Origin of the sequence: Candidatus Aegiribacteria sp., assembly GCA_021108005.1 — a bacterium.
In the GTDB taxonomy this organism is placed as follows: domain Bacteria; phylum Fermentibacterota; class Fermentibacteria; order Fermentibacterales; family JCC-6; genus Aegiribacteria.
In genome coordinates this window covers 1-57,671 of the sequence record JAIORS010000022.1, presented here as the reverse complement: position 1 = coordinate 57,671, position 57,671 = coordinate 1, and the positions used below count along the sequence as shown (strand labels likewise).

The 57,671-nt window shown below is 46.9% G+C and carries 43 protein-coding genes, 3 tRNA genes and 1 other RNA gene (1 of these 47 running past the window's edge); 37 read left to right on the top strand and 10 right to left on the bottom strand.

Annotated elements, in window-relative coordinates; genetic code table 11:
- From K8S15_01810 to K8S15_01795, 4 genes are all read left to right on the top strand, one after another.
- Positions 1 to 755 carry part of the coding region annotated (locus tag K8S15_01810) for a CNNM domain-containing protein (GenBank protein MCD4774768.1) on the top strand (this coding region is incomplete at its 5' end). 302 nt of the annotated region lie to the left of the window's left edge, so 755 of the 1,057 annotated nt are shown.
- A complete protein-coding gene (locus tag K8S15_01805) occupies positions 752 to 1,744 on the top strand; it encodes a CNNM domain-containing protein (protein MCD4774767.1) in 993 nt (330 codons plus the stop codon). The genes K8S15_01810 and K8S15_01805, both read left to right, overlap by 4 nt.
- Complete coding sequence (locus K8S15_01800; protein MCD4774766.1) at positions 1,710 to 3,695, top strand: HEAT repeat domain-containing protein; 1,986 nt, start codon at positions 1,710 to 1,712, stop codon at positions 3,693 to 3,695. Before K8S15_01805 ends, K8S15_01800 begins: the two co-directional genes overlap by 35 nt.
- Before the next feature lie 98 nt (positions 3,696 to 3,793).
- Positions 3,794 to 5,518: a S8 family peptidase gene (locus K8S15_01795; protein MCD4774765.1), complete on the top strand. Its 1,725-nt coding sequence runs from the start codon at positions 3,794 to 3,796 to the stop codon at positions 5,516 to 5,518.
- A gap of 48 nt (positions 5,519 to 5,566) precedes the next feature.
- Here the strand turns inward: K8S15_01795 and K8S15_01790 are convergent.
- Positions 5,567 to 5,654: transfer RNA gene (locus K8S15_01790), tRNA-Leu, on the bottom strand.
- 150 nt (positions 5,655 to 5,804) lie between these two features.
- On the opposite strand from K8S15_01790, the gene K8S15_01785 reads away from it, so the two are divergent.
- From K8S15_01785 to K8S15_01755, 7 genes are all read left to right on the top strand, one after another.
- Positions 5,805 to 5,881 (top strand) — tRNA-Ile (locus K8S15_01785).
- 18 nt (positions 5,882 to 5,899) lie between these two features.
- Positions 5,900 to 5,976 (top strand) — tRNA-Val (locus K8S15_01780).
- A gap of 129 nt (positions 5,977 to 6,105) precedes the next feature.
- Positions 6,106 to 6,831, top strand: coding sequence for a hypothetical protein (locus K8S15_01775; protein ID MCD4774764.1), 726 nt, complete (start codon positions 6,106 to 6,108; stop codon positions 6,829 to 6,831).
- A 14-nt stretch (positions 6,832 to 6,845) separates the two neighbouring features.
- Positions 6,846 to 7,255, top strand: an RNA gene (gene rnpB, locus K8S15_01770) — RNase P RNA component class A.
- Between the two features lie 14 nt (positions 7,256 to 7,269).
- Positions 7,270 to 8,973 carry a single-stranded-DNA-specific exonuclease RecJ gene (gene recJ, locus K8S15_01765; protein MCD4774763.1) on the top strand — a complete coding sequence of 568 codons (1,704 nt, stop codon included), beginning with the start codon at positions 7,270 to 7,272 and terminating at the stop codon, positions 8,971 to 8,973.
- Positions 8,970 to 10,880 (top strand): hypothetical protein, encoded by a 1,911-nt coding sequence (locus tag K8S15_01760; GenBank protein ID MCD4774762.1) that lies wholly within the window; start codon positions 8,970 to 8,972, stop codon positions 10,878 to 10,880. The genes recJ and K8S15_01760 overlap by 4 nt, the downstream gene beginning before the upstream one ends.
- 124 nt (positions 10,881 to 11,004) lie before the next feature.
- Positions 11,005 to 12,570, top strand: coding sequence for a tetratricopeptide repeat protein (locus K8S15_01755; GenBank protein MCD4774761.1), 1,566 nt, complete (start codon positions 11,005 to 11,007; stop codon positions 12,568 to 12,570).
- A 62-nt stretch (positions 12,571 to 12,632) separates the two neighbouring features.
- Here K8S15_01755 and K8S15_01750 read toward each other — a convergent pair whose 3' ends face one another.
- From K8S15_01750 to K8S15_01740, 3 genes are read right to left on the bottom strand one after another with little or no spacing between them, the layout of a single operon-like run.
- A complete protein-coding gene (locus K8S15_01750) occupies positions 12,633 to 14,216 on the bottom strand; it encodes a hypothetical protein (GenBank protein MCD4774760.1) in 1,584 nt (527 codons plus the stop codon).
- On the bottom strand, positions 14,213 to 15,841 hold the full coding sequence (locus K8S15_01745) for an HD-GYP domain-containing protein (protein ID MCD4774759.1): 1,629 nt from the start codon (positions 15,839 to 15,841) through the stop codon (positions 14,213 to 14,215). Before K8S15_01745 ends, K8S15_01750 begins: the two co-directional genes overlap by 4 nt.
- Entirely contained in the window at positions 15,841 to 16,875 is a 1,035-nt protein-coding gene (locus tag K8S15_01740) for a hypothetical protein (protein MCD4774758.1), read from the bottom strand. Before K8S15_01740 ends, K8S15_01745 begins: the two co-directional genes overlap by 1 nt.
- Before the next feature lie 48 nt (positions 16,876 to 16,923).
- Here K8S15_01740 and K8S15_01735 point away from each other — a divergent pair, with 48 nt between their 5' ends.
- The 9 genes from K8S15_01735 (at position 16,924) to K8S15_01695 (ending at position 27,714) form a co-directional block, all read left to right on the top strand.
- Positions 16,924 to 18,171, top strand: a complete 1,248-nt coding sequence (locus tag K8S15_01735) for a radical SAM protein (GenBank protein ID MCD4774757.1) — start codon at positions 16,924 to 16,926, stop codon at positions 18,169 to 18,171.
- On the top strand, positions 18,164 to 18,973 hold the full coding sequence (locus K8S15_01730) for a hypothetical protein (GenBank protein MCD4774756.1): 810 nt from the start codon (positions 18,164 to 18,166) through the stop codon (positions 18,971 to 18,973). The genes K8S15_01735 and K8S15_01730 overlap by 8 nt, the downstream gene beginning before the upstream one ends.
- Before the next feature lie 6 nt (positions 18,974 to 18,979).
- Positions 18,980 to 19,999, top strand: coding sequence for a [FeFe] hydrogenase H-cluster radical SAM maturase HydE (locus K8S15_01725; protein MCD4774755.1), 1,020 nt, complete (start codon positions 18,980 to 18,982; stop codon positions 19,997 to 19,999).
- Between the two features lie 134 nt (positions 20,000 to 20,133).
- A complete protein-coding gene (locus K8S15_01720; GenBank protein MCD4774754.1) occupies positions 20,134 to 21,588 on the top strand; it encodes a hypothetical protein in 1,455 nt (484 codons plus the stop codon).
- Positions 21,585 to 21,980, top strand: a complete 396-nt coding sequence (locus K8S15_01715) for a hypothetical protein (protein ID MCD4774753.1) — start codon at positions 21,585 to 21,587, stop codon at positions 21,978 to 21,980. Before K8S15_01720 ends, K8S15_01715 begins: the two co-directional genes overlap by 4 nt.
- A 12-nt stretch (positions 21,981 to 21,992) precedes the next feature.
- On the top strand, positions 21,993 to 22,367 hold the full coding sequence (locus K8S15_01710; protein ID MCD4774752.1) for a type II secretion system GspH family protein: 375 nt from the start codon (positions 21,993 to 21,995) through the stop codon (positions 22,365 to 22,367).
- Between the two features lie 18 nt (positions 22,368 to 22,385).
- Positions 22,386 to 24,770 (top strand): type II secretion system GspH family protein, encoded by a 2,385-nt coding sequence (locus K8S15_01705; protein ID MCD4774751.1) that lies wholly within the window; start codon positions 22,386 to 22,388, stop codon positions 24,768 to 24,770.
- A 12-nt stretch (positions 24,771 to 24,782) separates the two neighbouring features.
- Positions 24,783 to 26,285: a pilus assembly PilX N-terminal domain-containing protein gene (locus tag K8S15_01700; protein MCD4774750.1), complete on the top strand. Its 1,503-nt coding sequence runs from the start codon at positions 24,783 to 24,785 to the stop codon at positions 26,283 to 26,285.
- A 25-nt stretch (positions 26,286 to 26,310) separates the two neighbouring features.
- A complete protein-coding gene (locus K8S15_01695; protein ID MCD4774749.1) occupies positions 26,311 to 27,714 on the top strand; it encodes a DUF4900 domain-containing protein in 1,404 nt (467 codons plus the stop codon).
- A gap of 23 nt (positions 27,715 to 27,737) precedes the next feature.
- Here K8S15_01695 and K8S15_01690 read toward each other — a convergent pair whose 3' ends face one another.
- The 4 genes from K8S15_01690 to K8S15_01675 form a co-directional block, all read right to left on the bottom strand.
- Positions 27,738 to 28,622: a transposase gene (locus K8S15_01690; protein ID MCD4774748.1), complete on the bottom strand. Its 885-nt coding sequence runs from the start codon at positions 28,620 to 28,622 to the stop codon at positions 27,738 to 27,740.
- 248 nt (positions 28,623 to 28,870) lie between these two features.
- The gene (locus tag K8S15_01685) at positions 28,871 to 30,328 is read right to left on the bottom strand and encodes a hypothetical protein (GenBank protein ID MCD4774747.1); all 1,458 of its coding nucleotides are present in this window, start codon (positions 30,326 to 30,328) and stop codon (positions 28,871 to 28,873) included.
- Between the two features lie 30 nt (positions 30,329 to 30,358).
- On the bottom strand, positions 30,359 to 31,189 hold the full coding sequence (locus K8S15_01680; protein ID MCD4774746.1) for a PTS sugar transporter subunit IIA: 831 nt from the start codon (positions 31,187 to 31,189) through the stop codon (positions 30,359 to 30,361).
- A gap of 2 nt (positions 31,190 to 31,191) precedes the next feature.
- Positions 31,192 to 32,424, bottom strand: coding sequence for a cation:proton antiporter (locus K8S15_01675; GenBank protein ID MCD4774745.1), 1,233 nt, complete (start codon positions 32,422 to 32,424; stop codon positions 31,192 to 31,194).
- 250 nt (positions 32,425 to 32,674) lie between these two features.
- Between K8S15_01675 and prfB the strand changes: the two genes are divergently transcribed.
- The 14 genes from prfB to K8S15_01605 all read left to right on the top strand — a co-directional run bounded on the left by prfB (position 32,675) and on the right by K8S15_01605 (position 49,110).
- Positions 32,675 to 33,667 carry a peptide chain release factor 2 gene (gene prfB, locus K8S15_01670; protein ID MCD4774744.1) on the top strand — a complete coding sequence of 331 codons (993 nt, stop codon included), beginning with the start codon at positions 32,675 to 32,677 and terminating at the stop codon, positions 33,665 to 33,667.
- Positions 33,664 to 35,127, top strand: coding sequence for a lysine--tRNA ligase (gene lysS, locus K8S15_01665; GenBank protein MCD4774743.1), 1,464 nt, complete (start codon positions 33,664 to 33,666; stop codon positions 35,125 to 35,127). The genes prfB and lysS overlap by 4 nt, the downstream gene beginning before the upstream one ends.
- Positions 35,124 to 36,374 carry an ABC transporter permease gene (locus K8S15_01660; GenBank protein ID MCD4774742.1) on the top strand — a complete coding sequence of 417 codons (1,251 nt, stop codon included), beginning with the start codon at positions 35,124 to 35,126 and terminating at the stop codon, positions 36,372 to 36,374. Before lysS ends, K8S15_01660 begins: the two co-directional genes overlap by 4 nt.
- Complete coding sequence (locus K8S15_01655) at positions 36,367 to 37,047, top strand: ABC transporter ATP-binding protein (protein MCD4774741.1); 681 nt, start codon at positions 36,367 to 36,369, stop codon at positions 37,045 to 37,047. Before K8S15_01660 ends, K8S15_01655 begins: the two co-directional genes overlap by 8 nt.
- Positions 37,048 to 37,150: 103 nt before the next feature.
- Positions 37,151 to 39,625, top strand: coding sequence for an ATP-dependent Clp protease ATP-binding subunit (locus tag K8S15_01650; GenBank protein MCD4774740.1), 2,475 nt, complete (start codon positions 37,151 to 37,153; stop codon positions 39,623 to 39,625).
- On the top strand, positions 39,622 to 41,853 hold the full coding sequence (bamA, locus tag K8S15_01645; GenBank protein MCD4774739.1) for an outer membrane protein assembly factor BamA: 2,232 nt from the start codon (positions 39,622 to 39,624) through the stop codon (positions 41,851 to 41,853). Before K8S15_01650 ends, bamA begins: the two co-directional genes overlap by 4 nt.
- Before the next feature lie 77 nt (positions 41,854 to 41,930).
- Positions 41,931 to 42,437 (top strand): OmpH family outer membrane protein, encoded by a 507-nt coding sequence (locus K8S15_01640; GenBank protein ID MCD4774738.1) that lies wholly within the window; start codon positions 41,931 to 41,933, stop codon positions 42,435 to 42,437.
- A gap of 1 nt (position 42,438) precedes the next feature.
- The gene (gene lpxD, locus K8S15_01635; GenBank protein ID MCD4774737.1) at positions 42,439 to 43,461 is read left to right on the top strand and encodes a UDP-3-O-(3-hydroxymyristoyl)glucosamine N-acyltransferase; all 1,023 of its coding nucleotides are present in this window, start codon (positions 42,439 to 42,441) and stop codon (positions 43,459 to 43,461) included.
- A 3-nt stretch (positions 43,462 to 43,464) separates the two neighbouring features.
- Entirely contained in the window at positions 43,465 to 44,781 is a 1,317-nt protein-coding gene (locus tag K8S15_01630; GenBank protein ID MCD4774736.1) for a bifunctional UDP-3-O-[3-hydroxymyristoyl] N-acetylglucosamine deacetylase/3-hydroxyacyl-ACP dehydratase, read from the top strand.
- Entirely contained in the window at positions 44,778 to 45,539 is a 762-nt protein-coding gene (gene lpxA / locus K8S15_01625; protein ID MCD4774735.1) for an acyl-ACP--UDP-N-acetylglucosamine O-acyltransferase, read from the top strand. Before K8S15_01630 ends, lpxA begins: the two co-directional genes overlap by 4 nt.
- Positions 45,512 to 46,018: a hypothetical protein gene (locus tag K8S15_01620; protein ID MCD4774734.1), complete on the top strand. Its 507-nt coding sequence runs from the start codon at positions 45,512 to 45,514 to the stop codon at positions 46,016 to 46,018. The genes lpxA and K8S15_01620 overlap by 28 nt, the downstream gene beginning before the upstream one ends.
- A 13-nt stretch (positions 46,019 to 46,031) precedes the next feature.
- The gene (locus tag K8S15_01615) at positions 46,032 to 46,631 is read left to right on the top strand and encodes a sigma-70 family RNA polymerase sigma factor (protein ID MCD4774733.1); all 600 of its coding nucleotides are present in this window, start codon (positions 46,032 to 46,034) and stop codon (positions 46,629 to 46,631) included.
- Positions 46,628 to 47,788, top strand: coding sequence for a hypothetical protein (locus K8S15_01610; protein MCD4774732.1), 1,161 nt, complete (start codon positions 46,628 to 46,630; stop codon positions 47,786 to 47,788). Before K8S15_01615 ends, K8S15_01610 begins: the two co-directional genes overlap by 4 nt.
- Positions 47,789 to 47,799: 11 nt before the next feature.
- Positions 47,800 to 49,110 (top strand): hypothetical protein, encoded by a 1,311-nt coding sequence (locus tag K8S15_01605; protein MCD4774731.1) that lies wholly within the window; start codon positions 47,800 to 47,802, stop codon positions 49,108 to 49,110.
- On the opposite strand, the gene K8S15_01600 is transcribed toward K8S15_01605, so the two are convergent.
- Positions 49,100 to 49,807, bottom strand: coding sequence for a hypothetical protein (locus K8S15_01600; GenBank protein ID MCD4774730.1), 708 nt, complete (start codon positions 49,805 to 49,807; stop codon positions 49,100 to 49,102). The genes K8S15_01605 and K8S15_01600 overlap by 11 nt on opposite strands.
- Before the next feature lie 159 nt (positions 49,808 to 49,966).
- Here K8S15_01600 and K8S15_01595 point away from each other — a divergent pair, with 159 nt between their 5' ends.
- From K8S15_01595 to ligA, 3 genes are read left to right on the top strand one after another with little or no spacing between them, the layout of a single operon-like run.
- Positions 49,967 to 52,111: a hypothetical protein gene (locus tag K8S15_01595; protein MCD4774729.1), complete on the top strand. Its 2,145-nt coding sequence runs from the start codon at positions 49,967 to 49,969 to the stop codon at positions 52,109 to 52,111.
- A gap of 36 nt (positions 52,112 to 52,147) precedes the next feature.
- Positions 52,148 to 54,187, top strand: a complete 2,040-nt coding sequence (locus tag K8S15_01590; GenBank protein ID MCD4774728.1) for a DUF1926 domain-containing protein — start codon at positions 52,148 to 52,150, stop codon at positions 54,185 to 54,187.
- On the top strand, positions 54,177 to 56,204 hold the full coding sequence (gene ligA, locus K8S15_01585) for an NAD-dependent DNA ligase LigA (protein ID MCD4774727.1): 2,028 nt from the start codon (positions 54,177 to 54,179) through the stop codon (positions 56,202 to 56,204). The genes K8S15_01590 and ligA overlap by 11 nt, the downstream gene beginning before the upstream one ends.
- Positions 56,205 to 56,278: 74 nt before the next feature.
- Here the strand turns inward: ligA and serC are convergent, their stop codons facing one another.
- Positions 56,279 to 57,361 (bottom strand): 3-phosphoserine/phosphohydroxythreonine transaminase, encoded by a 1,083-nt coding sequence (gene serC / locus K8S15_01580; protein ID MCD4774726.1) that lies wholly within the window; start codon positions 57,359 to 57,361, stop codon positions 56,279 to 56,281.
- Positions 57,362 to 57,671: the final 310 nt, after the last annotated feature.

The window sequence follows — 57,671 nt, the reverse complement described above, 5'->3', positions numbered from 1 at the left end:
GCAGGCTCTCCCGAGATGAGATAATAGCGATGGTTGAACTGGGTCAGTCAGAAGGTCTTCTCGGATCCGAGGGAGGAGCAACACTGAACCTTCTGACACTGAATGAATCGCAGTGCACCGATGTAATGAGACCAAGGTCGGAAGTGGCAGTTCTGAGGACGGGATGGAACGAGAAACGGTTCAGCGAAGTCATGAGAAGCACCGGACATACCAGATTTCCCGTACTGGACGGTCCCATGGAGAAGGTGGCGGGTTACATTGATTCCAGGGAGTATTTTACCTCCGGTGACGGAGAGCCCCTTAACATTCATCATCTTCCATCTTTTCCCGAGAATGCTCCTCTTGAAGCAGTTCTGAAGGGATTGAGGGATTCAGACGAAGAAACCGGTGCCGTATTTGACGAATATGGTGACTGGACAGGTATTGTCACAGTACATGATATCCTTGATTATTTCCTGTTCAGTTCCGCCCTGGAACCTGGTACCCTTCCCGAAGGCGTAAATGTAAAGGATGGATGGCTCGAAATACCTGCCGCAATGAAGCTCTCAACCCTTTCGGAGCTTACGGGAAAGGATTTTCGTGCCAGGTTCGCTGAAACATGCAGCGGGCTGGTTCAGGAGGTCACTGGAAGGATACCGTTAGAGGGAGAGGAAATTCAAATTTCGAATTATCTTTTCAGAATAACTTCCAGAGAGGGACCCAGAATGGATCGTATGGAAGTCAGGCTCATCAGCAAAGAGGAGCCTGAATCATGATGCTGTTTCTGTTTATTCTCGCGGTAATACTGGCAGCTTTTTCCAGCGGTGCGGAGTCCGCATTTTCTGCAGCTAGCAAAATAAGAGCTTACAGCCGCCTCAGGGAAGGCAAAAAATGGTCTCGTCTTTCACTGAACTTCATTGAGAATCCCCGCAGATATCTAACCACGACTCTTGTTGGAACGAATGTCGGCGTTGTTCTGGCATCAAGTATTACTTCGAGGTTTTCAGAAGGATTTGATATTCTCTGGGTTGAACCGGTTCTCATAACTTTCCTATCTTTCTTCATACTGATATTCGCGGAGTTGATCCCCAAACATCTTATGCTGGTATCGAAGGAAAGCGTGGTCTCGAACTTTTCATTCCCACTGCTTGTACTGAGAATAGTTCTATTTCCTGTTATCCTCATCGCCGATTTCTTTTCATCTTTGATTGTAGGCAGAACGAGTGATTCAGGCGTATTTGAAAGCAAGAGCGAAATTCTTGGGCTTCTTACCGATTCCTCATCGGATGCCGGGCACATCGCGGAGAGAATTCTTAGAATGAACGATGTGAGAATTGGTAATGTCATGAGGAAACTCAGAGGAATACCCGTTACCGGAATAGGAGAGACCAGGAATGCAATTCTTGAGAAGCTTATCGATACGGAGTACTCCTTTCTGCTGGTATGTGAAAAGGATGGCGAGACCATTCGGGGATATGTGGATGGCAATTCAATAGTAAAATCCAGCAGCGTACTCGATGGGAACGGGGTTGAGGGGTTACCTTATTTTGAAGCAGGGGATGATCTTATAAGTGTAACGGCAAAACTTAGGAGGTCAGACGCTCCCGCGGGGATCGTATTAGGAAAGACCGGGCAGCCCGCGGGTATTGCGATTCTGGATGATATTATAGATTCTTTACTGGGAGAAACGGGAACAGCTTCAAAAGTTGAAGTTTCGTCTGAAAAACTGATTGAGTGGTGCGATGGGAGAGCAGTTATCAGGTAAATTCGTATGGATGGGAGATGAAAACTCCCCGTTTTCAGGTTCCATTGATATAGACAGATGCAACCGAAGAGACTGCTTTGCAGTTCTTGTTTCTGGAGATCAGGACCCCGATAAAGTGCTGGAAACGATCAGAGGCTTTTGCGGTTCTGAAATTCCCTGGCTGGTGTACTGCTCGGATAATAACATCGAGCAGTGGCTTGATACCGGAGCTGCCGGGTTTATTCCGGCCGGAACATCGGAAAAGACCATTCGGGCAACTCTTCGTGGTATTTTAAAGCTCCTCGAAAACGCAAGCACAAGAAATCCTCTCTCGGGGCTTCCCGGAAATATCTCAATTACATCCAAAATTAAATCCGTTGTCATCGATGGGCACGGGCTGGCAGCTTACTTCGATATATCCGGTTTCAAACCTTTTAACGATTACTACGGCTTCAGCAGAGGAGATGCCGTACTCCGAGCGGTAGCGGCAATACTGACTGAGAACCTTCCGGCGTATTTTGTTGGTCATGTAGGCGGCGATGATTTTATAGCGGTAGGGAAAGGCGACGAATTTGTTGAGTCCGTCAAACGCGCCAGCAGAATTTTCAACGGAAGGGCCGGCGGTTTCTACAGTGGCAGAGATCACGCCGCGGGCGGAATCGAAGCCCTGGACAGATCCGGAGAATTCCGGTTCTATCCCATTATGGATCTTACCGTATCGGTAGTTGACGGAACCGAATGCAGCAGCGTGGAAGAACTTGCGCATCTGGCCGGACTTGAGAAGAAGAGACTTAAGGGAGAGCTCCTTCCCGATACTGTCGCGAGCTTTCTCAGCGGCGGGGATGGAATGCCCGGATATCAGGATTTCAGAAAATGGTTGCGGAATTCCGATCCCGATATTTTGCAGATCAAAGCTCTTATCGAATCAGCGGGTATCCTGGGAGATAAAAAAATGGCTTGTTGCCTCATTGAAATCCTCAGCAGTGAAAAGGATTACAAAGTCCGTAAGAGTGCTGCCAGGGCACTTGGGAACGTTGCGGGAAAGGATTCAGTGGAGGCTTTGAAGATTGCGATGAAGGATAGTAACGCACACGTCAGAACCGCTGCGACGATGGCGTTGCCATTTGTTCTGGGAAGCGAAGCGGGAGCCCTTCTGAAGGATGCCGTTAACGATGAAAATACCTGGGTTCGAAGGGCGGCTCTCCGGGGTCTGGGTATAAGCGGCTGGCAGGGAGCGGTAGAAATCCTGAAAAACGAACTTGGAAAACCGAACGGGGGGAGGTTCTGGCTGAACTTCAGACAGGAACTTGCCGCAGCTCTGGAAGGGGCTGCATTTCTTGGGAATCCGCTCCTGGCAGACTCGGTGGTTTCTATTCTCAGGGGAAATCCGGGTGTTGATAAAGAAACCATATGGAAAACGCTGATTACGCTCGGAGGACAGATCTGCGTTGATGAAATGCTGAAAGCAATTGACAGTAAAGACTATTTTGAACTTCTGCCGCAGCTTGACAGGTTCGATCCTGATGGACTGCCTGATAAATTGGTTGAGAAACTGGAACTATCTTTTATTTCTCTTGAACCCAAGAGACGCAGCGATCGCATACAGATTCTGAAATTCATTGGACGACTGGCTGGCAAAGCATCCGGTGAAACTTCGAATTGGCTCCTTGACAATCTTGACAAAAGCACTGATTCAGATGAATTTGAAGCTCTTCTGGAGACTCTGAAATCCAGAGAAGTCGCGCCCAGAGGCTACGATCTTGCGAGGATCGTTGACAAAATCGCGAAGAACAGATTAAAACTCACAAGAAAAGGTATCGTATCTATGCTCCGATGGGCTTCAATGGGTAATTATGCTCTTTCAAAAACCTATCTTGAAAAACTTATTAGACACGATTCCAGGGAAATAAGAATAGCCGCTGCGAGAACAGTAATCAGTCTTGCGAGAAAACAGGCGAAGCAGAACGTTTGATCTCATGCACGATCTATTGCGTTCAACTTCTGATGTAATTATTACTTATGCAAGTTATTCTACAGTTAAGTGTAATTACATCTGAAAGGAATAAGGTAGTGAAGTATATTATTCTGCTGCTTATAGCTGCTGTACCCGCATTCTCAGGAACCATTCACCCGGATCTACAGGATCTGATTCAGACCTCCGAGAAAACTGAACTCATTCCTGTTTTCATACTTGCCCAGGGAGAACTCGACACCGATTGGATCGATGCTGTCTCGGTGAATATGATTCGCGAGGAAAGACAGGAATTCGTTGTTGATGCGCTGAAGGATATTGCCGATGTATCCCAGAGGAGCATTATCAGAGAGCTTGGGATCTATACTACAGAAAGTGTTTGCAACATCGTCTCGCTCTGGTTGGCAAATGCTGTTTACTGCGAAGCGACACCTTCTGTTATCAGTCACATTGCTTCACGAAGTGATGTAACAGTCATTGAACGTGCAGCCCATGAAAACGCAGGGCTGATCTATCCCTACGATGTACGGGATGCAACACCGGAAGAACTCGGTAAGGCGATAACCTGGAGCGTTACAAAGATAAACGCTGACGATGTATGGGCCCTTGGTTATAACGGCAGTGGAGTCATAGTCGGTGTAATTGACACCGGTACCGACTACAACCACATGGATCTTCACAATAACATGTGGCACGATACTGCTGCAGGCTATCATTACGGATGGGATTTTTACAATGGGGATGATGATCCAATGGATGACCACGGTCATGGAACCCACACTTCAGGTTCTGTCTGCGGCTACGGTACAGAAGGTACCGAAACGGGTGTAGCTCCCGGCGCAACCTGCATGGCTCTCCGTATTAACTACTACAGCGGTGGCGAGTATACATGGATACAGGCCATGGAGTTCGGCACCGACAACGGCGCTTCAGTTCTTACTATGTCCCTTGGCGCTCCCGGAACCGGTAATGCTACGCTAAGAACCGCGGAAGAGAACCTTCTTACCGCTGGAGTTTACCATAGTGTCGCAGCCGGCAATAGTGGCCCTGGCGCAGGAACCATTCTTTCCAGCGGAGACTGCCCGCCTCCATGGTTCCACCCCAATCAGACATACCATGGGGGACGGAGCGCGGTTGTTACTGTAGGATCTACAAATAGCAGCGATGTTATAGCGGGTTCCTCAAGCCGAGGACCCGTCGGCTGGTGGGGCTCCGTATCTCCCTGGAACGATTACAGTGATACGGAACCTCTTATCGATCCTGACATCTGCGGACCGGGAGTAGATGTGGTAAGTACCTGCTGGGGCGGTGGATATACAACCATGAGTGGAACATCGATGGCTACTCCGCACATTGCCGGTGTTGCTGCGCTCATACTTGATGCGAATCCAGCGCTGAGTGTGGCCAAGATCGACAGCATTATCGAAGTGACGTCACTTGATCTCGGGGCCAGCGGGAAGGACAACACCTACGGCGCTGGAAGAGTAGACGCGCTTGCAGCTGTTCAGGCCGCACTTGTGGTTGGTATTGAAGATGGCCCACAGTCTGCTGATCCCGCGGGAATTCTGATCAGCTCTATCAACCCCAACCCTGTTCATGGCCTGGCTTCTTTTGAAATTTACACCGAGGATACAGGAATGATTGAGATAGGTGTTTTCGATATATCGGGCCGCAGGATTGCGATTATCAGTGCTGAAGAAATCGCTTCAGGAACCCATGCCTGCAGCTGGATGGTTCCCGAAACAGTGGGGAACGGTATCTACTTCGTTCGTGCCAAATTAAACGATACTACCGTTTCATCAAGGATGACAATTATTAGGTAGAGCTGTTTGAATAAGAAGAGGGCACCCTATTGAAGAGTGCCCTCTTTCTGGTACCGGAGGAGGGACTTGAACCCTCAAGTCCACAAGGGACAACGGATTTTGAGTCCGCCGCGTCTGCCGATTCCGCCACTCCGGCATAATTCTAAAAAACGCTTTCAGTAAACGGAGATCACTGCCCCGGGGAATATGAACGATTACAGAGAGAGAATGCAAGGGCTTCCAAACTGATGAAAGAATATTTCATCTTGACAAATGAGCCTTTTTGAGATAAATTCGTTCTCTTATCGGGCCCATAGCTCAGTTGGCTAGAGCCACCGGCTCATAACCGGTCGGTCCCTGGTTCGAGTCCAGGTGGGCCCACCAGTATCATTTTGCCTGGAAGGGCGGGTAGCTCAGTTGGCTAGAGCACAAGCTTCACACGTTTGGGGTCGCAGGTTCAAATCCTGTCCCGCCCACCATTCCATGAAGCGGAATAAGTGGTGCTGTGATTATGTACTATGATGCATGCATCAAATTTGAAACCGGTTTTAACGGGGTACCCTCGGGGTACCCCATTTCTTTTTGTTGAACGTATGGGGGTAGTAACGATGAGAGAGGATCTTAAGAAAATATTGCTTTTACAGGACGTTGATTCCCGTATAGATCGAGTATCTGCGGAAATGGATGAAATCCCCCGGGAGAAGCTGATCCATGAACGGGAACTTAAGTCGCAGAAAGCGGAATACGAGAAGGAAAAAAGAAAACTGGAGGAAACGAGGGAATCCAGCAGAAAATGCATCGAAAACAAGGAAGCTCATGAGAACAGGATGGCTGAATTCAAGGGCAAGCTTCTTGAGATGAAAACGAACGATGCCTACAGAGCCATGCTGGAACAGATCGAATACGCCAGGAACAAGGTCAGCGGTCTTGACAGTCAGATAATTGAAAAGATGTACGAAGAGGAACAGGGCGAGAAAGATCTGGAAGAAGCCAGAAAAATATGGGAGCGAAACAAGAAGAGATCGGAGAAAAGACAGAATATCCTCGAAGGACAGCTTGAAGTTCTTAAGGAGAACATTGAAGAACTGATGGCTGAAAGAAAAGTCACAGCTTTGGATATCGGTAAGCGTATGCTTGACAAGTACGAACAGCTTCACGCAAAAGGCAGGGGTCTGGTAGTTGTGGGGCTTCAAAACGGAACCTGCGGAGGCTGCCTGACCAATATACCGCCACAAACCGCTGTTGAGATAAGCCAGGGTGAGACTTATATCTGTCCAATCTGTGGACGATTTGTGATATGGAAAAATGACAGCTCCATGGCAGGAGCAAAATAACTATATTTTACTATAGGGTCAGGTGAGTGGTCGCCCCCCACCAGGGGGAGGAAAGTCCGGGCTCCACAGGGCGGGACACCGGGGAAATCCCGGTTCCGGCGACGGAAAGAACGTGCCACAGAAACGAAACCGCCCCCGATGTGTTTTGCAGGTCTATTCCAATTGAATAACGATGCTATTGTCGGGGGTAAGGGTGAAAAGGTGGGGTAAGAGCCTACCGGGATGCTGGTAACAGCGTTCGCATGGTAAACCTTGTCCGGTGCAAGGCCGAATAGAGAGGGAGGTCTCTTAGAGACCAGGGAGCTGCCCGTTCCCTTTGACCTCCGGGTTGGTCGCTAGAGGTGTCAGGCAACTGGCATCCCAGATGGATGACCACTGCCGCCTTATGGCGGAACAGAACCCGGCTTACAGCCTGGCCCTTACTATTTTGGAGGAGTTTTGAGGAAACGCTGGGTAGCCAGACCTGCGCCTGGATTGAATATCAAAGAAGCAAGTAACCCTCGCAATCTTCCGCAATCCATTTCTCTTCTTCTGACGAGGCGGGGATTATCTGGCGAAAAACTGGACAGATTTCTTCATCCGGATATGAATTCGTTGTCTTGCTGGCAGGACATCGGAGGAGTCCGCAAGGCCGCTGAACGGATCGTTCACGGGATTCAGAATAATGAAAACATCATGGTTCACGGCGATTTCGATGCCGATGGAATTACAGCCACCACAATAGTCTACATGGGGCTGCGATCACTCGGAGCCCATATTGACTACTTTATTCCAGACAGGTTCGAAGACGGATACGGATTGGGCGAATCCAGTATCGAAGTATGCAAGGCTGATAATACCAATTTGTTCATTACCGTTGACTGCGGTATCACAGCTGCCGGATATGTTGAAAATTTAAAGAGCATGAACGTAGATACTATCATCACCGATCATCATCAGCCCGGAAGTATCCTGCCTGATGCCGAAGCAGTTGTTGATCCCGTGCTGGATGGTGATACTCCTTACTCAAAACTTGCCGGTGCCGGTGTTGCCTGGATGGTTGTCAGAGCTGTTTACGATCTTCTTGACGCCGATAAAGAATATCTTCATGAACTGCTCCAGCTTGTGGCGATAGGTACAGTGACAGATGTGGTGGAGCTTATCGATGACAATAGAATTCTGGTCTCCGAGGGTCTGAAGCTGCTTCGCACAAGGACGTTACCAGGTATATCCGCTCTCGCAGAATCCTCGTCTGTTGATATTCAGCAAATGAATTCAACGGATCTGGCATACTATCTTGGACCCAGGATCAATGCTTGCGGTCGGATAGGTCACGCGGAGGACGCGGTTAAGCTGCTTCTCGCGGGTAGCAGTGAAGAGGCGGGGGAATTGATAAAAACCGTGGAAGAATACAATCGGATACGTAGAAAACTGGACAGTGAAATTGAAGAACATATTATTCAGCTTGTTGAGGCTCTTGATAATCCTTCTTGCATCGTAATGGCGGACGAAGGATGGCACCGGGGCGTAATAGGAATAGTCGCATCGAGGCTTGTTTCAAGGTACGGTGTACCATCGATTATAATTTCTATCGAGAAAGGCAACGGTTATGGTTCTGCACGAAGCGTTCCAGGAATACCGATTTATTCAATTCTCACCGGAATACAGGCGGAACATGGGATAATGGATAGTCTGGGAGGTCATCCGATGGCAGCGGGTTTCAGGATCCCAACAGGCAACATCTCCATTCTCAGAGAAGAGCTGATCAGCATTCTTTCGGGAACGGAGTGGGAAGCGCGTCTGGGTTCGGTTCTTTATATTGACGGTAAACTCGAGGAACAGGATTACAATGCTAAAACTCTGCGAGCTATAGAAATACTTGAACCATTCGGAGAGGGCAACAAAAAACCCGTATGGTTGGCAAGGGGAGCCTATCCTGTACAATGGAGAGCGGTCGGGAAAAGCGCGAAACACCTCAGCTGCAATTTCAGAATTGGTTCAGCTGTTCATAAGGCTATCGGTTTTAACATGGTGAACAGCCAGTCACTGTTCAACGGAAAAGTTGATCTCGCGTTTACTCTGGCACTGGATACCTATCGCGGGGACGGAAGTATACAGCTTATTCTCAAGGGTATCCGCAAGCATAGGAAGGCTGCAAATTGAAGTCAGCCATTTCGGAGAAAATAGACGATGTTTTCAGCGGAAATATTCTGAATTCTTCAATTCCGGAATATTCGGTAAGACCCCTCCAGGTGAAATTCGCTCAGGCGGTAGGTTCCGCAATGGATACAGGGGGTATTCATCTCTTCGAGGCCGGAACCGGGATCGGTAAAAGCCTTGCGTACATTATTCCCGCTGTGCTGTCCGGCAGAAAGATATTCATATCAACAGCAACGATAACCCTTCAGGACCAGCTGGCCAACAAGGACGCTCCGGCTGTGCTTTCGGCACTGGATTCCGATGCTCTGGTAAGTGTGTTGAAGGGGAGAAATAATTACCTGTGCCTGAGGAAATGGAAATCGGGGAGCCCATCATTCAGGATTGAAAGCGATTTTGAGCGGTGGGCCGAAACAACGGAGGACGGTGATATCTCATCTTTCCCGGAAGAGCTTCCTTCCCAGGTATGGAGGCATTTTAGATCTGACCATCTTGACTGCATCGGATCTTCCTGCAGTTTCAGGGGTGCCTGTCATTTTTTCAGAGCAAGAAATCAAGCCAGGAAATCGGACATTCTTATTCTGAACCATCATCTGCTGATATCCGGACTGATGGCCGATGAAGTACTTCCCGGAGCCGATGTGCTTGTAATAGATGAGGGCCATCGACTTGAGGACGCAGCAAGCTCCTGCCTGGGTCTCTCACTTGGTGAAGGCATGCTTATACCGATTTTCGATGGAATTGCTTTCAGCGAGCTGGATACGGTGAAAAAGGCTTCTCTTCTGGAAAGAACCAGGCAGTTGTCCGCCGCAATTGCCGATCTTACCGACGGGATAAAAGAAACATCCGTGTGGGATCCTGTTGATAACAGTGAGGGACTTCTAAACGTTCAAAACATCGCCAGACAACTTGTTTCCGATGTTGAAAAAATAGAGGATATGCTCCCTGTTGCGCAGGCTGCCTCTGCTGTTGTACTTACATCCGGTGGATTTCTGGATATCAGCACAGAGGAGTATTGCTGTTTCGTGGAAACCGGTCGAAAACAGCATGTTTTGAAGGGTGTACCTCTGAATATCGGACCAGATCTGATCGATACGGTATACTCGAGGTTTGATACTACTATTCTGACTTCAGCCACGCTGACTGTAGCCGATGAATTTGATTTTTTCCGCAGCAGGCTTGGGGCATGGGATGCCCTTTCAAAAAGCTTTGGAAGCCCTTTTGATTACTCTTCACAGGCTGTCTTGTCCATACCTGACAATCTTCCTCCTCACAACTCACATGAAGATCTGGCCATGGCCGCCTGGGGATGGGGCAAAAAAATCGCAGAGCAACTGAATGGAAGGACTCTCATGCTGTTCACCAGTTACAGAAACCTGAAACTGGTAAAACAGATAGCTGAAAAGGAGCTTAATCCCGACATAAGGCTTTTTGTTCAGGGCGAGATGTCAAGGAATGGTATACTAAAGGATTTCAGAGAATCGAGCAGGGCGATTATTCTGGGTACTTCCTCATTCTGGGAAGGCGTTGATCTTCCCGGAAGCATGCTTCAGGCAGTCATTATTGACAGGCTTCCCTTCGCTTCTCCGGGGCATCCTCTTATCAGGGCGCGAATGGAGCTGATAGAAAAGCATGGGGGAAGTTCCTTCGGACAGTATTCTCTGCCCCTGGCTGCAGTGCGCCTCAGGCAGGGGGTGGGAAGGTTGATCAGGTCGCTTGATGATACCGGAGTTGTAATGATCATGGATAGAAGAATTCTTACGAAGAACTACGGCAGTGTATTTTTACGATCCATTCCACCCTTCAGGATAGTCTCGGAGAATCAGGTTATGGACTTCGTATTGGAACACTGTTCCTCCTCAGGTGTATCATCAATGAAGGGTCTTACGGAAAAGCAGGATCAGGATGAATAATTATGTTTTTTGACGGAATATCAGGTTCTTGCCTGAAATGCTTAATGGCACCATATTTGCCATCTACTATTCGAATAATATGTAACAATACACTTCTTGCATCATCTGCTTAATGGAGGAAAGAATGATGAGAATAATGTTCGCGACAGTATGCCTGATTCTGCTGGCCTGCGGTATCGCGGTTGCTTCGGAGGATTCCGAATCCGCAAGAGTCGGTATAGTACCTTTCGGTTATAGTGGTTCTGATGCCCGGTGGGTTAGCGAGAAACTTTACGACGCTCTTAAGGATATTTTTGAGGAGAGTCCCGATTATTCCTTCATTTCCGATAATGATCTTGACGATGCATTCGAAAATCTGGGTTTCAATCCATCTGATTTCGAATACGGAGTTCCACCGGACTTTGTCGCTGATGCCGGTATTGCTCTTGGAGCAGAGATAATACTCTACGGTAACATAGCCCCTTCTGGAGATGAATTTCAGGTTTACTGGAATGTAAGTATACCCGTTTCAGGTAACACGATTAACGCGGATCCTGCCATGGTTCCGAAGAACTCCGATCCCGTGAAAGAACTTGCTGAAAGCATGATTGATGAGATTTCGGAGCTCGTTGGCGGCAGAATACAGCAGGCGCTTGACCAGGCCGCATTCAGTATCCAGATGAAAAACTGGTCCATGGCTATCATGTTCCTGAACCAGGCACTTTCCGTTGACCCGTCTCTACTTGAGGCAAGATTCCAGCTTGCTGATATCTACCTAGAGGCAGAAGTGGATTCAGTGGACAAAGCCCTCGATATGTATGAAGAGATTCTCGCTGAAGACGAAACAAACGCAGACGCGTTAACCGGAATCGGAAACGTACACCTTGCTCAGGATGATGCCGCCAGCGCGAAAATTTACTTTGAGAATGCTGTGGATATCGATCCGGAGAATGCGGATGCTTATCTCGGACTGGCTGAAGCATATCAGGCACTTGGAGAGCTGGATCAAGCAGTTGCGAGCTTCGAGACAGCACTTGCGTCCAATCCGGATAACCTTTCTATTAAATTCCCACTTTGTCTTCTCTATTTCCAGACGGAGGAGTACTCCAAGGCTATACCCTATATGGAGGAAATACTTGCTGTAAACACTAATATGAGCGGCCTCAGGCAGCGTCTCATACAGTCCTACGTGAAGATAAGCGATTACGGAAAAGCTGCTGACAATGCGGTGATCTATCTGGAATCAGACCCGGATAATTCACAGAAGATTCTCTACACCGCACAGGTAGAATCCTGGGCTGGCAGAACAACCAGCGCTGTCAACAGGCTGGAATCTCTTATCTCAAGTACTGGAAACAGAGAAGCGTATATACTTCTTGCGTCAATCTACCGTGACAGCGGACAGCGGGGTGCAATGCAGGGCGTGTTTTCCCGCCTCAGCAACTCCTATCCTAATGATCCACTTGCCAACTATATGATGGGGGCATTCTACTACCAGAGCGGCTCAAACAAGGCTCGCATATCGGAACTTGTTTCCGAGAATATACCCACATGGCAGAATGCTATAACCGATTTGAACACTGCAATATCGTACCTGTCGCATGTAACCGGATACAGGGCAGGAAGCGCCCAGAACATGGTGCAGGCTGCTAATAATTCTATCTCTCTCTGCCAGGAGAAGATCGACAGAGTTGAGAGGTACAGTCAGTAAACTACTAAGATACACTCTGTAAACTATCGCCGGCATGGTTACGACCAGCCGGCGATTTTCTTCTAGATTCTGTAATCTGAGAAAGCCATTCTATCCTTCTGTTCGGATATGTTTTCAAGTATCTCAACGATGTCCGGATCGTATATGAGTCCGGCTCTTCTTTTGAGTTCGAGAATGGCATTATCCAGTGACTGGTTAGATAGATTAGCCGCGAAATTGCTGGAAACCGATAGAATTCTTGAGATAGCAGGGATTGATTTTCCATGCAAATTATCAGGTTTTCCGGATCCGTCGTAGTTCTCGGTCAAATGTCTTATTCCCTCGACAACTTCAGGAGGCAGTTGAAACTGGATTCTGACAGGATCAGATGAAAAAGCTTCATGCCAGTCCTCCTCTGCCTTTTCCAGAATTGTGGCTGTCAGATGAAGCATGGCAGCCATTTCAATATCCTCAAGCGCATCGGTTGTCATCCCCATTTTTCGTCCTATTTCCATCGCAATATTCGCAACGATTCTACTGTAGCCGGTCTGTCTGCTGTCCGACATATCAAGGGAGTATACCATCGCTTCAAGACATTTCCAGCCGCTCTTGAATACGTTATCCCGGAGTTCGAGATTTTTCAGTACCGTTTCGGTCTGCAGTATGAAGATCTCAATGCGTTCTTTATCCAGTGTTGTCTTTGGTGAAGGCCATACTTCCAGAAAGAGGCCTTCCTCTCCCTTTCGAGACAGAGGGATTGTTCCAGAGGTTTCAAAGCCGGTGGGATATGTCATTGAGATGTTCTTCCAGGTTACTCTCACAGCTTCCGGTTCAGATGCCTGAAACCAGAAATTTGCGAGAATTCTCAGGGCTTCAATTGGAGTGTCAAGGTTGGTGAGGATCTCAGAGTGTTTGCTCAGTTCTTTATCTAGAAATCTGGTTCTTGAATAGGAGAATCTTGCTTTGTCCAGAAGCATTGACAGCCCTGTTTGAAATACAAGTATAGTAATCACGCCTGCAATAAGATTCCATTCCCAAACATTTGAGGAAAGATTTTCAGTCTGCAATGCAGCGGGAAGAAGAAAGAGGATGAAGAATCCGGGATAGATAACCGATCTGACATATTTACTGAAAGTCCGCTTCATAACTTTCATTCCGGAGGCTTCGGTTAAGAATCCGAGAAGCTGATTCAGAAATACCACTATCAGTACCGCAACTGAAAGTGCTGCAGCGGTCAGGTATTCGTTTCCAAATATCCTATCGCGGAATTGGTAAAGTACGAAAGCTGTAATTCTTAAGGACAGAAGACATACCAGCGCAGTTTTAATTGAGTTGAGAAAACAGTTTCTGGATGTTTCACCAATTCTGACTGTATAAATGAACATACCGGTAAAGACGGATAGAATGAAGCCTGTTTCCTGCAGAACCGTATACCCGGTCAGTGCCATGTATCCCTGAAAGACAGGAAACAGAGTCACAGGATATCCTGTTGTTCTGTGGCTCTGCATCCCTATAGTGTAAATGAGTCCGATCCATATGCAGGACAGCATGAAGTATTCATTGACGCCCGGAAGCAGAACATGCTTAACAGGTACCCACAGAATAAGCAGAAGAACTGCTGCTCCGGTGAAAAGAGTCAATCCACTGTCTGTATCATTTGAAGTCATGCCATGCTCACTTTTTCGTTTTTGAGTATCGATTCAAGTGCGCTGACGATCCTTGAATCGAACTTACTTCCCTCTTCCGCTCTTATAGATTCAAGCGCGTTTTCGCCCCCGGATATTGAATGGTACGATCTGTTGCTTGTAATCGCATCATAGGTATCGGCTACTGCAACGATTCTTGCCATGAAAGGAATATCCCCATTGCGAAGGCCATCCGGATATCCATTTCCATCGAGTCTTTCATGATGGCTTCTGATTATTTCTACCACTTCTTCGTAACCTGATAATCCGGAGACAATTCTTGCGCCTTCTTCGGGATGAGCTTCCATGATTTCCCGTTCTTTTTTTGTCAGAAGGCCTCTTTTGGTGAGAATTGATGCTGGTATTGCCAGTTTCCCGATGTCATGGAGTATTGCAGCGACACGCAGTGTTTGAATGTTCTCAGGGGAAAGGTGTAGATACTTGCCGAGTGAGTATGAAAGGTTGGCAACTCTCAGCGAATGACCGTGAGTATAATTGTCCTTTGAATCGGCCAGCCGCGCAAGCATAACCGCGGCAGCAAGAAATGACCTTTCGCTTCGCAGGGCATGACCCACTGTCTCCCATGAATGAACCAGTAAAAGCACAAGGTTTTCGAGAAGATTGAAAGGTATCTTCTGGAGGATATCTTTTTCAGGACCGGAGAACACAATTATCACATCTTTATTATCCGTTAATCCAAGAGCTGTCCCCTTGATGCTCTTCACTGAAAAGTTATTTGTAAACTGGCTTTTGGAGGGTATGGTGCCTGTAACATCGTTCTTCATACAACAGGATTGTTCATCCGAGCTCCAAAGAATCCAGTCATAGGTTCCAGTTGATCTGGTGAGTGCTCTTATGCGGCTGCCTGAATACTTGAAGATATTATTCTGCAGTATGTAGATGTACTCAATATATGAAGATGATTTCATCAGGCGTGCGGCCAGTCTGTCCTGGAGGCTAATCTCTTTTATTCTCTGTGCATTCCACTGATTTTTCCTGTTTATGGACCTTCCGATGAAAGAGAAACCGGTCAATCCTACAGAAGCCAGTGCGGCTCCGAGAACGTCAGCTTTGATAACCATGATTACAGTCATGAGTGAGAGGGGGATAGCGGCTATATATGAAATCAGTATCCATCCTGAAAGTTTACTGATATCTGATCCCTTTACAGAGAATATTATTGTGATGATGACCTCAATTAAGATCAGAACAGGTAGAACTGAAATAGTAATCATCTGGACGGGAACTCCGGGATTTAGTTTCTGGTATACGACAGGACCGAATTCAAGCAGTAGAACCATAAGAATTCCAGAAGTGACGTACCGCCAGAATTGTCTGCTCGATACAGTTCTTCGAAGAGCAGCGCCTGCGACAACGGAGGCAAGGGCGAAATAGACAGTTGGATTATGTGGACAGAGAAAGAAGAGGGATAGAATAAAAACTCTATTCAGTGAGAATTCGAAGGAAGGTGCGGACAGCATCGGGAATCCTCCGGTTACAGCACTGCCAAGGGCCAATATCGCAAGAAGGATCATGGAATCGTGCCCGATTCCAGCTGTTACTTCAAGAGTGCTGTTGCCAATAATCTCGGATATCTGCACAATCATTATTCGTTTACTCCCGACGCGAATACCTGGACCAGAACCAGTTGCCATTCGTATTCTGAGGTTTCCACTGCTCCCGATATTCCCATATGGGTATAAGCTTCAGCCATGCAGGTCTGAAGATGGAAAGGGCTGATAAGAATCATTGACCATGCCTCCTGATATCCTCTTCCTCTTCCGATATTCTCACCGTACACTGATATACTCTGTGAAAGGATTTCTGGCAGGCTGCCGGTATTGAGACCGAAATGTGAAAACGATCCGGAAAACGCAAGGTTTTCCGCTCTTATAGAGGCGAGACTGTCAAGTGTTCCGCTGGGCTGCAGAATCTGTATCCCCTTGCTGTGTCTTATACTGTTCAATTCACGAAATACTTCCGATGGGCTGTCAGCCTCGGAACCGGTTATTCTCATTGTGCCGTTGAATACATCTGCTGCTGTTCCGCCTGCAATAATAGGAAAAAGAAGCTCAATAGACGGTCCTGAAGATGTCTGTTGCATAACCTCTACCCAGTAGACTCCTTTCAGTGGAGTGTTAAACAGGAATCGGCCCGCTGAATCAGGGCAAATTTCAAATACTTCGAGATTCGGCGTTCCTATAGCCGTCTGAGGTTCGCTCAGCAATTCGTATCCGTCAATGAAGAAGAACGCTTGAGAGCCAACTGCAACTGCCGGTTGCAGATTGGAAGGCAGACAGATATACTGAGGAGCAGTAACCAGAACCATATCCCCATCGGGAGTCCAGGGGGCAGCTCCGTAATACCTGTATTTCCCCGAAGTATCCATAAGTAAAGCTGCCATTTCATCGCTGTCTCCTGGAAGCAGCCTTACACTGGTAAGAAGACCGAACCAGTTATTGTAAGCAGCCAGGATGGTAAATCTTCCCCCTGACGGAATATATCCAAGAAATGATATGTCAGAGGCGAGGCTATCAAGCTGTGGGATTCGCTGAGGAGACACACCTGCCTCAGTTCTTACCGAACACAGGAATATGGATATCACAACTGCTGAGTAAAAACAAATTCTCATATATTTCATTATACTTGAAAATACTCTTTGACAAAAGAATGAAAAGAGGGCATTAACTTGAGAATTCTTCTGGCGCAATCCCCCACAGGCCGTCCTGAGGCTCCGATTTTCCCCATCGGACTGGCCTTTCTCGCGGGTCAGCTTTCGCGTCACGAGGTCAGAGGGCTGGATCTTAGCCTGGACAATGACTACAGAACAGTATTGCATGAAGCAATTCATACCTTTAATCCCGACATTATAGCGATATCCCTGAGGAATATTGATGACAGTTCGTATCCGGTTACCTACTCCTATGTAAAACCTTTTGCTGAAATAATGAAGGTACTTGAATCCTGGGATGGAATTGTGATAGCTGGAGGCACAGGGTTCTCGATATATTCGGATATCATTATGGAGCAGTACTCCAGAATCGATTATGGAATACCCGGTGAGGGAGAGATAATATTCCCCGAACTTATAGATCACCTTGAGAGGGATACTATGGTAGAAGGATGGAATGGCGGGAGGATTCTGCCCTGGAAACCGGCGGATCTCGGGAAACTGTCATCTCCGGATTACAGATTTATTGATGTATCCTCTTATACACTTCCTGACGCAATAGGTATACAGAGCAGAAGAGGTTGTGCCTTTGGCTGCACTTACTGCACATATGGATATTTAAGCGGGGCTCGTATCAGAGAGAGACCTGTAGACCAGGTCATCAGGGATGTCACGGAACTTATGAGTCTGGGAGTATCCCGATTTCAGTTCGTTGATTCCGTATTCAACGCTCCGGAGAAATATTTTGAAGAACTGCTTGAAGCTCTTGAGCAAGCTGACTGCGAAATATCCTGGAGTGCATGGATCGATGAGAACATAACACGTAAACAGCTTGAGAGAATGAAAATTGCAGGTGCTGTAAAGGTTGACTTCTCTCCGGATGCAATAACAGATAAGGGCCTGAAAATGCTCGGGAAAAGGATGAAAGCTGCGGATCTTCTACCTGCTGTAAGATCTGCAAGGGAGGCGGGGCTTCAGGTCGGTATTAATTTTTTCAATGGTAATCCCTCTGAGGGATTTTGGGCTTTCCTCGTGAAAATCTGGTTCATGCTCAGGGTAAGACTTACGCTCGGGTGGAAGTCGACATTTGTGAATATCGGTACGATAAGGGTATACGCACATTCTCCACTTGCGGAATATCTGAAAAGAAAAGCCCGGGTAGACGAAGAGTGTACCTTTTTTGAGCCTGTGTTTTACAAAAAACATGGTCCTGGAGATTGGCTATACAGACTTTTCCAGAGGATACGGAGAATGAGACATGACTGATACAGAGAACGGTTTCAGATTTGGTCTGATAGGCTGGCCGTTAGTTTTTTCTCTGTCACCACTGATTCATGAAGAGTTCTTCAGGTCATCCGGTTTAAGTGGTGAATATGCACCCTATCCTGTTTTTCCAAACAGATTCACGAAATCGGTTTCAGAATTGTTCAATAGCGGCATCACCGGCCTGAACGTTACTTATCCTCACAAGGCAGCGGCTGCGGAAATGTGTAATGAGATAAGTAATGATGCAAAAGGTTCAGGAGTAATAAACACGATGAAAGCGGTTGGCCGGCATATTGCCGGTTACAACACAGATATTTACGGTTTCGACCGCTGTATCGATGATAATGGTCTTATCGAACCTTTTTTCATTGTTGGCAGCGGAGGCGCAGCCCGCGCAGTAGATTACGTTATGCACAAGAAGCATTTGCGATATGGGTTATACTGCAGGAATCCCGAGAACTGGACTGGCTTTTCCTCCGCTATGAAACTGGATGAGCTTAACGATGCTTTAAGAAGAACTGACGGCGGGACTGTGGTGAACGCAACTACACTTGGATGGAAAAACGATGATGCATTTCCGGTGGAGAAATCACTGCTTGAGAACAGAATATTCGCTGACATGAATTACAACAGAAACTGGCACTGGAGAAACGATCTTCATGTTAATCAGGTGGAAGTATATACAGGGGAAGTCATGCTTGTGAATCAGGCTGCGAGATCCTTTGAAATATGGACGGGTATTGCACCTGATATTGATGAGGTTCTTGAAATGGTGCGCAAGAGACTTGAAGAAGGGTCGTAACGACTGTTGAAAATTGATAATAACTGGATTGAGAAATGTTTGAATCATGGTTTTGCGAAGGATGATCTGAAAGCTGTTCTCCTGTCATCCGATTCCGAAGCTGACCTGCTTTACGGAGCTGCAAGGGAAGTAAGAAAGAAATATTTTGGAGAAAGAGCCTTCATCAGGGCTGTTATAGAATTCGCGAACACCTGCAGGTGCAGTTGCCTGTACTGCGGCATGCGTGTTGAAAACACAGAAGCGCCAAGGTTTACACTTGAACCGGACGAGATAGTTTCCGTTGCCCGGAGGGCAAGGAAAAACGGTATCAAAACTTTCTTTCTGCAGGCTGCGGAGAGCGAAGAGTACAATGCGGAATGGCTTGGAAGCGTAATCAGTAGAATATCCGAGATGGGGATGATGGTTTTGCTGTGTGTGGGTATTCATAATGTGAATGACCTCGATATATGGTACAGGGCGGGGGCGAGGAAATTCATATTGAAGCATGAAACCTCCAATGCAGACCTCTTCTCGAAGATGAAACCTGGATTTACCCTTTCGAAGAGAATTGAGTGGTTGCGGACCCTTAGAAAACACGGGTATCACATTGGCTCCGGACCTTTGCTGGGCCTGCCGGGGCAGACGATAGACTCACTGGTTGATGATCTGTTTCTAATGAAGGAGCTGAAAGTTGAAATGTCAAGTATTTCAGTGTTCCTTCCAGCCCGGGGTACGCCTCTTGAAGATCATCAGGTAGGAAATGTGGACCTGGGGCTGCGGTTCATCGCAGCCATGAGGCTGTACCTTAAGAACACTCTCATTCCTGCCACCAGTACTTTCGAGCGGTTGAGGGAGGATGGACAGCTGAAGTGTTTCAACGCAGGAGCGAACGTAATTACTGTGAACATGACACCACCGAGGCTGCGCGATGACTACGAACTGTATTCTGAGAGGTTCTATGTAGGGCTGGAACATGCCAGAAATACCATTAAACGGGCAGAGCTTCAGGAGACTACAGAATCAGACCTTCTTGGGAGAATAGTGTAATCCACTTGCATGCGATGTGAAAGAACGTGCATACACCGCGCTAAATTAGTCATAATATGTAACAAATATGTGAATAAATTGGCTATATTCATCTTTCCGGATATGGTAAGTTTCTTGCATCTATATTAATTGTTATGAAAAGAAAAAAAGACAGATCGTTTAACAAGACTTCAATGGGAACAGCTCTTGGCCTTACCGCGGCTGCTTCCGCATCCGTTCTGCTTTCTATATCACTTCTATTCGGATACGTCTCGAAAGTATCTGAAAGACAGAAAACGATGGAAAAATCGGCGCAGGCAGAATTATCACACGATGCAGCAGTTGAATATGCCGAATTCATGTATGCTTCCAGCAGGATATCTCCTGAGGATTCCATCCCGCCTGTTGAAACCGGTGGAATGGTATCGCAATTCCGGATTATTGAATCTGCACCAGTCGAAAGCAGAACACTTCGATACGAGTTTCCAGGGATTTCCGGATTATCAGTTGTTCCATCCCGCAGTGGTCTACTGGTTGCGGGAAATACGGATGACAGTATTCTGGTATATCTGAGAGAACTGGATGCGGTAAGGAACAGACCAGGTTTTCCAATAGCGATTTGTTCCATACCGGACAGCTGGATTTTAAAGGAGTGCATGCCCAATATTGAACCTCTCTGTGTCCTTGCCTGCGATAACCCTACGGTTGATGTTCTTTTCACCATATCCGGTGATGGCACATCATCATCCTATTCTCTTGGGGATTTAGGGATTTCAGAACATTCGGTTATCACCACAGGCCTTACAGAATCAGGTCCTGTAGTTGTTATAACTGATGGACTTAACGCAGGGATTGCCATTGAACTCGATACCGGAGAAACCAGATATCTGTATTCTGTATTCGGAACATGTCCTGTGATTATGCCGGATGGAAGAATATACGGTGAAACGTCGCCTGATGGATCTGCGGTTTTCATACTCGATCCTCCTGTGATTAAAGATGTCTTTTTCGGAGATTTTGATCTTGACGGGAATTACGATACGGTTTGGGCAAGCCAGGGATGTCTCGCCTGCATATCTTCGGCCAGAGGAATGCTTATTAAAGATGAATTAGATTCCGCTGAGTTAATCGCATGGGGATATATCGAAGGCAGACAAGGATTGGGAGGACTATGGAATCATGAGGATTCGGAGATACGCTGGAGGAAGTATCTTATAAATGGTTTTCAAAATCTTGATAGTTACAGCGCGGTTCTCAAAGAGTACAAAGGAAGAATTTATTCTTATCGGAATACTTTAACTGGTAACAGAAACGATAATCTTGAAATAGTCAATTCCGATTCCTCGAACCGGAGCTTATTCTCGATTGACAGAGGCATTCCGGAGGATTTCAATGGTTCGGGGGGAATTGATGTAGCTGTCATCTCAGAAGAAACTCTGCTGCTGTATCTGGATCCGTCCGGATCCGAAGACGTTCTGGTGGAACTGGAAATTTCAACAGGTATACCCGGTGAGGAACCCGTTCTGGACAATACATATACATTCAGAGTTGGTTCTTCGAATAGAGACAGGATGGTTTTATCAACACCGGTGTGGGGGGGCAGGGGATGATGAATAGAAATCATTTTTCCCTTCAGAAAGCGTTGCTTCCAGCGATAGCCCTGATACTGATTGTCTCCGCAATCCTGTTCTCCATGAAATTTTTCATTTTGGGAAGAATGGAGCTGTCAGACAAAAGAAACGCTCTGATACTGGCGACAGATCGAATGGCCGATATTGACTATCTGGCGGATGTTCCAGAAGACGGTTCATCGACTTACAGTGAGATTGCCGGCAATTCCGATTTCATTATCAGAACATCTGTATTTACACTTTCAGAGAATGAACGCGAACTGTCTGTGGAGGTCACATCGTCTTCGGGAGAAGAAGTTAAACTTGTACGAAGGATTTATCTAAATCGTAGCAGTGGAAACGATATTGAAATCAAGTCGATTAACTATTAACGGGAGGGAATTATGAGAAGCAAATTTCGTAGAAGCAATCAGGGAGGATTTACCCTGGTTGAGTTGCTTGTCGCAAGTGTTATACTGGCGATTCTTATTGTGAGTCTTGGTTATTTCATCACCCAGATGATAGACAACTCAAATAAAGTCGATGATAAAACAAAAGCACTGGAACTGTGCAGGCAGGGTCTTGAGCAGTGCAGAACGGTTGAGCTTGCCACAGGGGTAACTTCAATAGACATAGTCCTTGGAGGGATGACTTACACAAGGGAACTGACTGTCAGTGATTACAGTGTGGAGTATTCAGAGGCAAAACTTGTTGTATGCAAAGTTACATGGAGCGGCTCAGGTTCGTCCGAATCGGTAACTTTGAGTACAGTGTTTTAATAGAGCAGGAGGATTGTAATGAATTGGCTGAAAAAAAGCAGAAAAGGCATGACACTTGTCGAGATCACGGTTGTAACCTTGATCCTGGGAGTTGTGCTTGGAGCGGTGTTTCTTCTGCTTACGAGGGGGACAGAGGAGTTCCATTTCTCAAGAAGGCAGAATGAACTGAATATCTCAGGAAGGCAAGTTATTGAAGCCTTGACGAACTCGATTATCTGGGCCGGCTATATGCCCAATCCGAATTGGGACGATGATGAATGGCACCCGATTACATTGGCAGCTATAAATGAGATCGAGTTTTACGCTGACTTCGATCCATACTCCCCTGCTGAGGCGGTTCTGGGGGATACGGAATACAGAAGAATCAAACTTCTCACATCCGGACACGTTCAGATAACCGATAGAACTGGTGCAGTTCTACAGACGGTAGGTAGCGATCTAACCAATCTCTCGTTTACTTACCTTGATGAAGACGGAGTAACAATTGATACCCTTACTACAGAGGAACAGCGGGATCTGATCAGGCATATTCAGATAAGAGTTGAACTTTCATCGGAATACGCTGGTAATGTATATCAGACCGTGATGTTTACAACTGTAACACCTCGGAACCTTGGACTTAGCCATAACATCGATCCTAGTTTCGGTGGATGGCCGGAAATCAAAGGAAATATCGCCTTCAATGTTCCAGGTGTAGCTGGCTCATCGGTTCCAACCATTCATGAAAGCTTGATGGTGAACAGATTGTGCTTGTGGGGTTATACAGTATCGTTATTGACAGACGATTGTCTGCAAACTTACGATTATTCAAGTATTAACCTGCTTATTCTCAGACACATGGAGTCGGGTATTCACCCCTCTCCCATTGCTGAATTCCTGAAAACTCTTCAAGTTCCCATAATCACAATGAATGCGGAGGAGGCCTCAGGAACGTTTGTGATGGGCAGCAGTTTCAAAGACGAAACGGGAACTATAATGAGGGTAATCGAAAACACACATCCGGTAAACAACGATCTCCCGGACCCGTTGTTCTCAGTCTATTCCGAAGCTGGAGAGCATTCGGTCCTGTACGATTTCGATGCCGAAACAACTTTGCTGACAAAAGCGAATGACGGTGACGATTACTCCGGGGTATGTTTTCAGCAGATCGGTGATGACCCAACACGCAGAGTGCATTACTCCCCATGGGAAGCTTTAAAATACACCAGCGATGGCTGGCTGCTCTTCAGCAACACGGTAGCGTGGGGAATCTGGTACCCGGAAGAGGATATTGGTGAACCTATCATGCCGCTGGAGGATTTCGAAAGAACGGATGAAGATTTCCCGGAAATGATCATCACATCAATTGAATTCGAAGCGACTTTCTGTCCTACATTTGCTGACTCATTTACATACGAAGATGTCGATGTCTACATGAGCGCAATTAGCGATGATGTTTTTGCTGCAACCGGCGAATGGGTCAAGGCAACCATGGATTACGTCGCAGCGGATGTTGAATGGACAGCCACATGGGAAGCGGACAGCAGCTGCTGGAATAAGATCGTTCTCGATACCCCCTTCGTGCTTCCTGCCGGTGAGAATCTCGCCATAAAAATAGAGAAGCATGATGAGGATATTTCAGGATCCTTTGAATGGGGATGTATCAACACAGGAACGGATTATCAGTGTCGCGACAACTCCGATAACGGTACTGATCCGAACAGCCTGCCTAGAAACAGCTTCCTTCCTGTAATAAAACTGAATACGGCTATTCATGGAACAATTGAGATGATCGAGAGATCAGATAGCAGGGAAGAAGTACCTGTAAATACGATGTTCAAGTATTCCGACTTTGAAGGAATATACACACCTGACCTTTTCCCTGTTAACGAATGGGTACATAGCGGAAAGAAAGATGACTGGCAATTTGGTGAACCTGTATTTGTACCGGATATTGATCCGGCCCTGACCGTTGATAATGGCGATAGAATAGCCGGAACAGATCTCGGAATCGTAATCCCACCGGATCTACCAGGATCCTACGATGGATACTACGAAAATGACGCGTTTTCCCTGTTGGTTTCACCTGCCTACGAAATGCCCGCAGCAGGCACATATAACAAGATAACTCTGAGGCACTACCGATGCGTCAGGCTGGCGCCGGCGGATAATGGATTGGTCTGGGTGGGTTTTTCCGATACGGAAACGCCACCTGACTCTGTTTCAACCGATTGGCAGCTGGTTAGAACGTATATCGATAATCAGAATAGCTGGGCTTACGAGAATAAAGACATCAGCAGCAAATTCAATGATTATTCCACAAGTTCGTACTTCTTCCTCAGGTATGGTCTTTGTTCTAATTTAAATGATTTTCGCGGTGGCTGGAATCTTGATAATATCCAGATTTATGGAGATAGTATCTAGAAGGAGGATGACATGAAAAACATAGGGAAGAAAAACGGTTCCGCGCTAGTGATGACCGTAATCATTATGGTGGTTCTGATGATCATCGGAAGCGGAGTCTATACATTATTTCAGGCGAACGTATCATCCTACGAATGGCAGAAAGAGCTGCTTCAGGCCAGATATACAGCGGAAGCGGGAACGAACCTTGCTGTATGCATAATTATGGCCGGCATTGAAATGCCTCAGGACACTTACCCCAGGCAGTTACTTCCGGATGATGGAATTGGCTGGTACAGTCTTGTCGGAGGAGACCTGGGTGAAATTGTCGTCTGGATCGATCCTGATGATGATAACAAAAGGATTGAGGCTGCAAATGCCTACGGAGTAAGAGTGCTCGGCCGCGTGCAGACTGAAGACAATTCATTCACATACGGCATGGAAGTTAAGATGATGCCTGAGAACTTTGCCCGGTTCGCCTGTTTTCAGGATGATGGATTTTCATCTGGCTACTACTGCGACGGCTATGTTTTCAGTGGACCGTTTTTCTCAAATGGTCCGATAAATATAGCAAGCAGTAATTCTTCCACAGCTAACGATCCATACTTCTACAGTTTAGAGCTTGCCAGCAGAGCAGGTGGCGATGGTTACTACTATGGAACGAGTCAAACAGCCGGAGGTTTAACTACTGTACCCGAAAGAGGTGATCTTCAAATACAGCCGTACGAAAGAATGCTCATGGGGCCTCCCTACTTCGATATGCACGCCGAGCCGATACCGTTCAATTCAGGTTCTGTGAACTGGCAGAGGGCAAGGACAAAAGCGATAGATGACGGTCTGTACTTCGATTCATCTTCTCCGAACGGCGAACTTCCAGACAACGCAAGGATTATGATAGCTCACGATACTCTGTATGTGAAAAGGGATGCAGCTGCTGTAGAGGAAATTTTTGTTCTTTCCGCATTAACAGAACCTGTCGTATGGATCGATAACGGCAATGGCGACAAGGTTTACATAAAGCAGTATCCTGACCTTTTGCCACGTGGAATCAATATGCCTTTAACGATCGGTGTGAACGGAGACATATACGTTTCAGGTGATCATTATTATATCAATACCGATATTCTTGATGAAAACAATGATGATCTGCTTGGTCTCATCAGCGTACACGGAGATATCGTTATCGCGGAGGATCCGGGTGATGCATCTGATTGGCCTGCCCCATGGAGAATGACAACTGACGGCAACATATATTTCAGTGGTACATTCATGGCTCTGGACGGAGACGTTCATGCTGAGAACTATAGTCAGCCAAGCACCTTCGTTGCGGATTTCCATATCATCGGAGGTTACCTCGCTCAGGCTGAAGGATATACAAGCACTTCTAACAAAGGGCATAATATAGTAATCGATTACGATACAAGACTGATGACCAGGCATCCACCATACTTCCCTCAAACGGGACAATGGTCAACTATATACTGGGAAAATATATCTGATTTAAATCTGCAAAGTATAGAATGGAACAGGTATTAAACTGAGTAAACGTGATTGTATAGGAATGAAAAGAGGTCGGACCGGCGAAAAAGGTGCCGTGCTGGCAATTACAATGGTGCTAGCCGTTGTTCTGTTCATTCTTTTTACCGCAGTTTTTGTTCTGTTCAACGCGAATATAGATTCCTACAGAAACACGTCCGATAGAATACAGGCAATGGCGACAGCGGAAGCCGGAGCGAATATAGCGTTACATGAACTTGCGCTTGGAAACGGAGCGCCTGCTGAAACGGCACCATATTCGCTCCCGGGGGACAGTGCTCAATGGATGAGTATTCAGGGTGGAGACGGTAAGGCACGTGTTATAATTGATCCGTACGATGGCAATACTATTCCTAATTCAATAGGAGCCGTTGAAATAAGAAGCAGAGGGCTGTGCGGCAACGTAACAAGAGATGTTGTGATACGCGCTTCCCCCGATTATCCGTCCAGGTATGCTCTTCTTATGAACAGAAGTATTTCCCAGGGTTTTTTTGTTGATGGAACCTTTATAGATGGTCCGGTTCATTCCAACGGTTCAATAGGGTTTTCCAGTCTCTCATCTGATTCAACTGACGATCCTTATGTGGCGGCGATTTCTACGAGTCTGGAGGATTTCTATTTTGCTGATGCCGGTTACTCCGATGTACCCCATCCGGCGAATTCAAATATCTGGATCAGACCGTACCGACATCATGCCAGGGGGAGTCCATACTGGGAAACCGAGGCGGACAGCATTGACTTTCACGCCATATCTCAATGGTTCAGGCAACTGCAGAATGAGGCCGCCCTGCAGGGAACAATGATCCTCGGAACCGGAAGGATTATTCTTAAGGATGACATGCTCCTTTTCAAAAATGGAATAGACTCTCCCGTGGATACAATCGATCTTACTGGAAAGGAAATAGTCTACATCCAGTGTGGTGGTGGCCGCGTTTATCTGAAGACTTCCGGAAGCCCCGATAATGCGATCACTCTTGTGAGTACCGGACCGATATTCGTCGCCGGATCGATAGATAAGCCAAGGCATGATGATTCTGGACCATTGGGAATTGTTTCCCTGGCAGACATAATCATAGCGGAAGATCCTGACCTGTCAGGTGATGAAGACTGGCCTTATCCCTGGAGTATTGAGACTGATCAGCATCTGCAGATTCGTGCTGTAGTTGCCGCTCCGAATGGCTGCCTGAGAGCGCAAAATCCCGGCATGCCGGATCCTGGCATGAGATTTACGATATATGGAGGTCTTATTCTTAATCATTTTGGTTTGACAGGGATGGGCGGAAAAGGCTATGAGCTTGCTATTGCCTGGAATCAGGCACTTACGAGAATGCACCCGCCCTGTTTTCCGGATCTAAACAGATGGGTAATATCATCCTGGGAGCAGGACAGGGATTATGGTGAACTGAGTATCGACGACAACCTGTTCTAGGTGCCGGGCCTAACATATAAACATTATGTCGATTTATTGCTCATATTTTGTGAGTCAATAGTTTGAGAAATTTGCATTTCTCTGATTATTCTTCCGACTGTTATAACATGAAGATGTAAAAACTCAGAAAGTTCCTTCATAGTGTATCCATGCTTGGTATATGCAGTAAAGAGCAATTTATTTCTTGATTCTTTAATAAGGAATTTGAGATTCTTGAATAGTGAAGGTAGATCTTCTCTACATGCATATCTCTGTTCTTTTGGAATGTATATATCATCCTGGTGTTTGCCGATTCTGTTACGAAGTGCTTCCATAAAACACTTGTCGCCCAGAACAAGACCAGCTCTTACATCCTTCATTGGTGAATCAGCGTTGATGCCGTCCATAACGAAGTTTATATAGCTTTTGCGAGCAAGAGAAATGTCACTGTCAAACTGGGCTAAAACCCAATCTGTGGTCAGAGTGGGATTTGTTTCAGTAGCGCCAATTGTCTGACAATAACTGCTCCACCGGTAATTTGCTGGATGATCTACGATACCGGCTCTTACAGGATTGAGAACTATATATCTGCACAATTCAAGAAGATAGTTATCCCTTTGTACTAAAATAGCTTTGAATCTACCCTGAAATACATGACCAACATGCTCATATTGTTTATTGAAAAACTTGGCATAAACCGAGTTTAACCTGTGTATTCCTGCCGAAAGATTTGCGTTGGGAGTTTCTATGAGCAAGTGGTAATGATTGCTCATTATGCAGTATCCATGACATATGAATTTGAATGCTTTCGAGCAGTCTTCAAGAATGTCAAGGAACTTAAGCCTGCCTTCATCGTCAAGGAAGATTGTGGCTTTACCGTTGCCACGTGCGGTGACGTGATATAATGCACCCGGATACTCGATTCTCAATTGCCTGCTCATACAAACAGTTTACTCATAAATGAGATGTATTGCAAGTGTTGAAAATGAAAACATAAATAAATGCACCTTTGTTGAAATGATAAATACATGATAGGGTATCGTGAAATAAGAAAGCAAATCTACTTGAAATGTTTAGATATCAGGCCCGGCACCATAAGGACGAAAACAGGCACTATTCTAGCGAACAGCGCCTGTTAAACATCAAATGAGTGGGTTGATTAACCCTTTATTTATTCCTAAAATGTTTGATTGTTAGGCCCGGCACCCAGGATACTGAGGTTGTCGGCGAAGAGTTTTGCGTATTCGCCGGTCGGGAACGCTGATTCGAGGGCGCCCGAAGCAAGCCCGATACTTTCTTCAAGCGGCAGTGTATATCGCATTACTGTAAATCTTTTCCTGAAATCGGACACTTCATCGGCAACATCTTCGTTCTTTAAGATTACTCTGGCCATGAGTTCCGCAAGGGTGCCGAAATCATCCTCGTTCATTCCATACCTGGTCATTTCGGATACACCTGTCCGGATACCGCTTGAGTAAAGGAACGTTTCGTCATCCGGAAGAGCCTGATAGTTGACTATGATGTTATTGGCCTGAAGGTTGTCTGCTATCTCAGATCCCTCTCCGTGCTCTGCCACACGAACAACAACCTGATGTGTACAGGTATAACCGTCAGCAGGGTCACCTTCGACCGCAAGCCCGTTATCCGCAAGGTGTTTCGCGAAGGCTCTTGCGTTGGAAAGTACCTGTTTCTGGTACTCATCCTTGAATTCATTCATTTCTATGGTAGCAACAAGAAGACCAAGCAGGGTGGCAAGATGATGGTTGCTTGTGCTGCCAGGGAAGGCTCTGCTCGTGATATCAAGCCAGAGTTTCCTAAGAGGAGTCTTTTTCGCCATATTGCTTACGACAACGCCACGCTGCGGTCCGAAAAAAGTTTTGTGGGTCGATCCTGTAACAACATCAGCGCCATCAGTCAGCGGAGACTGAAATGCTCCGTAAATACCGAGCACATGAGCCATGTCGTACATGATAATTGGCTTGTCATCCCAACCTGCAACCTCGTCGGCCATTTCCTTGACCGGTTCAGGATAGAGGAACATGCTCTTCCCGAAGATTACAAGTTCCGGACGAGTCTGGCGGACAGTTTCGAGCATCTTCGGTACATCTATCCTGTAGGGATTGCTTTCCATCACAGGGAAATTGACGCAGTTCTCTTTGCCTGTATCAGGATTTATATCCACGAAATTGAAAAGGGCTCCGAAAGGCTGGCTTGACAGATGACCTCCCAGACCCAGATTGTTATTCATAACGGAGTGTAGTTTTCTGAAAGTTCCATCAGGGGTTGACCGGTTAACGAATTTCGTTGCTGCTTCAAAGACGATCTGATTTGCCATCTGGCCGCTTATCGGCCTCAATTCAGCCTCCTGGCAATGGAAATATTCCTTTATCGCTTCCACCGCTTCTATCTCTATTTTTCTGATAAATTCGGTTCCGTGATAGAAATATACTTCCTTGCCCTTCATCCTTTTATGCTCAGCGTATCTGCCCGCAGGATCACACAATTCGCAGATTTTAACAAGGGGACTGGCGGTATTTTCAGAAGGGATAAGATTAACACACTTCCTCTGTCTCCATAAATTGTTTTCGCGAATTCTTCCAAATAGTTCATCCATATTTTTCGACAAATCGGCCATGATTCTGCTCCTTATCGGCTTTTAATTAATTCATATTGTTTCCAGAGATCCTCTTACCATGTTCGGTGACAGTACTATAATGCAGGCTCCCCGGTGATTATCCAAATCTCCGGTTATCTCTTCGATAGAGGCTATCATTTCATCAAGGGTATCGGCTGGAACGAGTGCGAGAATGGTTCTTGGTTCGGGCTTGGAACTGCCGAGTACATCAAGAAAACCCGCAAAAACAGGCGCTCCAGAAAGGATCTGACTCATAAGGTTTCCCTCATGGGTTATAGCCCCTGGAAGGCCCATTTCAAGAAAGAGTTCGATTATGTCATTGTAAACATCCTCCTCCTGAACAACTACAAGCATAAGCCTGTTAAAGGTTTTGTCTTTGCAGGAATCAATTGCAGTTGCAGGTGCGGCGTGATAGAGAAAGGCTTCCCTTAGGGCATACGAGGTAGAACTGCTCAGCATCTCGTATCGGGATTTGCCTGCACTAAGTACTCTGCTTGCTGCGGCAAGGAGCCTCAGATGCATTTCCGGGTCATCAGGGGGGCCTACAATAGCACAGAAGATGTGCACACTTCTTTTGTCCATAGCATCGAATGGCACCCCCTTGTTTGAAACACCCAGGGCCACTGCGAAATCCGTTATCCCTTCCACCTTGCAGTGAGGAATAGCGATTCCTTTGCCGAAACCGGTGGATCCCATTTTTTCTCTTTCCAGAAGGCCATTTTTGATACTTTCCAGATTTGCTCCGGCAGCGTTCGGGGATTTTACGATAAGTTCGGCAAGGCTCCTGATAACTTCTTCTTTTGTTTTTTCTTCAAGCTTAATTGTGCAGGATTCAAGTGAAAGGTATTTAGAAATATCCATTATTACTCCAATTTAGCGCCGTGAACTACAGCGTATCTTGAAAGCGGCGGTCCGGTAAGTTCATTAACAAGTACAGAGAACAGTACAATATTTATAAGAGTAGTAGTGATGGAGCGGTTAATCGCAAAATAAGGCATCGTATCCAGAAACAGTACAAGACCTATAGCCACTCCGGCCTGTGGGAGCATTCCGAAGCCAAGATATTTCTTAATCAGCGGATCCGAATTGGCTGCGGACGCTCCGAAATGTACTCCAAGAATTTTTCCGGCGGCTCTGGCCAGGACAAATATTCCACCCATGAGCAGGATATGAGGCGAGGTAAGAATGGCTAAGTTCAATTCGGCACCGGCAATCGCGAAGAAGGCTGCGTAAAGGGGTGGAGAAATTGAATCCAGAGTATTGATGATCCTGTGGGTTTTCCTTGACAGGTTCGCCATCATAGTACCCGCAGCCATACTGGCGAGAAGCGCGCTGAGATGAAAGCAGTTGGAGATCGCTGAAAGAATGAGTACAACCCCAAGTAATACTATCAGTACTTCGTTGGCTCTTCTTCTTTTTCGGGTCAGAAGATGCAGTACCAATCCTGCAAATGCCCCAAGTGCAATTGATGAGAAAATCTCAATTACAGCATGGAAAACCGAATTAACAAGGCCGGTAGCTGATCCAAGAGAATTACCGGCAATGGCGGTAACCGCAGCAAAGAGCAGTACGCATCCCGCATCATCAAGAGCTACGACACCGTAGAGATGGTCGACGAATGGACCTCTTGCCTTGAGCTCTCTGATGATCGCAACTGTAGCCGCAGGTGCCGTTGCGGATGCTATAGCTCCCAGAATTGCAGCGTATTCGAACTTCATTCCCGCGATAACCAGGCCGGCTGTAACAAGAATGAATGTACCGCAAAGTTGGAAAAGCGTAATGATTACCACCGGCTTTCCGATGGTTCTAAGTTTTTTCAAGCTGAATTCGCTTCCGATAACCAGGGCGATAAGAGCAAGGGCGATTTCGGTTATCGAAGCGAGGGTCTCATCTAGGTCTTCGTGAACAAGGCCAATGCATGAAGGTCCCAGCAGCAGGCCCGCGAGTATAAAACCGGTTATAGCCGGAAGCCGCACTTTCTCCGCAAACCGACCCATGAAATAACTTCCCATGAGAAGAATCCCGACCCCAAATACGACATGGTGGCTGAAAACTTCGCGCAGTTCCAGCAGATAACCTGTTATTTCTGAAAACATCAGACCTCCCAAACAGGGCACCAGAATAATTCGGTAAAGCCTTCGGGTCAACCTTAGCTTAGGTATTTATCCAGTGAAGTCATATATTCCCTTGATTCAAGATAAACTACAATATTGATGTGAAAGTGAGATACGATGAATCTGGATGAAATACAAGGCGGTTATTCAAGAGCATTCGACAGGCTGTCAAGACTAAAGGAGGGTCTTTGACTTTGCCGGACTTGAGGAAAAGGAAGGGAAACTCAATAAGATAATGGCTGAACCGGGTTTCTGGGACAGCAGGGATAGTGCCATGAAGACCATTGAGGAGAACAAACAGGTTCAGATATGGCTTGATCCCATTCGTGGCTTGGAAAACAGGCTTGATACTATTGTAATTGCTCTGGAACTGCTTGAGGACGGTTCCGATGAAGAACTTCTGAATGATAGCGCTATCAATCTCTCCGCAATAGCCAGAAAGCTTGACAGACTGGAATTCATACAAATGCTTTCCGGTCAGCATGACAGGAACGATGCAATCCTGACAATCCGTTCCGGAGCCGGCGGGCAGGACAGCCAGGACTGGGCTGAAATGTTGATGAAGATGTACATTTACTGGGCTGAAAAGCAGGAATTTGATATTGAGGTTCTCAGCTTAAGTGAAGGCGGTTCGGAGGGTGGTATCAGAGAAGCTACTTTATCTGTTAAAGGTTCCTGGGCTTATGGGTACCTGAGGGCCGAAGGCGGTATTCATCGCCTGGTTAGAAAATCACCTTTTGACCAGAACCACAGGAGGCATACGAGTTTTGCTTCGGTGTTTCCGCTGCCGGATATCGAAGATGAGATAGAAATTGAGCTTAATGACGATGAAATCAGAGTTGATACTTTCAGAGCAAGCGGAGCGGGTGGCCAGCATGTTAATAAAACAGATTCGGCTGTGAGAATGACCCATATTCCCACGGGGATAGTGGCAACATGCCAGAATCAGCGGTCTCAGCACCGTAACCGGGAAGTTGCCAGGAGAATCCTTAGGGCGAAGCTGTACGAACTCGAAGAGGAGAAACGGCTGGAAGAGAAGGCCAAACTGGAGAAAACGAAAAAGGATGTATCATGGGGTCATCAGATAAGATCGTACGTTATGCATCCCTATAGGATGGTAAAGGATCACCGAACCGGAATAGAAACATCCAACATAGATGATTTCCTATCCGGTGAAATCCAGGAATTCATAGAGGAATATCTGAGAAAGAGCAGTCAGCAATGAGTGATGAGAAGAATACTGTAAGAGAGGAGAAACTCCTTCGACTGAAGGAAGAACTTGGTGTTGACCCTTACCCTTCGTGTTGCCATAAATCAATACCAATAAACGTGATAAGGGATGCAGGTGAAACCGAAAGCACTGTTACCGCGTCGGGAAGGCTTACAGGCAAGCGGGAACATGGAAAGACAGTGTTTGCAGACCTGCGGGATGCAACAGGATCGATCCAGATCTATTTCGGAAAAAAGATATTGAGCGAGAGGGACTGGTCTGTACTTGATCTTCTTGATCTTGGGGATTTTATTCAGGTGAAAGGATCAATATTCACAACGAGGATGGGGGAGCTGACTATAAAATGTGAAGAGCTGGGACTGCTCTGCAAAAGTCTGAGACAGCTTCCTGTTGTTAAAGTTGATGCCACTGGAGTGGCTCACGATGAAGTTACCGACAGAGACTTTCTCTTCAGACATCGGTGCGTGGATCTACAGGTGAATACGGATTCACTTAACAGATTTGTAAAACGAAGCAGAATCATATCCGCTTTAAGGTCACACCTGGATTCCAGCGGATTTCTGGAAGTTGAAACCCCTGTACTTCAGCCATTATACGGAGGTGCTGCGGCAGAGCCTTTTGAAACAATGTACGGAAGCATGAACCAGCAGTTTTATCTTAGAATAGCCACCGAATTGTATCTTAAGAGGTTGGTAGCCGGAGGGATTGACAGGGTATACGAGCTTGGAAAAGACTTCAGAAACGAGGGTGTTGACAGAACACACAGCCCCGAATTTACTCAGCTTGAACTTTACGAAGCATACGCTGATTACAATGTAATGATGAACAGATTCGAGGAGATGTTCTGCGCTGCAGCTGAGTCTGCCGATCATAGTGGCAGTGTACTATACCAGGGAGACAATATAGATATTTCACCTCCATTCCGGAGAATAGGTTTTTTGGATTCTCTTCGGGAAGCAAGTGGTGAGGATCTTTTCTCCTGGGAGACTGAGGATCTCAGGAAGCTTATCGATAGAAATGATATAATTACTCAGGCTGATGATCGCATCACAATGCTTGACAAACTATTTGATCATTATGTTGCCCATCGGATTCAGCAGCCAACATTTGTAATTGATTATCCAGAAGAGCTTTCGCCACTTGCAAAAAGGAAGAGGGGCGCTTCAGGCGTAACCGAAAGGTTCGAAGTGTTTATTGCCGGGCTGGAGTTAGCAAACGCGTTCAGCGAGCAGAACAATCCTGTGCTTCAGAGAAGGATTCTGAAAGAACAGGCTGATGCCAGCAAACACAGAGAAGGCGAGCTTGATGAAGATTTCCTCTACGCTCTGGAAACGGGCATGCCTCCAACAGGCGGCATGGGAATTGGTGTTGATCGTCTTGTGATGGTTCTTACAGATACAGGCAAGATAAGGGATACCATCCTCTTTCCGCATTTAAAACGGAATGATCAGTGAAACTTTCACTTGTTTTCCGTATTGCATGGCGTCAAATACTCAGCAGATCGAACTCCGGTTTTATAAGGACTGTTTCTTTTCTTTCCATTGCGGGGATAGCCATAGGAGTCGCCGCGCTCTTGATACTGAATTCCTTTATGGACGGATTCTCTGAATCCATACTGAACCAGCTTTCCTCCATTCATCCCCCAATGGAGATCAGGACTCCCGGCGGTTTTGTACTTGAGCCGGAAGCTATTCAGTTTGCAGACAGTCTGGCCGGCACATTAGGAAATATCACATCTGTTTCACCTGTGCTTGAAAAAACAGTAGTTGCTGCCGGGAACAGCGGAGACGTTGCCGGAGTCCGTATAAGGGGAGTGGATTGGGATATAGAACCTTCATTGGTTACCGGTGAAAGGCTTCGTGATCTCGACGTATCCGGAAGGGGAGCGGTACTGGGCACGACACTTGCAGAAAGGCTTGGTGTCTCCAGGGGAGATACAGTCAGACTTGCTTCTACGGATGCAACCCAGTTTTCTGCTATGGGAAGGTTGTTGGTTGACACCATTGTATCCGTTCGTATAAGTGAGGTAACGAATTTTGGTATAGAGGAATACAATTCTTCAATTATAATCACGGACATTTCAACAGTTTCACTGCTTTTCAAAAACCCGATTATGGCTACTTCACTGAGCGTAGGTCTGGTACAGGACGCGGATCCTGTAACTGAAGCTGAGAATATATCACATCTTCTTAGAGAATCTTATATTGCAGGAGAATGTGATTATATGATTTGCAGTGCTTTTATATCAGCTCATAGAAATCTTTTCGCTGCTCTGGGGCTGGAGAAAACAGGAATGACCATTGTGCTTGCATTGATAAGTGTTGTTGCGTTGCTGAACCTTCTCAGTGCCCTTAATATGATCGCAATTGAGCACCGGAGAGATACCGGAGTTCTGAGATCCATGGGAGCATCTCCGGGTATTATCGTTTCCACAGGATTGATGCAGGGCGGCATTATTGGAGCAGGCGGTGCGCTTTCAGGGAGCATTTTTGCAGCGCTTGCCGTTATTCTTATAAACAGATACTTTCCCATAAGGCTTGAAAGCAGTGTATACTGGATTGATATGCTTCCCGGGAAAGTGCAGCCGCATCTTATTGTTGGAATAATTTGTGCAACCATTGCAGCGTGCTTTGTAGCAGCCATTATTCCTGCTCTGCACGCAATTAGAGTGTCTCCATCGGAAGCGGTGAGATATGAATGATACTGTTGTTTTATCAGCAGTTGATATATGGAAATCGTACGGTAAAGGAGACACATTTCTTTCGATTCTAAGGGGCTCATGTATTAGTGTGTCCAAAGGTGAAGTTGTATCAATCGTGGGCCCGAGCGGTTCGGGCAAAAGCACTTTTTTGCATGTCTGCGGTGTACTCGACCCTCCCGATAGAGGCACCGTATCCGTCGGAGGAACTGATGTATGGTCTGTGAATGAATCCAGAAGGGCAAAACTGCGGAATACTGATCTGGGGTTTGTATTTCAGTTTCATCACCTGCTTGATGAGTTCACACTTCTTGAGAATGTTGCTATGCCGTCCATGCTGGCCGGGAACTCACGGCGGAATGCTCTTGAATCCGCATCGGAGCTTCTTGAAGAAGTAGGATTATCCAGCAGAGGCCGACACTTCCCTTCGGAGGCTTCAGGAGGTGAGCGACAGAGGATTGCTGTAGCACGGGCATTAATACTATCCCCTTCAGTTGTGCTGGCTGATGAACCAACGGGAAACCTTGATTCGGCCAACAGCAGAATTGTCGAGGATCTGATGTTCGAACTGGCCGAAAGAAGAAACCAGGCTTTCATCATCGCGACTCACAGCATCGAGCTTGCCGGGAGAGCTCATAGATGTCTTGAACTGGAAGACGGGATACTCTGCTCTTGAGATGTCGATGATTGCAGAGTTTTATCCGCAGAATTATCTTTCAGGAACAAAGGACCGCATTTTTGGATAGAAGCATTCCGTAATCGCTCACAGAGGAGGATAAGTGCCGGAGAAACTGACAGAGAAAGCACGGGCTGCTCTGGAGATATCAGTTAATGAAGCTGAACGATCAGGACAGAGTAAGGTGGCCTCCGAGCATATTCTATTTGGTTTGATTTCAGTAAAGGGCTCGGCGGCTCTGATAATTCTTCATGAGCTTGGCGTAAGAATTGGCATACTGAGAACAAGACTCGAAAACCTTATGCGCAGACCGGTAGCAAACGAGATAACTCTGCGCGAGGTAGGCTGGACTACCAAAGCTCGTCTGGTTAGACGTGAGGCCATAAGAAGAGCTGTGAGCAGCGGTGCGATTGAAACAGGTACCCATCATCTTCTGCTGGGTCTCATGTCAGTAGGAAACTGCCAGGCTTCCAGCATTCTCAGAGAAAAGGGGGTATTTCTAAAGGCCGCTGAAGAAGCCGCCGCAGAACTACCACCTCATATTGAATCAGATAATGCTGAAAAACAGAAAAATCTGCAGGAAATACCGGGAATAGATTATTTCTGCAGGGATTTGACCAGGATGACAAGAGAGGGTAAACTCGATCCTGTTATCGGCAGGGAACGGCAGATAGACAGGTTAATGCAGGTTCTGTGCCGAAGGAAGAAATCAAACCCTATTCTTATAGGGGAACCGGGCGTTGGAAAAACGGCGATTGTGGAAGGCCTTGCTGGGCTTATCGCCCAGGGAAAAACACCAGATCTGATAGCTGGAAAACGGATACTTGCCCTTGATATGGCTGCGGTGGTCGCCGGAACGAAATACCGGGGACAGTTCGAGCAAAGGCTGAAAAAGCTACTTGGAGAGATTTCCGAATCCGGAGATATCATACTCTTTATCGATGAAGCGCATGTACTCGTAGGAGCCGGTGCGGCCGAGGGTGCTATGGACGCGGCCAATCTTCTTAAACCGGCCCTCGCAAGGGGGGAATTACAATGTATAGCGGCTACAACACTCGATGAGTACAGGAAACGTATTGAGAAGGATGGAGCGCTTGAGAGAAGATTTCAGCCTGTACCTGTTGATCCTCCGGGTGTGAATGAAACAATCGAGATCCTTGAAGGCCTGAGGCAGAGGTACGAAGAACATCACGGAACGGTATATACAGATGAGGCGATTCAGGCTTCCGCAAAACTGGCTGCCAGGTATATCAGCGGCAGATTTCTCCCCGATAAGGCTATCGATGTAATGGATGAAGCGGGAGCGAAAAATAGAGTATCACATTGTACTCTGCCCGATAACATAAAGGAAATGATGAATGGTCTTGCGGTACTTAAAAACAGAAAAAATGAAGCATCTCGGAACGAGGAATTCGAAAGTATCCTGAGATTGCGGGAGGAAATAGAGAACAGTGAAAAGGAACTTGCCGAAGCACGCTCCAGCTGGCTGGCAGGTGTTCAGATTTCTCCGGTTTCAGAAAAGCAGGTGGCTGAAGTAGTTGCGGACATGACAGGCATTCCGGTAAGCAGGGTTGGAAAGAGTGAAACAGCCAGACTTCTTGATCTTGAAGGCAGACTTGAGAGAAGGATAGTAGGACAGAGGGAGGCGATCGCAAGTATCACCAGCGCAATCAGACGTAGCCGGGTAGGGCTGAGGGATGCGAACAGACCGGCTGGAACATTCCTTTTCCTGGGTCCTTCAGGGGTTGGGAAAACGGAGACAGCAAGAATGCTTGCTGAACTGGTATACGAAGATCCATCTGCTCTTATCAGGATAGATATGTCCGAATTTCAGCAGAGTTTTGCTGGATCAAGGCTGATTGGCGCACCTCCAGGATATGTAGGCTACGATGAAGGAGGGCAACTGACAGAAAAAGTTCGTAGAAGACCTTACTCCATTGTACTTTTTGACGAAATCGAGAAAGCACATACCGATCTTTACAATATGCTCCTGCAGGTTATGGACTACGGCAGAATGACCGATAATTACGGCAGAGAGATAGATTTTACGAACACAATCATGATAATGACCAGCAACATCGCCTCCAGAGACCTTCTCAGCAACGGTAAACTGGGCTTTTCAACGGATGATAAAGAAGCTGAAACTGAACGTATTGACGGATTGGTGATGGATGCCGTTAAAAACCAGTTCAATCCCGAATTCCTCAACAGGCTGGACGAGATTGTGATTTTTAATCCTCTTGAATTTTCGGATATGGAGACAATTGTCTCCCTTCAGATGGAAGGTGTTGAAGAGCGATTGGAAGAACTTGGTATCTCTCTTGTCCTGTCCCCTGAAGCGATAACACTGATAGCAGAAGCCGGTTACGATCCTGAAGCCGGAGCAAGACATATAAGAAGAACAATAAGAAGGCTGCTTGAGGATCCGCTGACGGATTCGATATTGAGAAGTGAATTCTCATCCGGAGACACGGTTCTTGCAGTGCGGGATGGAAATCGAATCGTTTTCAGAATACCAAGGGAAAACAATGGAAATGAAATTACATCGAACACAATACAAGGAAGAGTTGAGAATTGAGAAATAGCATAGCATTTCTGGCACTTGTTATATCAACATCGCTTGCGCTTGAGGTAGGTACGGTGGAAGTGACCGGCAATTCCTTCGTAAGCACTGACCTTATCACCAGGGTTTTCGGACTGGTCGCAGGGGATATTTATACATCTGCTGCCGCCAGCAGGGGAACCAGGGATCTTTTCGGACTGGGATATTTCAGCGATATCGAACTGCAGGCTGATACATCCGGTGGAGTTGCGAACCTTCTCATTGTCGTAAACGAGAACAGGCTGCTAAGCAGAATTGAATTCAGCAACTCCGGACATCTTAATGAGAACGATGTTTTGGATTCGCTTTCACTATTCCCAGGTCAGACTGTCTCACCGGGACAGGTTGAAGAAGCTCGCAAGGTGGTGATGCATTTCTACGCTGAAAAACACAGGCACCAGGCTCTGGTTACGCCCGTATGGCTTGAACCGGATACTGACAACAGAAGCGTACTTGTGTTCGAATGTGAAGAGGGTCAGGACATCAGAGTCGGGGAGATAGACTTTTTTGGAAATACGGTATTCAATGATAGAAAGCTCCGCGGCCAGATGGATACAAGGCAGGATTCCTTCTGGCGGTCGGGAAGGTACAGAAAAAATGAATTTGAAGCCAGCCTTGATTCAGTGATAGCCTACTACCAGAATCACGGATATCCAGAAGCCGGAATTCTTGATGTCGAGGAGTCGATGCTCGAAGACGGACGGCATCTCAGGTTTGAGATAACTCTGGATGAGGGTGGATACTACACCTTTGGTGACATTTCATTTTCGGGTAATGAAGCTTTTTCTGACTCAATTCTTCTATCAGCCATGGATATGGAAGCTGGGGATGAGTACAGCAATGAAAAGCTTAGTTCTTCCCTTATGACGGTATACGAACTACTTCAGGAACGTGGATATTTCTACGCGGGTATCGATCCTGTTATCTCTTCAGGTGAACTGGAGGGCTCTCTTGATGTCGCTTACGTTCTAACCGAAGGTGAAAGGGCTCATATCCGCAGGATAGAAATCACCGGAAATAACAGAACGCTGGAAAATGTAATCAGGCGGGAATTAACCGTTTATCCCGGAGACATGTTCCAGAGGTCAGCTCTTATGAGAAGCTACAGGAATATCTACTACCTGAACTATTTCAGTAATGTTGGTGTGGATTTCCGCTACCTGGAAGATTCACCGGACGTTGACGTTCTCTTTGATCTGGAAGAGAAAACTACCGGAAAAGCCGGAATAGGAGCCGCATACGGAGGCGGAACAGGGTTCAGCGGATTTGTCGAACTGGGTGAAACCAACTTCTTCGGACGAGGACAAAATCTTTCCTTTAATTATAAATTCTCCAAAACCCAGCAGGATATCCAGGTGGGTTTCACAGAGCCGTGGTTTATGGATACACCTCTATCACTTGGTGGCGAGCTTTTTCATACTACCTATAATGAATCGGAATATGACCGCCGGAGAACAGGGGGAGCTGTGATGGTAGGCCGTCCTCTTCCGTGGGTGGATTACGGATCAGCATCAATAAAGTACAGCCTTGAAAAGGTTGATGTATTCGATATTACATCCGATACAACAAGTTACTACTACTCGCTTCGCGATATAGACTGGCCCAGATGGACAAGTTCTGTCAGGTTGAATTTTACCAGAGACAGCAGGGATAGACAGATGTTTGCCTCCAGTGGCTCCCGAAACAGCCTGACGGGTGAGTTTGCAGGGGGTGTTCTGGGCGGCAATATCGGATTCCAGAAATATCGTATCGACTCAAGCTGGTACGTGCCATCTTTCTGGAAGTTCATCTTCTTCTTAAGAGCAAGAGTTGGAATGGTAACATCTCTGTCTGGCAATGAACCTCCGGCATACGAACTCTTCGAACTGGGGGGAACAGGTTTCTACGGCATCAGGGGGTACGGTTCCGAGACCATCGTTGCCCGAGACGGTTATGCGACTGTAGGCGGAAGATCAATGCTGATACTGACCGCTGAATACAGATGCCGTATAATCGACCAGCTTCAACTGGCTGTATTTGCCGATGCGGGGAATACCTGGGATTCCTGGTCTTCCAGTGATTTTTCCGATCTGAACCGTGGCGTTGGAATCGGAGTAAGGATAGAAGTGCCTATGCTGGGCGTCATAGGATTCGATTACGCCTACGGCTTTGATGGCCCGAATCGCGGCTGGGAACCGCATTTTCAGTTCGGCACAATATTCTGACAGGTGACCGAACCGCGGCCGGAGTCCAGTATCGCTGATTTCAAGATTGACCGTTACGTATTTGGAGGATTACAGTTATGAAAACCGCTCTACTTTCTGCAGTCGTTGTTTCTTCTGTTATTGTAGCACAGACAATCGCGGTAATCGATTCGGACAGAATATTCGAAAATCTTGGTGAGGTTACCGACGCTAAAGAACTTCTTGAAAATGAGATACTGGAATGGGAAGCCCGAGCGGATTCACTTCAGGAAGAGATCGATGCCATTAAGACTGATCTTGAGTATACGATGGTAATGAGCCCTGAACGGAGAAGGGAGAGGGAAGTCCTTTTTGAGGAGAAGTCATTGGAGCTCCAGGAATTCCTTTCACTGACATTCGGACCGGGAGGTCTTGTCGAAACTCGAAACAGTCAGCTTGTCTCACCAATAGTAGCCAGTATTAACGAAGCGGTTCAGGAGATAAGCCTTGAGGAAGGTTACGATATTGTATTGGACACATCGGGTGGATTGGTAGTATATGTATCCAATTCAATTGATATAACAGATATTGTTCTTGAAAAACTATCTACCGGAAGCAGCGACTGATATGAAACTATCCATCCTGGCCGGAAAGCTCAACGGAAAACTTGAAGGACCGGATGGAGACAAAGAAGTTGAGGGTGTTTCCACACTTCAGAATGCGAAACCTGACCAGATCTGCTATTACGGCAATAAGCTATACAAGAAATACCTTGAGTCCACCAGAGCACTTGCTGTAATATCCAGGGAAATGGTTGAATCCTCAGCGGCAAACATCATTCTGGTGGAGAAACCATATCACGCCTTCAGGGATGTCCTGATCCTGTTCAGGAATGAGACCCCATCTGGTTTCAGCGGAATCCATCCAAGTTCTGTTATACATCCCGACGCGATACTCGATCAGGGTGTAACAGTAGGGCCGAATGCTGTCATTGATGCCTGCACCAGGATTGATAGCGGTACTTCGATAGCTGCAGGTACTTTCATCGGACCGGGAGTTACAATTGGCTCCGACAGTATTATCAATTCGGGAGTTTCGGTTTATCATGACTGCGTCATAGGCAGCCGAGTGATAATTCATTCAGGGGCAGTGATCGGATCCGACGGATTCGGTTTCGTACCTGACCCTGAAGGTCATCTCAAGGTTCCCCAGAACGGGAATGTCATTATAGAGGATGATGTAGAAGTCGGTGCCGGATCAACAATCGACAGAGCTGTGGTTGGCAGTACTGTAATAGGCAGATTTTCCAAGCTGGACAATCTTGTTCATATAGCTCATAATGTAACGGTTGGTTCGGGCTGCCTGATTGCGGCACAAACTGGAATAGCGGGGAGTACTGCAGTTGGATCAGGGGTGATTTTTGGCGGCCAGTCGGGTATAGTCGGGCATATAACCATCAGTGATGGCGCCGTAATTGCTGCACAGGCTGGCGTATCGAAAGACATACCATCAGGTGTTACAGTATCCGGTTATCCGGCCCGTTCTCATGAAAAACAACTTCGTGTGAATGCCGCACTGGTTGATTTACCCGATTTCAGAAGAAAAGTTATGAAATTCATGAAGGATTTTAGTATTACAGAAAAGGAATAATAAATGAACCATTACCAGACCACACTTGAACAGCAGGTGGTTTGCAGCGGAATTGGTCTTCATCTCGGCAAGGAGACTTCCATTACTTTCAAACCCGCACCCGCGGATACAGGAATTGTATTCGTGAGAATGGATGTGCCGGGCAGGCCCAAGATTAAAGCTTGCGTTGAGAATGTCAGGCAGGTAGAGGAGCAGTCAAGAAGAACGACTCTCGGTCACAATTACTACGAAGTTCATACTGTTGAGCACGTTCTTTCTGCGTTGTACGGTCTCGGGATTGATAATTGCATCATTGAACTTGATTCCGATGAACCCCCTGAACCAGAAGACGGTTCTATTAGAAAATATGTAGAAGTGCTTGAAAATGGCGGAATTAAGGAGATTAAAGGCAAGCTCTGCAAGATAGTCAAGATCGAAAAACCAATCAGCATTGACGCATTTGGAGCCAGCCTTACAGCTGTACCGTACGATGGTCTGAAGATCAGCTTCACGATCAATTACGATAATCCTGTTCTTGGGACACAGTACCTTTCAATTGACCTTACCCCGGAGACTTTCAAGAATGAAATCGCGCCAGCCAGAACGTTTTGCCTTTACGAAGACGTGAAACACCTGCAGGAAAAAAATCTGATAAAGGGCGGAACGCTTGAAAACGCCGTTGTAGTTGGAGACGATGGAATTCTCAACGATGAACCATTAAGATTTACCGATGAATTCGTCCGTCACAAGATACTCGATCTGGTTGGAGACCTTTCCCTGTTAGGCGCAAGGCTTCATGGTCATATCATATCTGCCAAATCCGGTCACGCATCCAATGTGCAATTAGTTAAGAAAATCGGCGAAGCACATAAGATAATCAAGAATTCACTCCCGCTTTCAGAAAAGAAATGGGATATCAACGATATTATGAATCTGCTTCCACACAGGTATCCCTTTCTTCTCGTGGACAGGGTGCTGGAAGTTGAAGCCAACAAGAGAATAGTCGGTCTTAAGAATGTCTCCATCAATGAATCCTTCTTTCAGGGACACTTTCCAGGGAAACCCATAATGCCCGGTGTGCTGATAATCGAGGCAATGGGACAGGTAGGCGGGCTTATGCTGTTCAACTCGGTTGATAAGCCTACCAACTGGCTTGTTTACTTTACAGGACTGGACAAGGTCAGGTTCAGAAACCCGGTTCAACCAGGGGATCAGGTTATTTTTGAACTTGAAATGATTCAGAGAAGAGGTCCCATGTGCAAAATGAAAGGTGTCGCAAAGGTTGACGGCAAGGTTGTGGTGGAGGCGATGCTTATGGCTATGCTGCTGGAGAAGGAATGATCCACCCGACTGCCATCGTTAACTCCGATTTGCCAGGCGATGTCGAAATCGGTCCCTATGCGATCATCGGTCCGGAAGTACAACTTGGAAAAAGCGTACGAATCGGACCCCATGCCTATTTAACCGGACCTGCGCTGATAGGTGATTCTGTTTCTATCGGTCCATCAGCAGTTATAGGTACGGACCCGCAGGACTTGAAGTATAGCGGTGAGCGGACAGAGGTGATAATAGGTTCAGGAACCGTAATTCGAGAGTTCGCCAACATCAACAGGGGAACGGTAGAGTCCGGCAGAACAGTTGTTGGATCAGAATGTCTTATAATGGCTTATGTACACATTGCTCATGATTGCATCATAGGCGACAGGACAATTCTGGCTAACGCCGTAAACATGGCGGGACATGTGGAGATAGGCTGCGATGTTACCATTGGAGGTGTTGTTCCGATTCACCAGTTCGTTCGAATTGGAGACCATGCCATGATCGGAGGAGGATTCAGGGTCAATAAAGATATTCCTCCTTTCGTTCTTGCGGGAGGGGCACCTCTGACCGCGGTTGCATTGAACAGTGTCGGGCTCCGAAGGAAAGGTTTTTCACGTGAAAGACTGGACAACCTGGACGCAGTATTCAGATATCTCTTCAAAGAAGAAGGGATTCTGACTTCAAAGGCTCGTGGTCTGATGGAAGATAACAGTATTTCCGATGACGCAAGACAGCTGGCCGATTTCGTTCTATCAAGCTCAAGAGGAGTCATCCGCTGACGGTATCATGCTGTCTTCTGCTACCGATTCTGTTTGTTCTTATTACAGATAGCCTCAACGGGGACAGCCTCGATAATGACAGTATAGAAATAAGTCATGTTCAAAATCCAGCCATTAACTCAGTTGTAAGAAAAAACCCATCAACCGCCATTCTGCGATCCGCGGTACTACCCGGGTGGGGCCAATTCTACAACGAAGAACCTCTGAAGGGCGTACTCTTCGGTACGGTGGAACTGGGACTGCTTTCATGGCTGATAGTTGAACATATAGCTTCTGAAGACGCCAGAACCAGCAATAACGACCCGGCTTACCAGCTGCACAGCCAGAGAAGACTAGACCTTATCTGGTACACTTCCGCGGCCTGGATCTTCGGCATGCTTGACGCGTACGTTGATGCCTATCTGTATTCTTTCAGCACAGAGAACGAGGAATTCGAGAAAGAAACAGGCATTGGCGCCGCAGTCTTCATTGATCTGTGAAAAGGAATAAGAAATGCTTCTGAGTGTATTACTGATGATGGCAGGTGAGGAGGAGAATCCTGACATCAAACTGCTCATGAAAGCAAAGAATGGAGACCGCGATGCATTTGGGGAATTGTTCAGGAAATACGAGAAACGGGTATTCAGAGTGGCCAGGCGGATGTGCGGAAGTGATGACGAAGCCTGGGATATTACTCAAGACGCGTTTATCAGAGCTATGCAGGCAATGGATAAATTCGATACCCGATACCGTTTTTTTACCTGGATATACAGGATTACAACTAACCTGGCGATTAACTACTCGAAGAAGAAGATGAGAAGGCGGGAAGTGCATTTCGAAGAAGCTTACAGTGCCGAGGGACAGCAGGTGATTGAAGACAACCTGGCTGATAGAGCCGCAGGTGAACAGCTGGCAAGGTCTGTGAGCAAGGCTGTAGAAAAACTTACCCCCGCATTGAAAGTTGTATTCGTATTAAGGGTCGATCAGCAGCTGAGTTACTCGGAGATAGCCGAGAGCCTTGATATTGCCATGGGAACCGTAATGTCAAGACTTAACCGGGCAAGGGATAAGATAAGGGAAGAACTGGGTTTGATGCTTGGAGAATGGCAATGAACTGTCCCGATTTTGATACTCTGATGATGATGCTCGACGGCGAACTGCGGGAAGAGCAGCTAAAGGCGGTATCTGAACATGTGATGTCCTGCAGCAAGTGCAGGAAACTTATTGATTCCCAGAGGAAGCTTGAAGCATCATGGAGAGACAGTTTCGTAGAACCGGACGATGAAGAATTCCGCAGTATGGAACGTAGTATATTCAGTAGAATAAACCGCCGCTGGCGGTGGAGAACTATAGTTCCCGCCGCTGCGGGAATCATCGCTGTACTCCTTGGAGTCAAACTCATTCTGAATAATCAGCCATCCCTTGACAGAGTTACCGATTTATCGAGAACCGAACGTATGGAGTATACAACTGATGCCGAGAAGTCCGGGGAAGAACAGACCGAATACCTGTCTTCAGACGATGGTGATTTTGAAAATGAAACTGCTGCGGAATCCGCACCTGCTTTAGGATCTTCGGCTAGTTTAGTTTCGGAAGATGCCGCAGAGGAAACATCAGTCAACGGACCGGAAATTGATGGTGCTACCGTTGTGGAATTGGTTCAACCGCAAGCCGCGGTGGAGGAAACGGATAATGGAGAATCGCTAAGAGGCGCAGTCGGATTTGTCCATGAAACCGACAGACAGATCACCACAGGTGGCGCAGTTGCGGGAAGCGGTGGCGGCAGCGGTTTCTACAACGCACCTGAGGAATCCGAAGAGTCCGAAACCACGGATGAGATCATTTTCATGGGGGCAGAAGTAATTCCCGTCTGCGAAGAACCTGCTGAAACGTACAGAGATATTACACTTTCATTGGATGCCGACACCACAGGGCTTGAGACTGCAACAACTGTCACATTAACGGCATCAGCTACTGAGGAAACGGAAGACAACAGGATATCTCACCAATCCACTGAGTCTTACTCCCGGTTTGATGATTTGTATGGCGATGACTTCGAGACGCCTGATGGAGAGGTTTATGTTGAACTTGCATTCGACGCTAGCGGTATTCCTGACAGTATCACAGCGTTGCTTCTTGATTCACTTTTTATCGACTGGAGTGATTATATTCCATTTCATTGCAGGGATACCGTCCTGATCGTTCCCCTTGCTGGTGTTCAGGATTTGTTAATGAACGAAAATAATGTACCCGCTGAAACTATTGAGTAGGGAGATACAGGATGCGATTAATCAGATCAGCCATATTTACACTAGTAATTACCGGTGTTCTTTCAGCCTCTCTGCCCAGACTAGCAGTCGTATCCATAGATTTTGATGAATTCGCGCCAGACAGTGTCATTCTGGGCGAGATTATCGCCGAGCTTTCAGAAAGCGGAAGGTTTCAACTGGTTGAACTGGGAGAAGATGCTTTCATGAACACCACCCCGGATTCTTTTATCAATTACATCAGGACACTTGCGGCAGATCGGGGAATTGACGTATTTCTTGCAATAGAAATGCTTTATCCGGAAGAAAATGATCGAACAGTTTTCCGTAACGATTCGCTGATAACCTTCAGAACTGTTTCCGTTGACGTACTCGGCAGATTCTATTCATCTACCGGAAACCTGATCGGAAACATAAGGAATACAGTCTCAAGAGAGGAAGTCCTGCCGTATTCCCCGGACAAACACAGGCTCGCTATTATTTCAGCACGGGAGCTGGCCTCAAGGGCGATACTGGAGCTGTTTCCGATTGAGGTTACCTTTACCGCTTCGGACAGCGAAGTATTTACAGTCCCCCTGGGAAGTGATCAGGGAATAAGTAATGGAACCATTATGGCTGTCGTCGCTTCATCTTTTGGAATACCTGATGATATTTCTGAATGCCAGCACCTCAGAAGCAGAGGTCTTCTTCAGATAATTGAGGTGGGGAATACTCAGTCAACAGCAAGGCTGCTGTCCGGCCATTTGATAGATGGCGGAACCGTAACCGCGGTAGAACAGTCAGCCCCTGCCGTTATTTTTCTTGAGTACAATGGCTGTTTGATATCATCTGAACCGGGAGCGGGGCTTGATAATCATGGTACTGAGCTGATTAACAATATCAGGGTAGGCGCGGAAATGGCAAAATGGGGATTCTGTTTTGGAGGTGGAGCAACCGTTGGAGGACTGGAACATTCTTCCATTATTGGAATCGATCTTCAGGCGGGCAGTAGAATTCCGCTCAGCAGCCCATCCCTTGGGTTGAGGTTGTCTGCGGGAGGTATGCTTGCCTTCCATATGCAGAACGTAAGGTCAGAAGAACTGTCATCCAACGCAACAGCTATTTCCGTCTCGGCTATTGCCGATGCCACAATGGAATACCTTTTTTCAGGACATCTGGGATTTCAGTTCGGGATTACCGGTTTTCTGGGTACATCCGCTTCCAGTTGGACAGTGCAGGAGTATACAGGTCAAGTCAGGGATGCCGAACCGGATGAACTTTATTACACTGAATTGAAACAGGGTCCGGTGGGTATTCATGCCGGGTTGATGTACTTTATTTTTTAGACTGGTTGCTTTTCCATGGTTTCTGGGCCATTCCACGTTCCCAGATTATCTCAAGTGACGACCATGTTGCTATTGCAAATACTACGCCTCCGATAATTCCAGAGAATATGGTTCCGTGCACAATACCAAGCGCAAGCGAACAGCCTGCAATCGCAGCGGTAAGCAGTATCAGGATAGTTGCCGCAAGGGATGACGGTCCCCATTTTGATATCACTCTAACCCTTGTGAGCTGAATTCCCCAGACCACGAGAGGATATCCGGTCGCGCCATAGACTGCCGCGGGAATATCCCTGAGAAACAGCATCGCGATAGTCCACAAAAGGACCAGGGGCAGAAAGACAAGGATTGCGTTTCTGTTAAGAGGGGAAATCCAGTTCAACTGTTCAGGTATATCGCATAATCCGGTCCAAATAAACAGCCCTGCGGTGAAACCAAGAACAAGGGAGGCTTCTTCGTTACCGATAAAGCAGCTGAAAATCGTTCCAGCCAGCCCGAGGACAAGAAGTATCAGGACGAATATTCTTGGGCCTGATTGACCGGTTTCGTTGATTTTGACGAAGAGCCTGGTTCCGAGAAGCTGAAGAAAAATGAAAAGAAGAAAGGAAGCAATAGCGAAGAAACCGGTTACAGCATAATCCTTTAAAGTGAGATTAGCCTCAAGAAAGAGATTACCGGTCAGTATATCAAGAATACCCATGTTCCTCCCTTCCTTCGGGCAAATTTGCAAAATTGTGTGGTCATCGTCAACAAGCGATGTTTGCACAAGGTGGTCAGTATAGTCATATATTCAAGTGTACCGATGGTGTTCCATTGTGATTATTATAGCAGGCAGATGTTTAATACATGGAAGGTATAGATGAACTCAGTACGGTTTCTTGTATCTCTTTCGGTTGCTGTTCTTTTTATCTCATGTGGAGGGGGCAGTGAAGCCTCGGTTGAACTGCACGATGAAACCGTTTCCATTGTTGCCGGCAAAGGTGCATTCATCAGAATGACTCTTGCTTCAGAGGAACTTGAAAACTCTCTACTGTACAGAGACGAAATACCGATTGAATTAAGAGTGTCATCGGATAATTGCGTTTCAACCATGACTGCGATGCTTGTACCTGGTTGCGGTTCAAAGCCTTCGGACAGATTGGAATACCTGTCCGGCAGTGGTGTCAGGAATCTTGATACAAGCTTTGTGAGAACGTCTGATGAGAATCCCGGATTTACAATCGTAATGTATGTGAAAGGTGATTCCAGTGTGGTGGAAAGGGTGTGGAACAGGGGTGGTGGCGAACTTGCAGTTCTTCAGGTAAAGTCCGGGAATACTTCTTTCAGTATTCTTCTGGCATCCACCAGTGGGCTGCTGAGCACTGCTGAAGTCGTTGAACCTGCAGGTGGTTTCACCCGTTCGGTATACCTCTCCGACCGTCGCAGGAGCGAGATTGTTGAAGAAGTTAATGCGGACGTTACCGTACCCCCCGAAATCACACACAGGATAATTCTATCAGTTGATCCGATGGAAAGGAAAATGAGTGTACTGGATTCGCTGACAATCGATTTCCGGCCAACTCAATCCGACAGTCAATTGATGATGTACCTTCCATATTGCCATGATGGAACCAGTTTTGAGGCGCTTGCCGGATCTGCTGCGAACTCAGATGATTCGGTATTATGCACTGCTGACTCCACCAGAATATTCTCAGGTATATATTCCGGCAACTGGAGCGGATTCATTTCATCTTCCACAAACAGAATTACGGTAGACGGGCTCCATATAAATCCATTCACATCATTTCAGAGCGGTATGTGGTTCTATCCGGGCTGTAGCAATCCATCGATTTACACACTCGATATTTCAGTACCTGACAACTGCTACGAGGTTTATGCACCACTTCAGGAAGTCTCAAGAGAAATAAATGATTCACTGCTTACCATTTCCTATGTTTCACCGTTGGGGGGGATCAAGGGGCCCCTTTCCTGGGCGACGGGTGGTTTCAATGAGAATAGCATTGCAGGGGGCAGAAGCAGGTACATCTGTCCCGAATCGGATTCCACAGCGCTCGGGATGATCGATATCGCGGACGATATTGCTGAAGTTCTCTGGAGTAATATGGGTTACGACGGGGCCAGGCTTGACATTGTTGTTGTAAAAAGTCTGGATGTACCAGTACTTATTACTGGACCGGGATGTGTGTTCCTTTCAACGGATATGCTCGCCTCTGTGAGGGGATATGAAACGTGGTCCGATTCTCTTATCCACGGGACAGCTGTTCCCCCCGCTTCAATAGTATTTGAAACGGCAAAGGCCTACCTGGCCGGAAGCACATACCTTTCCTCGAGTCTCAGGGATATGCTTGCGGCATGGTCAGTCTACAAATTTTCACTTCCATCGGATGAATCAGTTTCACCACAGCTGCTTGAGGCTTTTAGAAAATACTACCTGTTCACTTCTGAGGTTACCGGAGGAATCGAATTCGCCCTAGCGGATCCACAATTGAGCGAATCTCCACTTTATGATCCTGTAATATTCGGAAAGGCTCCGGTTGTCATAGAGTTTCTCATACATGAGATCCCTGCATTTGAAAGAGCTATTCCCAGGGCACTCGGCAATCTACGTCATTCTGGTGATTCTTTCAGCAGATTGTTTTCAGCTATGGGAATCTGGGAAAGCAGTGGATACGGAGAGATGTTCTTTCAGTGGCTATACAGCCCCGGTGTGCCGCAGCTGGAAATTTCCTGGATGGATTCTTCCGGTACGCTAAAACTCTGGGTAGAGCAGTTACAGCCCGGGCAGGATTTTCCTCTTGGTTCCATACTTGATGAAGTTCGTGTATCATTCAGCGAAACCGGCCCCATTGACCTTGACCTTTCCCACGGTTCCAAAGAGGGATTGTATAGAGGTGGTTTGCCCTCTACTCAAGAGAGGGTTCTGGCGATAGACATTGATCCTGATCGAATTCTACCCGCCGATATCGTTTACAGACGTATCAATAACGAACCGAATGACATATAACCCGGCTAACACTGTAGATTCCGGAGAATAACTGATATGAAGATATGCTTCTGCCTGCATAATCACCAACCGGTTGGAAATTTCGATCATGTCATGAATTCAGCGTACAAAGATTGCTATCTTCCAATGCTTGAAGTCCTTGAAAATCATCAAGGAATAAGCAGCGGTATTCATATTTCCGGAACACTTCTGGAATGGCTTGTCCTTAATCACCCTGAGTATATTGAGAGAACAGGTGCGCTCTGCCGGAAAGGCAGAATGGAATTGCTAACCAGCGGCCGTTACGAACCGATTCTAACCATATTCAGAAGGTTCGACATCGTGAAGCAGATAAAGAACTATTCAGACTACCTTTCGCGGATTTTCGGCAGAAGGCCTGAAGGGCTCTGGCTGACCGAGAGGGTCTGGGAGCCGCAGCTTCCTTCGATTTTAAGTGAAGCCGGTGTATCCTGGGCAGTGGTTGACGATATTCATCTGAAGAGAGCCGGAGCTCTGGATCTGTTTCGCCCCTGCATTACTGAAGATTCAGGAAAAACAGTAAAACTGTTTGGCAGCAATCGGGAGTTGAGATACAGCATTCCGTTTTCTCCAGTTGAAAGTGTCATGGAAAAACTGAAAGAAATGCACAATACCGGCGCAAATCTTGTATTTTACGGGGACGACGGTGAAAAATTCGGTGTCTGGCCTGGAACCCGCAAACTCTGTTACGAAGACGGATGGCTTGACCGGTTTTTCACTGAAGTGGAATCCGCTGACTGGCTGGATTCCCGCCTGCCTTCGGAAGGCGCGGAAACGGAAGCTGACGGTCCATTCTATATTCCTGCCTCAAGCTATACTGAAATGGGCGAATGGACTCTTCACGGCCTTCAGAGAGAGGAATACGATGATCTGCGGGAGAAGCTTGACGCCCAGGGGAAATCCGATAGCGCTGAGGTATTTCTTTCCGGCGGATTCTGGCGCAATTTCCTGTCCATCTATCCGGAGTCAAAGGAGCTGCAGGGTAGAATTCTCTCGGCGGAAGCTCTGATACTGGAGTCTGAAAACACCGAAGCGCTTCACCATTTCTGGAGAAGCCAGTGCAACTGCGCTTTCTGGCACGGCGTATTCGGCGGAATATATCTTCCCCATCTCAGGGAGGCTGTGTGGAAGGAACTAAACAGGGCTGAACGGGATGCCCTTAATTCCACACATGGTTATCCCCTCATTAAAACGGAGGACATTAACGCGGACGGTCACGATGAGACCCTGATCATTTCCAAAACCAGGTCATTGCTTATCCATCCTGATTACGGATTGACCGTTAGCGAAATTACGTTCCTGCATCCGGACGGAGAACCCGTACCCCTTGGTAATGTTCTCACCAGGCAGCGCGAGGAATACCATGATTCAATCCCTGAGACCGGATCCTCAAGTGAAGCTAAAACAATCCATGATGGCATGGCGTCAAAAGAGGAGGGGCTTGCAGGCAAGGTAACGATTGACAGATGGAGAAGAATGTGCTTTACAGATCTTGTAATGTCCTCTGCAACCGATTGGAACAGCTGGAGAAACTGTGATGGAGAGATAGCGCATTTCCAGGAACCCGGCCTGTCGTTGTCCTGCTCCATCAGTGATTCGGCAGCTGAATTTGAAGGTGAATTCAGCTCAGGAGAACTGATAGTTAAAAAAAGAATGAATGCCGGGTTGAAGAAACCGGTTATAAAAACCGGTTCTGTATATTCCATCGGGCCGGGAGACAGGGCCGGGATGGAAATCTGCCTTAATCTGATGACAGGACAGTCCCCCGACCGATACTTCACAATCGATTCGGGAGCGAAGCGCCTTATGTCGTTCGAAGGAAAATTTCGTGGTAGACTCATTGAAATATTCGACTGCTGGCGAAAGGTCAGGACTGTCATTGAAATGAGTGGTGAGACCGATATATGGGTTACACCATTGGATTCGGTGAACAGGTCCGAAAGCGGTTACGAGAGTGTTCATCAGGGAGCGGCGTTTTACATCTCCGGTGTTGCGGATGAAACTGGTTCTTTCAGTCTGGAAATCAGTGTTCACATGGAGGCGCTGAATGATTCCTGATGAGATCAGGGCAGAGGCTGCGAAACTTCGGGAACTGTTGCGATACCATAACAGATTGTACTACATAGAGAACCGGATTGAAATATCCGATGGTGAATACGACGCCCTTATGCGGAAGCTCCGTGAGATTGAATCGCGGTGGCCTGAACTCATAACCGAAGACTCGCCCACGCTAAGGGTAGGGTCAAAACCTCTAGCGAGCTTTCCCTCACTGTTCTGGAACCCCCCGATGTTAAGCCTGGATAACGTTTTCTCAGCGGAAGAATTCGGTGAGTTCGACAAGCGTATCAGGCGCGAACTTAAACTTGAAAAAGACCCGGTCTATTCCGTTGAACCAAAACTTGACGGTCTGGCCGTTGCCCTTGTTTACGAGAGCGGAGTTCTCACAAAAGCCGGAACAAGAGGGGATGGAACCAGAGGAGAGGACATCACGCCCAACGCGAAGACCCTGCGGGCAATACCGCTCAGGCTCAACGGTGATCCACCTCCCGGTCTTGTGGTAAGAGGCGAAGTTATATTCAGAAAAGCTGATTTTCAAAAAATGAACAGAGAAAGAAAAGCGCTGGGACAGGAACCATTCGCAAACCCCAGGAACGCTGCCTCAGGCTCTTTAAGACAGCTCGACAGCAGAATAACATCATCAAGACCTCTGAGTTTTATAGCCTACGGAACCGCCAGCTGGCCTGAGGGCATCACATCCCAGCATTTCCTTTTCGAGTACCTTAAAAGCCTTGGCATTCCCGTTAATCCCTATAACTCCGTCTGCGGAGGAACTCAAGAAGTTGAAGAAAACTGCAGAAGACTTGAAGAGAACCGGAGCGAATTCCCATGGGAGATAGATGGAGTTGTCATCAAACTGGACGAAGCCGCTCTTCAGAAAAGAATGGGAACACTCTCCAGGTTCCCGCGATGGGCAACCGCCAGGAAATTCAGGGCTGAGGAGGCGGTAACAAAACTTATTGATATCAATGTTCAGGTTGGAAGAACCGGAAGACTGACTCCTGTGGCCAGGCTTGAACCTGTTTTTGTCGGTGGTGTGACTGTTTCCAACGCGACTCTTCATAATGAAGATGAGCTCGCGAAGAAGGATGTCAGGCCGGGGGATATGGTTATTGTGAGAAGGGCCGGTGATGTTATCCCCGAAGTGGTAAGATCCCTTGGCAGACCGGAGGGTGGAAGAGGGGAAAAATTCACGTTTCCCATGATCTGCCCTGTATGCAATGGACCCGTTGCCAGGGAAGAGGATACTTCCGCCCACAGGTGCATGAATCCATCCTGTCCCGCAAAAATAAGGGAGAGTCTGTTTCACTGGGGCTGCAGGGACGCTCTCGATATTGAGGGTCTTGGCATAAAACTGTCGGAGCAGCTAGTCGACAAAGGCCTGGTGAAAGATGTCTCGGATCTGTACAGGCTCACCAGCCATCAGCTCGCCTTTCTTGACAGAATGGGCGCCGTTTCCGCGAATAACCTGATTAATGAACTGGATAAAAGCCGCGGCACGAACCTCCAGAGGTTCCTTACCGGGCTGGGGATACCAGGAATAGGCAGAACCGTTTCAGGTCTTCTGGCCGGTAGATTCAGAAATCTTAACGAAATAATGGATGCTGGTGTTGATGATTTCCTGGGCATCGAAGGAATCGGTCCTGTCCTGGCTGACAATCTGCAGCGATTCTTCAATAAAAAAATAACAAGGGATGTAGTGAACAGGCTTTTGAATGCCGGATTTAAACCCGAAAGCAGCAGGGTAGATGATGAAGAAAAACCTCTTCAAGGGGTAACACTGGTTTTTACAGGCGGAATTTCCACACCACGTCCGGACGCCAGAAGTATGGCTGAGGATGCCGGCGCGAAAGTCACAGGAAGTGTATCCTCAAAAACAGATTTGATTGTTGCTGGTCCAGGAGCGGGAAGTAAACTTCAGAAAGCCCGAGAACTGGGAATCGAGATAATAGATGAGAGTGAATTCATAAGAAGAATAAATAGGGACGGAGGGATTTTATTCGAGAAGCGTGAATAATATGGGCTTATTACCTGCATTTCAGTCATATTATTTCACTATTCCAAATAAATTCCCTCCGTCCCTAATTTTTCTTAGTTTGCTGCCTTGAACCTTTTCATGAATTCCACGAGAGTTTCAACACCTTCGAAGGGCATTGCGTTGTAGATCGAGGCTCTGCAACCGCCAACCGATCTGTGACCCTTCAGCCCGACAAGATCGTTCCCGGCACCCTCAGATATGAACTTCTTCTCAAGTTCCTCGGAGGGAAGGCGGAACGTTACGTTCATCAAAGATCTGCTGTCCTTTTCCGCGGTACCCTTATAGAAACCATTACTATCGTCCATATAGGAGTAGAGCAGGCCGGCTTTTTTTACATTTGCCGCCTCAACGGCTTCAAGGCCGCCCTGTTCCAGAATCCATTTCATTACAAGGCCCACAACGTAGACAGGGAAGGCTGGAGGAGTATTGAAGAGTGAGTTTTTATCCAGATGGGTAGAGTAGGAAAGCATCGTTGGAACTTCTTTGTTTGCCTGCTCAACCCAGGATCGTCTGACAATAACCGCCACAACGCCTGCAGGTCCTATATTCTTCTGGGCGCCGGCGTAAATGAGAGAAAATTTGCTGAAGTCAATCTTCCTTGAAAGGAATCCGGATGACATGTCACTGACCAGAGGAACATCACCTGTTTCAGGGAAGTCCTTCATCTGGGTTCCCACAAGAGTGTTGTTGCTGGTGGTATGAACGTATGCAGCTCCCGGAGTAAGGTTGAATTCTCTGGGGATGTAGCTGAAGTTGGCATCCTCGCTGCTGGCGGCGATGTTCACATTGCCAAAGAATTTTGCCTCTTTGACCGCCTTCTTTGCCCATCCGCCCGTAACAACGTAATCGGCCGTCATTCCATCCTTCAGAAAGTTGAACGGAACTGCGCAGAACTGGGTGCTGGCTCCGCCGCCGAGGAAAAGCACCGCGTACTCGTTCTCTGAAAGCCCCATGATATCAAGCATGTTCCTCTGTGTTTCGCAGAACATACTGTCGAACTGGGCGGAGCGGTGGGATATCTCCATAATGGACATTCCCATGTTGCTGAAATTCACAACACCCTTTGATGATTCCTTCACTACTTCGTACGGAAGAGTAGCTGGTCCTGCGAAAAAGTTGTATACACGTTCGGGCATTTCTGTCTCCCTGGTTAAAAGTAATACTGATATGAATGAACAATTACAGCAACTTCTAATATGATTCCTGTGACCGCTGATTCGCAAGTGTCGAGCAGACAGAAAAGAAACACAATCAGATAGCGTATTATTCTGTTTTTCGGTGTTATTGACAGTGCACTATTATTCTTGCTATCATCTTATAAGATTAGGAACTGCTGTCGTACAGGAATCCCTGGATCACCTGTAAGATCAGCAGGCAAGCTGTCTGAGATGCCGTTACGCATAAAAAACAGAGAGGATACATGATTATGTCGAAATACCCCCCCCC

Coding starts and splice junctions, on each gene's coding strand:
- K8S15_01700 (MCD4774750.1), top strand. CDS start 24,783: ATGAAAAACATAGGGAAGAAAAACGGTTCCGCGCTAGTGATGACCGTA.
- K8S15_01805 (MCD4774767.1), top strand. CDS start 752: ATGATGCTGTTTCTGTTTATTCTCGCGGTAATACTGGCAGCTTTTTCC.
- K8S15_01605 (MCD4774731.1), top strand. CDS start 47,800: ATGCGATTAATCAGATCAGCCATATTTACACTAGTAATTACCGGTGTT.
- K8S15_01675 (MCD4774745.1), bottom strand. CDS start 32,424: ATGTTTTCAGAAATAACAGGTTATCTGCTGGAACTGCGCGAAGTTTTC.
- K8S15_01775 (MCD4774764.1), top strand. CDS start 6,106: ATGAGAGAGGATCTTAAGAAAATATTGCTTTTACAGGACGTTGATTCC.
- K8S15_01750 (MCD4774760.1), bottom strand. CDS start 14,216: ATGACTTCAAATGATACAGACAGTGGATTGACTCTTTTCACCGGAGCA.
- lpxD (MCD4774737.1), top strand. CDS start 42,439: ATGAAACTATCCATCCTGGCCGGAAAGCTCAACGGAAAACTTGAAGGA.
- K8S15_01745 (MCD4774759.1), bottom strand. CDS start 15,841: ATGATTGTGCAGATATCCGAGATTATTGGCAACAGCACTCTTGAAGTA.
- K8S15_01595 (MCD4774729.1), top strand. CDS start 49,967: ATGAACTCAGTACGGTTTCTTGTATCTCTTTCGGTTGCTGTTCTTTTT.
- K8S15_01680 (MCD4774746.1), bottom strand. CDS start 31,189: ATGGATATTTCTAAATACCTTTCACTTGAATCCTGCACAATTAAGCTT.
- K8S15_01685 (MCD4774747.1), bottom strand. CDS start 30,328: ATGGCCGATTTGTCGAAAAATATGGATGAACTATTTGGAAGAATTCGC.
- K8S15_01755 (MCD4774761.1), top strand. CDS start 11,005: ATGATGAGAATAATGTTCGCGACAGTATGCCTGATTCTGCTGGCCTGC.
- K8S15_01640 (MCD4774738.1), top strand. CDS start 41,931: ATGAAAACCGCTCTACTTTCTGCAGTCGTTGTTTCTTCTGTTATTGTA.
- K8S15_01615 (MCD4774733.1), top strand. CDS start 46,032: ATGCTTCTGAGTGTATTACTGATGATGGCAGGTGAGGAGGAGAATCCT.
- ligA (MCD4774727.1), top strand. CDS start 54,177: ATGATTCCTGATGAGATCAGGGCAGAGGCTGCGAAACTTCGGGAACTG.
- K8S15_01610 (MCD4774732.1), top strand. CDS start 46,628: ATGAACTGTCCCGATTTTGATACTCTGATGATGATGCTCGACGGCGAA.
- K8S15_01740 (MCD4774758.1), bottom strand. CDS start 16,875: ATGAAATATATGAGAATTTGTTTTTACTCAGCAGTTGTGATATCCATA.
- K8S15_01695 (MCD4774749.1), top strand. CDS start 26,311: ATGAAAAGAGGTCGGACCGGCGAAAAAGGTGCCGTGCTGGCAATTACA.
- K8S15_01655 (MCD4774741.1), top strand. CDS start 36,367: ATGAATGATACTGTTGTTTTATCAGCAGTTGATATATGGAAATCGTAC.
- lpxA (MCD4774735.1), top strand. CDS start 44,778: ATGATCCACCCGACTGCCATCGTTAACTCCGATTTGCCAGGCGATGTC.
- lysS (MCD4774743.1), top strand. CDS start 33,664: ATGAGTGATGAGAAGAATACTGTAAGAGAGGAGAAACTCCTTCGACTG.
- K8S15_01710 (MCD4774752.1), top strand. CDS start 21,993: ATGAGAAGCAAATTTCGTAGAAGCAATCAGGGAGGATTTACCCTGGTT.
- serC (MCD4774726.1), bottom strand. CDS start 57,361: ATGCCCGAACGTGTATACAACTTTTTCGCAGGACCAGCTACTCTTCCG.
- K8S15_01590 (MCD4774728.1), top strand. CDS start 52,148: ATGAAGATATGCTTCTGCCTGCATAATCACCAACCGGTTGGAAATTTC.
- K8S15_01705 (MCD4774751.1), top strand. CDS start 22,386: ATGAATTGGCTGAAAAAAAGCAGAAAAGGCATGACACTTGTCGAGATC.
- K8S15_01600 (MCD4774730.1), bottom strand. CDS start 49,807: ATGGGTATTCTTGATATACTGACCGGTAATCTCTTTCTTGAGGCTAAT.
- K8S15_01630 (MCD4774736.1), top strand. CDS start 43,465: ATGAACCATTACCAGACCACACTTGAACAGCAGGTGGTTTGCAGCGGA.
- K8S15_01720 (MCD4774754.1), top strand. CDS start 20,134: ATGAAAAGAAAAAAAGACAGATCGTTTAACAAGACTTCAATGGGAACA.
- K8S15_01730 (MCD4774756.1), top strand. CDS start 18,164: ATGACTGATACAGAGAACGGTTTCAGATTTGGTCTGATAGGCTGGCCG.
- K8S15_01715 (MCD4774753.1), top strand. CDS start 21,585: ATGATGAATAGAAATCATTTTTCCCTTCAGAAAGCGTTGCTTCCAGCG.